The sequence below is a fragment of the Streptomyces sp. NPDC002209 genome, from assembly GCF_042890265.1.
Classification (GTDB): Bacteria; Actinomycetota; Actinomycetes; order Streptomycetales; family Streptomycetaceae; genus Streptomyces.
In genome coordinates, this window is sequence record NZ_JBIARX010000007.1 from 1 (window position 1) to 57,303 (window position 57,303).

Annotated in this window: 51 protein-coding genes (1 of these 51 only partly in view); 32 read left to right on the top strand and 19 right to left on the bottom strand. The window is 70.7% G+C overall.

Annotated features, from left to right (window positions below; genetic code table 11):
- Positions 1-88: 88 nt before the first annotated feature.
- From ACFYXK_RS15895 to ACFYXK_RS15915, 5 genes are all read right to left on the bottom strand, one after another.
- Positions 89-1,078, bottom strand: coding sequence for a PAC2 family protein (locus ACFYXK_RS15895; RefSeq protein ID WP_389411666.1), 990 nt, complete (start codon positions 1,076-1,078; stop codon positions 89-91).
- A gap of 127 nt (positions 1,079-1,205) precedes the next feature.
- A complete protein-coding gene (locus tag ACFYXK_RS15900; protein ID WP_389411667.1) occupies positions 1,206-2,813 on the bottom strand; it encodes an FAD-dependent oxidoreductase in 1,608 nt (535 codons plus the stop codon).
- 37 nt (positions 2,814-2,850) lie between these two features.
- Entirely contained in the window at positions 2,851-4,377 is a 1,527-nt protein-coding gene (glpK, locus tag ACFYXK_RS15905) for a glycerol kinase GlpK (protein ID WP_389411668.1), read from the bottom strand.
- A 74-nt stretch (positions 4,378-4,451) separates the two neighbouring features.
- Positions 4,452-5,234 carry an MIP/aquaporin family protein gene (locus ACFYXK_RS15910; RefSeq protein ID WP_389411669.1) on the bottom strand — a complete coding sequence of 261 codons (783 nt, stop codon included), beginning with the start codon at positions 5,232-5,234 and terminating at the stop codon, positions 4,452-4,454.
- A gap of 312 nt (positions 5,235-5,546) precedes the next feature.
- A complete protein-coding gene (locus tag ACFYXK_RS15915; protein ID WP_030294317.1) occupies positions 5,547-6,314 on the bottom strand; it encodes an IclR family transcriptional regulator in 768 nt (255 codons plus the stop codon).
- Positions 6,315-6,566: 252 nt separating this feature from the next.
- Here ACFYXK_RS15915 and metH point away from each other — a divergent pair, with 252 nt between their 5' ends.
- The 4 genes from metH (at position 6,567) to ACFYXK_RS15935 (ending at position 14,644) form a co-directional block, all read left to right on the top strand.
- Positions 6,567-10,079, top strand: a complete 3,513-nt coding sequence (metH, locus tag ACFYXK_RS15920) for a methionine synthase (RefSeq protein WP_389411670.1) — start codon at positions 6,567-6,569, stop codon at positions 10,077-10,079.
- 113 nt (positions 10,080-10,192) lie between these two features.
- Positions 10,193-10,894 carry an HAD family hydrolase gene (locus ACFYXK_RS15925; RefSeq protein ID WP_383512201.1) on the top strand — a complete coding sequence of 234 codons (702 nt, stop codon included), beginning with the start codon at positions 10,193-10,195 and terminating at the stop codon, positions 10,892-10,894.
- Between the two features lie 480 nt (positions 10,895-11,374).
- The gene (locus ACFYXK_RS15930) at positions 11,375-12,979 is read left to right on the top strand and encodes an ABC transporter substrate-binding protein (protein WP_389411671.1); all 1,605 of its coding nucleotides are present in this window, start codon (positions 11,375-11,377) and stop codon (positions 12,977-12,979) included.
- 81 nt (positions 12,980-13,060) lie between these two features.
- Positions 13,061-14,644, top strand: coding sequence for an ABC transporter substrate-binding protein (locus tag ACFYXK_RS15935; protein ID WP_389411672.1), 1,584 nt, complete (start codon positions 13,061-13,063; stop codon positions 14,642-14,644).
- Positions 14,645-14,737: 93 nt separating this feature from the next.
- Here the strand turns inward: ACFYXK_RS15935 and ACFYXK_RS15940 are convergent, their stop codons facing one another.
- Together ACFYXK_RS15940 and ACFYXK_RS15945 are read right to left on the bottom strand one after the other, a co-directional pair.
- Positions 14,738-15,412: a response regulator transcription factor gene (locus tag ACFYXK_RS15940; RefSeq protein WP_030294322.1), complete on the bottom strand. Its 675-nt coding sequence runs from the start codon at positions 15,410-15,412 to the stop codon at positions 14,738-14,740.
- A gap of 65 nt (positions 15,413-15,477) precedes the next feature.
- A complete protein-coding gene (locus ACFYXK_RS15945) occupies positions 15,478-16,386 on the bottom strand; it encodes a RecB family exonuclease (RefSeq protein WP_389411673.1) in 909 nt (302 codons plus the stop codon).
- Between ACFYXK_RS15945 and ACFYXK_RS15950 the strand changes: the two genes are divergently transcribed.
- From ACFYXK_RS15950 to ACFYXK_RS15960, 3 genes are all read left to right on the top strand, one after another.
- Positions 16,283-17,773, top strand: a complete 1,491-nt coding sequence (locus ACFYXK_RS15950; RefSeq protein WP_389411674.1) for a site-2 protease family protein — start codon at positions 16,283-16,285, stop codon at positions 17,771-17,773. The two genes, ACFYXK_RS15945 and ACFYXK_RS15950, sit on opposite strands and share 104 nt — an antisense overlap.
- 18 nt (positions 17,774-17,791) lie before the next feature.
- Positions 17,792-18,688, top strand: coding sequence for a tRNA (adenine-N1)-methyltransferase (locus tag ACFYXK_RS15955; RefSeq protein ID WP_202202287.1), 897 nt, complete (start codon positions 17,792-17,794; stop codon positions 18,686-18,688).
- Positions 18,689-18,896: 208 nt separating this feature from the next.
- Positions 18,897-19,499: a hypothetical protein gene (locus tag ACFYXK_RS15960; RefSeq protein WP_389411675.1), complete on the top strand. Its 603-nt coding sequence runs from the start codon at positions 18,897-18,899 to the stop codon at positions 19,497-19,499.
- 4 nt (positions 19,500-19,503) lie between these two features.
- Here ACFYXK_RS15960 and ACFYXK_RS15965 read toward each other — a convergent pair whose 3' ends face one another.
- Positions 19,504-19,824: a ferredoxin gene (locus ACFYXK_RS15965; RefSeq protein ID WP_383512191.1), complete on the bottom strand. Its 321-nt coding sequence runs from the start codon at positions 19,822-19,824 to the stop codon at positions 19,504-19,506.
- A gap of 265 nt (positions 19,825-20,089) precedes the next feature.
- On the opposite strand from ACFYXK_RS15965, the gene arc reads away from it, so the two are divergent.
- The 6 genes from arc to prcA all read left to right on the top strand — a co-directional run bounded on the left by arc (position 20,090) and on the right by prcA (position 26,253).
- Positions 20,090-21,856, top strand: a complete 1,767-nt coding sequence (arc, locus tag ACFYXK_RS15970; RefSeq protein ID WP_383512189.1) for a proteasome ATPase — start codon at positions 20,090-20,092, stop codon at positions 21,854-21,856.
- Between the two features lie 248 nt (positions 21,857-22,104).
- Entirely contained in the window at positions 22,105-23,616 is a 1,512-nt protein-coding gene (gene dop, locus ACFYXK_RS15975; protein ID WP_030294331.1) for a depupylase/deamidase Dop, read from the top strand.
- A 175-nt stretch (positions 23,617-23,791) separates the two neighbouring features.
- Positions 23,792-24,004 (top strand): ubiquitin-like protein Pup, encoded by a 213-nt coding sequence (locus tag ACFYXK_RS15980; RefSeq protein ID WP_030016348.1) that lies wholly within the window; start codon positions 23,792-23,794, stop codon positions 24,002-24,004.
- Between the two features lie 414 nt (positions 24,005-24,418).
- On the top strand, positions 24,419-24,652 hold the full coding sequence (locus tag ACFYXK_RS15985; protein ID WP_389411881.1) for an endonuclease VII domain-containing protein: 234 nt from the start codon (positions 24,419-24,421) through the stop codon (positions 24,650-24,652).
- Positions 24,604-25,443, top strand: a complete 840-nt coding sequence (prcB, locus tag ACFYXK_RS15990) for a proteasome subunit beta (protein WP_389411676.1) — start codon at positions 24,604-24,606, stop codon at positions 25,441-25,443. Before ACFYXK_RS15985 ends, prcB begins: the two co-directional genes overlap by 49 nt.
- A 45-nt stretch (positions 25,444-25,488) precedes the next feature.
- The gene (prcA, locus tag ACFYXK_RS15995) at positions 25,489-26,253 is read left to right on the top strand and encodes a proteasome subunit alpha (RefSeq protein ID WP_389411677.1); all 765 of its coding nucleotides are present in this window, start codon (positions 25,489-25,491) and stop codon (positions 26,251-26,253) included.
- 53 nt (positions 26,254-26,306) lie between these two features.
- Here the strand turns inward: prcA and ACFYXK_RS16000 are convergent, their stop codons facing one another.
- Positions 26,307-27,308, bottom strand: coding sequence for a LacI family DNA-binding transcriptional regulator (locus tag ACFYXK_RS16000; protein WP_389411678.1), 1,002 nt, complete (start codon positions 27,306-27,308; stop codon positions 26,307-26,309).
- Between the two features lie 146 nt (positions 27,309-27,454).
- Between ACFYXK_RS16000 and ACFYXK_RS16005 the strand changes: the two genes are divergently transcribed.
- The 13 genes from ACFYXK_RS16005 to ACFYXK_RS16065 all read left to right on the top strand — a co-directional run bounded on the left by ACFYXK_RS16005 (position 27,455) and on the right by ACFYXK_RS16065 (position 40,670).
- A complete protein-coding gene (locus ACFYXK_RS16005) occupies positions 27,455-28,741 on the top strand; it encodes an MFS transporter (protein WP_389411679.1) in 1,287 nt (428 codons plus the stop codon).
- Positions 28,742-28,799: 58 nt separating this feature from the next.
- Positions 28,800-30,161 (top strand): Pup--protein ligase, encoded by a 1,362-nt coding sequence (gene pafA, locus ACFYXK_RS16010; protein ID WP_030294339.1) that lies wholly within the window; start codon positions 28,800-28,802, stop codon positions 30,159-30,161.
- 103 nt (positions 30,162-30,264) lie between these two features.
- Entirely contained in the window at positions 30,265-31,203 is a 939-nt protein-coding gene (locus tag ACFYXK_RS16015; protein WP_389411680.1) for an FKBP-type peptidyl-prolyl cis-trans isomerase, read from the top strand.
- A 42-nt stretch (positions 31,204-31,245) separates the two neighbouring features.
- Positions 31,246-31,623: an FKBP-type peptidyl-prolyl cis-trans isomerase gene (locus ACFYXK_RS16020; RefSeq protein ID WP_030294343.1), complete on the top strand. Its 378-nt coding sequence runs from the start codon at positions 31,246-31,248 to the stop codon at positions 31,621-31,623.
- Positions 31,624-31,804: 181 nt separating this feature from the next.
- Positions 31,805-32,761 (top strand): helix-turn-helix transcriptional regulator, encoded by a 957-nt coding sequence (locus ACFYXK_RS16025; protein WP_389411681.1) that lies wholly within the window; start codon positions 31,805-31,807, stop codon positions 32,759-32,761.
- Between the two features lie 155 nt (positions 32,762-32,916).
- Positions 32,917-33,885 (top strand): YafY family protein, encoded by a 969-nt coding sequence (locus tag ACFYXK_RS16030; RefSeq protein WP_030860247.1) that lies wholly within the window; start codon positions 32,917-32,919, stop codon positions 33,883-33,885.
- Between the two features lie 117 nt (positions 33,886-34,002).
- Positions 34,003-34,275 carry a hypothetical protein gene (locus ACFYXK_RS16035; RefSeq protein ID WP_389411682.1) on the top strand — a complete coding sequence of 91 codons (273 nt, stop codon included), beginning with the start codon at positions 34,003-34,005 and terminating at the stop codon, positions 34,273-34,275.
- 26 nt (positions 34,276-34,301) lie between these two features.
- The gene (locus tag ACFYXK_RS16040; RefSeq protein WP_383512175.1) at positions 34,302-34,502 is read left to right on the top strand and encodes a hypothetical protein; all 201 of its coding nucleotides are present in this window, start codon (positions 34,302-34,304) and stop codon (positions 34,500-34,502) included.
- 214 nt (positions 34,503-34,716) lie between these two features.
- Entirely contained in the window at positions 34,717-35,013 is a 297-nt protein-coding gene (gene tatA / locus ACFYXK_RS16045) for a Sec-independent protein translocase subunit TatA (protein WP_389411683.1), read from the top strand.
- A gap of 73 nt (positions 35,014-35,086) precedes the next feature.
- On the top strand, positions 35,087-36,052 hold the full coding sequence (gene tatC, locus ACFYXK_RS16050; protein ID WP_389411684.1) for a twin-arginine translocase subunit TatC: 966 nt from the start codon (positions 35,087-35,089) through the stop codon (positions 36,050-36,052).
- A 17-nt stretch (positions 36,053-36,069) separates the two neighbouring features.
- Entirely contained in the window at positions 36,070-36,981 is a 912-nt protein-coding gene (locus ACFYXK_RS16055) for a diacylglycerol kinase (RefSeq protein WP_389411685.1), read from the top strand.
- A gap of 80 nt (positions 36,982-37,061) precedes the next feature.
- Positions 37,062-39,914, top strand: coding sequence for a DEAD/DEAH box helicase (locus ACFYXK_RS16060; RefSeq protein WP_389411686.1), 2,853 nt, complete (start codon positions 37,062-37,064; stop codon positions 39,912-39,914).
- A gap of 90 nt (positions 39,915-40,004) precedes the next feature.
- Positions 40,005-40,670, top strand: a complete 666-nt coding sequence (locus ACFYXK_RS16065) for a helix-turn-helix domain-containing protein (RefSeq protein ID WP_389411687.1) — start codon at positions 40,005-40,007, stop codon at positions 40,668-40,670.
- Here the strand turns inward: ACFYXK_RS16065 and ACFYXK_RS16070 are convergent.
- Together ACFYXK_RS16070 and ACFYXK_RS16075 are read right to left on the bottom strand one after the other, a co-directional pair.
- Positions 40,667-41,626 (bottom strand): RluA family pseudouridine synthase, encoded by a 960-nt coding sequence (locus tag ACFYXK_RS16070; protein ID WP_389411688.1) that lies wholly within the window; start codon positions 41,624-41,626, stop codon positions 40,667-40,669. The genes ACFYXK_RS16065 and ACFYXK_RS16070 overlap by 4 nt on opposite strands.
- A gap of 162 nt (positions 41,627-41,788) precedes the next feature.
- Complete coding sequence (locus ACFYXK_RS16075; protein WP_389411689.1) at positions 41,789-42,646, bottom strand: alpha/beta fold hydrolase; 858 nt, start codon at positions 42,644-42,646, stop codon at positions 41,789-41,791.
- Positions 42,647-42,756: 110 nt separating this feature from the next.
- On the opposite strand from ACFYXK_RS16075, the gene ACFYXK_RS16080 reads away from it, so the two are divergent.
- On the top strand, positions 42,757-43,167 hold the full coding sequence (locus ACFYXK_RS16080) for a winged helix-turn-helix transcriptional regulator (RefSeq protein ID WP_389411690.1): 411 nt from the start codon (positions 42,757-42,759) through the stop codon (positions 43,165-43,167).
- A gap of 81 nt (positions 43,168-43,248) precedes the next feature.
- On the opposite strand, the gene ACFYXK_RS16085 is transcribed toward ACFYXK_RS16080, so the two are convergent.
- The 3 genes from ACFYXK_RS16085 to ACFYXK_RS16095 are packed head-to-tail and all read right to left on the bottom strand — an operon-like array spanning position 43,249 to position 46,636.
- Complete coding sequence (locus ACFYXK_RS16085; protein ID WP_389411691.1) at positions 43,249-44,799, bottom strand: serine hydrolase; 1,551 nt, start codon at positions 44,797-44,799, stop codon at positions 43,249-43,251.
- A gap of 48 nt (positions 44,800-44,847) precedes the next feature.
- Complete coding sequence (locus ACFYXK_RS16090) at positions 44,848-45,681, bottom strand: siderophore-interacting protein (protein ID WP_389411692.1); 834 nt, start codon at positions 45,679-45,681, stop codon at positions 44,848-44,850.
- A gap of 49 nt (positions 45,682-45,730) precedes the next feature.
- Entirely contained in the window at positions 45,731-46,636 is a 906-nt protein-coding gene (locus ACFYXK_RS16095) for a 5'-3' exonuclease H3TH domain-containing protein (RefSeq protein ID WP_389411882.1), read from the bottom strand.
- Between the two features lie 259 nt (positions 46,637-46,895).
- On the opposite strand from ACFYXK_RS16095, the gene ACFYXK_RS16100 reads away from it, so the two are divergent.
- Both ACFYXK_RS16100 and ACFYXK_RS16105 read left to right on the top strand, forming a co-directional pair.
- Complete coding sequence (locus ACFYXK_RS16100) at positions 46,896-47,507, top strand: helix-turn-helix domain-containing protein (RefSeq protein WP_389411693.1); 612 nt, start codon at positions 46,896-46,898, stop codon at positions 47,505-47,507.
- A gap of 5 nt (positions 47,508-47,512) precedes the next feature.
- Positions 47,513-48,235, top strand: a complete 723-nt coding sequence (locus ACFYXK_RS16105) for a helical backbone metal receptor (protein WP_389411694.1) — start codon at positions 47,513-47,515, stop codon at positions 48,233-48,235.
- A gap of 174 nt (positions 48,236-48,409) precedes the next feature.
- Here the strand turns inward: ACFYXK_RS16105 and ACFYXK_RS16110 are convergent, their stop codons facing one another.
- A complete protein-coding gene (locus ACFYXK_RS16110; protein ID WP_389411695.1) occupies positions 48,410-49,531 on the bottom strand; it encodes a TDT family transporter in 1,122 nt (373 codons plus the stop codon).
- Between the two features lie 70 nt (positions 49,532-49,601).
- Between ACFYXK_RS16110 and ACFYXK_RS16115 the strand changes: the two genes are divergently transcribed.
- Both ACFYXK_RS16115 and ACFYXK_RS16120 read left to right on the top strand, forming a co-directional pair.
- The gene (locus tag ACFYXK_RS16115; protein WP_389411696.1) at positions 49,602-50,549 is read left to right on the top strand and encodes a LysR family transcriptional regulator; all 948 of its coding nucleotides are present in this window, start codon (positions 49,602-49,604) and stop codon (positions 50,547-50,549) included.
- Positions 50,550-50,792: 243 nt separating this feature from the next.
- Positions 50,793-52,001, top strand: coding sequence for an amino acid deaminase/aldolase (locus tag ACFYXK_RS16120; RefSeq protein ID WP_389411697.1), 1,209 nt, complete (start codon positions 50,793-50,795; stop codon positions 51,999-52,001).
- Between the two features lie 41 nt (positions 52,002-52,042).
- On the opposite strand, the gene ACFYXK_RS16125 is transcribed toward ACFYXK_RS16120, so the two are convergent.
- From ACFYXK_RS16125 to ACFYXK_RS16140, 4 genes are all read right to left on the bottom strand, one after another.
- Positions 52,043-53,341 (bottom strand): haloacid dehalogenase-like hydrolase, encoded by a 1,299-nt coding sequence (locus ACFYXK_RS16125; RefSeq protein WP_389411698.1) that lies wholly within the window; start codon positions 53,339-53,341, stop codon positions 52,043-52,045.
- A 141-nt stretch (positions 53,342-53,482) separates the two neighbouring features.
- Positions 53,483-54,274: a 3-oxoacyl-ACP reductase gene (locus ACFYXK_RS16130; protein WP_389411699.1), complete on the bottom strand. Its 792-nt coding sequence runs from the start codon at positions 54,272-54,274 to the stop codon at positions 53,483-53,485.
- Positions 54,275-54,281: 7 nt separating this feature from the next.
- Complete coding sequence (locus tag ACFYXK_RS16135; protein ID WP_389411700.1) at positions 54,282-55,646, bottom strand: aldehyde dehydrogenase family protein; 1,365 nt, start codon at positions 55,644-55,646, stop codon at positions 54,282-54,284.
- A 101-nt stretch (positions 55,647-55,747) separates the two neighbouring features.
- Positions 55,748-57,112 (bottom strand): glutamine synthetase family protein, encoded by a 1,365-nt coding sequence (locus ACFYXK_RS16140; protein WP_383512154.1) that lies wholly within the window; start codon positions 57,110-57,112, stop codon positions 55,748-55,750.
- Positions 57,113-57,189: 77 nt separating this feature from the next.
- On the opposite strand from ACFYXK_RS16140, the gene ACFYXK_RS16145 reads away from it, so the two are divergent.
- On the top strand, positions 57,190-57,303 hold the 5' portion of the coding sequence (locus ACFYXK_RS16145) for a FadR/GntR family transcriptional regulator (RefSeq protein WP_053785984.1). The gene runs 633 nt beyond the window's last position; 114 of the gene's 747 nt are visible here — the first part of the coding sequence; its start codon is at positions 57,190-57,192; the stop codon falls past the right edge of the window.

Sequence of the window (57,303 nt, forward strand, 5' to 3'; positions counted from 1 at the left end):
GTACGTCCAGTACTCGGGCGCCCCTCCGCCTTGCGATGCACGGCGCCAGACGACGCGGGCTTGACCGGCAAGATCCGAAAGAGACGACCTAGGCGTCCGGAGTGTCGTCCTCGTCGGGGGACGGGGGCTCCGGGTCCGCACCCGCCTCCGGGTCCGGCTTGCGCTTCGGCGGGCGGGTCAGGCCGCTGCTCGTGTCGCGCAGGTACGAGCCGTCGCCCGGCTCGGCCGGGGGCCCCGCCGGATCGCGGCGCCGCAGGTACCGCTCGAACTCCCGGGCGATGGCGTCGCCCGACGCCTCCGGCAGGTCCGCCGTGTCCCGCGCCTCCTCCAGCGTCTGGACGTACTCCGCCACCTCGCTGTCCTCCGCCGCCAGTTGGTCCACGCCGAGCTGCCACGCCCGCGCGTCCTCCGGGAGTTCGCCCAGCGGGATCCGGATGTCGATCAGATCCTCCAGCCGGTTCAGCAGGGCCAGCGTCGCCTTCGGGTTCGGCGGCTGGGAGACGTAGTGCGGGACCGCCGCCCACAGGGACACCGCGGGCACCCCGGCGTGCGTGCAGGCCTCCTGGAGGATGCCCACGATCCCCGTCGGGCCCTCGTACTTGGTCTCCTCCAGGTCCATCGTGCGCGCCAGGTCCGGGTCCGAGGTGACCCCGCTGACCGGCACCGGCCGCGTGTGCGGGGTGTCCCCGAGCAGAGCCCCCAGGATCACCACCATCTCCACGCCCAGTTCGTGCGCGAAGCCCAGGATCTCGTTGCAGAACGACCGCCACCGCATGGACGGTTCGATGCCCCGTACGAGGACGAGGTCACGCGGCTTCGCGCCGCCGATCCGGACCACCGACAGCCTCGTCGTCGGCCACGTGATCTTCCGTACCCCGTTGTCCAGCCACACCGTCGGCCGGTTGACCTGGAAGTCGTAGTAGTCCTCGGCGTCCAGCGCCGCGAAGACCTCGCCCTTCCACTCCCGGTCCAGGTGCGCGACCGCACCGGAGGCCGCGTCACCCGCGTCGTTCCAGCCCTCGAACGCGGCCACCATGACCGGGTCGATCAGCTCGGGCACGCCCTCAAGCTCGATCACCCAGGTCTCCTTCCGAAGTTCCCTTGCGTACGTGGGTCAGCCTAAGCCTTGAAGGGACACCGGCCACAGCCCACGACAGAGGGGCGGTTCCCCTCGGAACCGCCCCTCTTCCCCACCTGCGCAAGAGCTATGCCTTGCGGCTCAGCATCTCCTCGACGCGGGTGCGCACGGACTCGTCGTCCAGGCCGCGGACGGTCACCGTGGTACGCCGGCGCAGCACGTCGTCGACCGTCTCGGCCCACTCGTTGTCACGGGCGTAGGCGACCTGCGCCCAGATCTCCGGGCCGTCCGGGTGGATCCGCTCGGCCAGCGCCGCGTCCTCGTTCGCGAGGCGCGCGATGTCGAAGGCCAGCGAGCCGTAGTGGGAGGCCAGGTGGCGGGCGGTCAGCGGGTCCATCCGCGTGCCGGGCTCGCGGTCCACCAGGAGGCGGTGCGCGACGGCGTTCGGGTTGGCGACACCGGGCAGCGGCACCCGGCGTACGAGCGACTTCACCGGCTCCATGTCGTCGGTGAGCGGGCTGCCGGGCAGCTTGGCCAGCTTGTCCATGACGACGCGGCCGATGTGCCGGTACGTCGTCCACTTGCCGCCGGCCACCGACAGCATGCCGCCGGCGCCCTCGGAGACGACGGTCTCGCGCTTGGCCTTCTCGACGCCGCCGGGGCCGCCGGGCAGCACCCGCAGGCCGGCGAAGGCGTACGTCATCAGCGAGCGGTCGAGGTCGGCGTCCTTCACCGAGAACGCGGCCTCGTCCAGGATCTGCTGGATGTCGGACTCGGTGGCGCGCACGTCCGCCGGGTCGCCCTCGTACACCTCGTCGGTGGTGCCGAGCAGCAGCTGGTCCTCCCACGGGAGGGCGAAGGTGATGCGGTACTTGTCGATCGGGGTGGCCATGGCGGCCTTCCACGGCGACTTGCGCTTCATGACGATGTGCGCGCCCTTGGAGAGGCGGATCGACGGCATCGAGTGCTTGTCTTCCATGCGCCGCAGGTGGTCCACCCACGGGCCGGTGGCGTTGAGCACGACGCGTGCGTCGACGCCGAACTCGGTGCCGTCGAGGCGGTCCTTGAGCTCGGCACCGGTGACCCGGCCGCGCGTCATGCGCAGGCCGGTGACCTCGGCGTGGTTGAGGACGACCGCGCCCGACTCGACGGCCGCGCGGACCGTCATGACGGCGACGCGGGAGTCGTTCATCTGGTGGTCGTAGTAGACCGCGACGGCCTTCAGGTTGTCCGTCTTCAGGCCCGGGTTGTCGGCGGCGGCACGGGCCGGGGATATGACCTTGCCCATGCCGTCGCCGAAGGCCGAGAGGGCGGAGTAGGCGAAGACGCCCGCGCCCAGCTTGGCCGCACCCACCGGACCGCCCTTGTAGACCGGCAGGTAGAAGGTGAGCGGGTTGACCAGGTGCGGGGCCACGTCCTTGGCCAGCACCCGGCGCTCGTGGTGGTTCTCGGCGACCAGCTTGACCGCGCCGGTCTGCAGGTAGCGCAGACCGCCGTGGACGAGCTTGGAGGAGGCCGAGGAGGTGGCGCCGGCGAAGTCGCCGGCGTCCACCATGGCAACCCGCAGACCCGACTGCGCGGCGTGCCAGGCCACCGAGGTGCCCAGGATTCCACCGCCGATGACCAGCAGGTCGTACGTGGCCTTGGCCAGCTGCTCACGGGTCTCGGCGCGGCTCGCGTTCGAACCGGCGGTCGGGTGCGTGCCCAGAGTGGGAACGCTCTGCAGGCTGCTCATATCTCTTAGCTCCTCGTCGATTGACTCAGCTGGTGCGTCAGCTGGCGTCTTCGTCGTCGATCCAGCCCATGGACCGCTCGACGGCCTTGAGCCAGTTCTTGTACTCGCGGTCCCGCTGCTCGGCGGGCATCCGCGGGGTCCACTCCGCCGCGCGGCGCCAGTTGGCGCGCAGGGCGTCGGTGTCGGGCCAGAAGCCGACGGCCAGGCCGGCGGCGTAGGCGGCGCCGAGGCAGGTGGTCTCCGCGACCATGGGACGGACCACGGGGGCGTCCACGAAGTCGGAGAGGGTCTGCATCAGCAGGTTGTTGGAGGTCATGCCGCCGTCGACCTTGAGGGCCGCGAGCTCGACGCCCGAGTCCTTGGTCATGGCGTCGGTGATCTCGCGGGTCTGCCAGGCGGTGGCCTCCAGGACGGCACGGGCGATGTGCGCCTTGGTGACGTACCGGGTGAGGCCGGCGATCACACCGCGGGCGTCGGAGCGCCAGTACGGGGCGAACAGGCCGGAGAAGGCAGGCACGAAGTACGCGCCGCCGTTGTCGTCGACCGAGAGCGCGAGGGTCTCGATCTCGGCCGCGGTCTTGATCATGCCCATCTGGTCGCGCATCCACTGGACGAGCGAGCCGGTGACGGCGATGGAGCCCTCCAGGGCGTAGACCGGCTTCTGGTCGCCGATCTTGTAGCCGACCGTGGTCAGCAGGCCGCTGTAGGAGTTGATGACCTTGTCACCGGTGTTCATCAGCATGAACGTACCGGTGCCGTACGTGGACTTGGCCTCGCCCTCGGCGAAACAGGTCTGGCCGAAGAGCGCGGCCTGCTGGTCACCGAGCGCCGAGGCGACCGGGACACCGGCGAGGACGCCGTCCTTGACGTGGCCGTAGACCTCGGCGGAGGACTTGATCTCGGGGAGGATGTCGAGCGGCACCTCCATGGACTCCGCGATCTTGGCGTCCCACTCGAGGGTGTGCAGGTTCATCAGCATGGTGCGCGAGGCGTTGGTGACGTCCGTGACGTGCACACCGCCCTGGGCGCCACCGGTGAGGTTCCAGATGACCCACGAGTCCATGGTGCCGAAGAGGATGTCGCCGGCCTCGGCGCGCTCGCGCAGGCCCTCGACGTTGTCGAGCAGCCAGCGGGCCTTCGGACCGGCGAAGTAGCTCGCCAGCGGCAGGCCGGTCTCGCGGCGGAAGCGGTCCTGGCCGACGTTGCGGCCGAGTTCCTTGCAGAGGGCGTCGGTGCGGGTGTCCTGCCAGACCAGCGCGTTGTGGACCGGCTCGCCGGTGTTCTTGTCCCACAGGACGGTGGTCTCGCGCTGGTTGGTGATGCCGATGGCCTTGACGTCCGCGGCGGTGATCTCGGCCTTGGCGATGGCCCCGGCGACGACCTCCTGGACGTTGGTCCAGATCTCGGAGGCGTCGTGCTCGACCCAGCCCGGCTTCGGGAAGATCTGCTCGTGCTCCTTCTGGTCGACGGCGACGATGCGGCCGTCGCGGTCGAAGACGATGCAGCGGGAGGAGGTGGTGCCCTGGTCGATCGCGGCGATGAAGGGGCCGGTGCTGCTGGTCATGTGGCTGCTCCTGGCAGGTCTAGGTAGGCGGAATCAGGTGGGCAGTGCGATCTTGCGATACGTGCCGGTGCTGATCAGGCGAACGCGATGTTGTACAGACCACCGGCGAGGGCGGCACCGACGAGCGGGCCGACCACCGGGATCCAGGAGTATCCCCAGTCGGAGCCGCCCTTGTTGGGAAGCGGCAGCAGGGCGTGGACGATGCGCGGACCGAGGTCGCGGACCGGGTTGATGGCGTAGCCGGTCGGACCGCCCAGCGAGAGGCCGATGCCGACGACGACGAACGAGGTGATCAGGACGCCGATGACGCCGAGGCCCTTGCCGTTGTCCTGCAGGCCCTGGGTCAGGATCGCCAGGACCAGGACGGCCGTACCGATGATCTCGGTCGTGAGGTTCTGGACGACGTTGCGGATCTCGGGGCCGGTGGAGAAGACACCGAGGACCGGGCCGGCCTGGTCGTGCGGGTGCGGGTCCTCCGGGCCGAGCTTGGCGTCACGGATGTGCTCCGGGTCCGAGAGGTGCACCCGGAACTGTCCGTAGTACGTGATCCACATCAGGACCGCGCCGAGCATGGCGCCGAGGAGCTGTCCGGCGAAGTAGACCGGAACGTCGCTCCAGTCGCCGGTCTTGATGGCCAGACCGACGGTGACCGCCGGGTTGAGGTGCGCACCGGAGAGCGGGGCGGACACGTAGGCGGCGATCAGAACGGCGAAACCCCAGCCGAACGTGATCGCGAGCCAGCCTGCGTTCCTGGCCTTGGAGCTCTTGAGTGTCACGGCGGCGCAGACGCCACCGCCGAGCAGTGTGAGCAGGGCGGTACCGATGGTCTCGCCGATGAAGATGTCGGAGGTGGACACCCGCGACTCCTTTGCCTTGCAGGGGTGGGCGGACACCGGGTCCCGTCCGGTGGTCCGCGCACTCGGTGAGTGCTTCACCGGTCCTTGGCCTTGCCACACCCTAACGCGTATTGCCGGTAGGTGTTCGACAATGCCGACCGATGAACGGCAGTTTTCCGCTCAGGTGAAGAACGCGTCAAGGGTCGGCCAGGCCAAAGTGTCGGATCGTTACCACTAGGTACGATCAGCCAAACCCGGCCATCGGATGGCCGGAATATGGCGAAAAGAGGGCAGAAAGCAGCCAGGTGATGGCTGAAAATCGCCTGAAGGGGCCTAGAACCGGCCCGCGCCGAGGTCGCGTGAAACAGCGCGCGCACAGTCCCGTACGGACGCCACGAGGCTCGCCCGGGGCTCCCCGGACTCCCCGCACACCCGTTCCACGGCCCCCGCGACCGCCACCGCGCCCACCGGCATCCGGCGCCGGTCGTGGATCGGCGCCGCCACCGAGGCGATGCCGTCCCAGGTCTCCTCGACGTCCGCGGCCCAGCCGCGCGCCCGGGTCAGGTCGAGGACCTCCTCGAAGCCCGCGCCGTCCGTGACCGTCCGCGGGGTGAACGCCTCGCGCTCCGCCTCCAGCGCCTCCGTATGGGCGACCGGGTCGTACGCCGACAGGACCTTGCCCAGGGCCGTCGAGTGCAGCGGCTGCATGGCGCCCACCTCCAGCACCTGACGGCTGTCGTCCGGGCGGAACACGTGGTGCATGATCAGCACCCCGCTCTTGTGGAGCACGCCCACGTAGACGCTCTCGCCGCTCGCCCGGGCCAGATCATCCGTCCAGACCAGTGCACGGGCCCGCAGCTCGTGCACGTCCAGATAGCTGTTGCCCAGGCGCAGCAGCTCCGCGCCCAGCTGGTAGCGGCCCGAGGCGGGGTCCTGCTCCACGAAGCCCTCGGCCTGCAGCGTGCGCAGGATCCCGTGCGCCGTGCCCTTGGCCAGGCCCAGGGAGCTGGCCACGTCCGAAAGGCCCAGCCGGCGCTCGCCGCCCGCCAGGAGTCGCAGCATCGCAGCGGCTCGTTCGAGCGACTGGATGTTCCGTGCCATCGCGCAGCCTCCTGCTGACGTAGTTCGACAATGCTGAACAGTATCGGTCGATGTCGACCTTGTGCATCGTTGGGCGACTGTTCAGGCCTCCGTCGACCAGGACACCCCTGGCAGACCCCCGCGCACAGAATGCAGTCCGCCACGTGGGACACCCCCACCGGGGTTGCTGCCGCGCGGTTACCCTGACCGCGTGCACCCTTGACACAGCAAGGGTGCAAAGCCGACAGCCGTCGCATCCCAGGGAGCTCAACCATGGCCTCGTTGCCGAACCCGCCCGCTGACACCCAGACCAGGGCCGACGCCCTCCGAGAGGCGCTCGCGACCCGCGTGGTCGTCGCCGACGGAGCCATGGGAACGATGCTCCAGGCGCAGGACCCCTCGATGGAGGACTTCCAGCAGCTGGAGGGCTGCAACGAGGTCCTGAACGTCACCCGCCCCGACATCGTGCGCACGGTGCACGACGCGTACTTCGCGGTGGGCGTGGACTGCGTCGAGACCAACACCTTCGGCGCGAACTTCGCGGCACTCGCCGAGTACGACATCCCCGAACGCAACTTCGAGCTGTCGGAGTCCGGCGCCCGGATCGCCCGCGAGGTCGCCGACGAGTACACCGCCAAGAGCGGGCAGCAGCGCTGGGTCCTGGGCTCCATGGGCCCCGGCACCAAGCTGCCCACCCTCGGCCACATCGACTACGCGACGATCCGCGACGCCTACCAGGTCAACGCCGAGGGCCTGCTCTCCGGCGGGGCCGACGCCCTGCTCGTCGAGACCACCCAGGACCTCCTCCAGACGAAGTCCTCCGTCATCGGCGCCCGGCGCGCGATGGAGGCGCTCGGCGTGTCCGTCCCGCTGATCTGCTCCGTGACCGTCGAGACCACCGGCACCATGCTGCTGGGCTCCGAGATCGGCGCGGCCCTGACGGCGCTGGAGCCGCTCGGCATCGACATGATCGGCCTGAACTGCGCCACCGGTCCCGCCGAGATGAGCGAGCACCTGCGCTACCTGGCGCGGCACTCGCGCATCCCGCTCTCCTGCATGCCCAACGCCGGCCTGCCCGTCCTCGGCAAGAACGGCGCGCACTACCCGCTGTCGGCCCCCGAGCTCGCCGACGCCCAGGAGACCTTCGTCCGCGAGTACGGGCTCTCCCTCGTCGGCGGCTGCTGCGGTACGACCCCCGAGCACCTGCGCCAGGTCGTCGAGCGGGTCCGCGCCCTGAGCCCGGCCGTCCGCGAGCCGCGCCCGGAGCCCGGAGCGTCCTCGCTCTACCAGACGGTCCCGTTCCGGCAGGACACGTCGTACATGGCGATCGGCGAGCGGACGAACGCGAACGGGTCGAAGAAGTTCCGCGAGGCGATGCTCGAGGCCCGCTGGGACGACTGCGTCGAGATGGCCCGCGACCAGATCCGCGAGGGCGCGCACATGCTCGACCTGTGCGTGGACTACGTGGGCCGCGACGGCGTGGCCGACATGAAGGAGCTCGCCGGCCGGTTCGCGACCGCCTCGACGCTGCCGATCGTCCTGGACTCCACCGAGGTCCCCGTCATCCAGGCCGGCCTGGAGAAGCTCGGCGGGCGCGCCGTGATCAACTCCGTCAACTACGAGGACGGCGACGGCCCGGAGTCCCGGTTCGCCAAGGTCACCCGGCTGGCGCAGGAGCACGGCGCCGCGCTGATCGCGCTGACCATCGACGAGGAGGGCCAGGCCCGCACCGCCGAGCACAAGGTCGCCATCGCCGAGCGGCTCATCGACGACCTGACCGGCAACTGGGGCATCGGCGAGTCGGACATCCTCATCGACACGCTGACCTTCACGATCTGCACGGGCCAGGAGGAGTCCCGGGGCGACGGCATCGCCACGATCGAGGCGATCCGCGAGCTCAAGCGCCGCCACCCGGACGTCCAGACCACGCTCGGCCTGTCGAACATCTCCTTCGGCCTGAACCCGGCCGCCCGCGTGCTGCTGAACTCGGTCTTCCTCGACGAGTGCGTCAAGGCCGGCCTCGACTCGGCGATCGTCCACGCCAGCAAGATCCTGCCCATCGCCCGGTTCGACGACGAGCAGGTCGGCACCGCCCTCGACCTGATCTACGACCGCCGCGCCGAGGGCTACGACCCGCTCCAGAAGCTGATGGCCCTCTTCGAGGGCGTCAACACCAAGTCGCTGAAGGCCGGCCGCGCCGAGGAGCTCATGGCGCTGCCGCTGGACGAGCGGCTCCAGCGCCGGATCATCGACGGTGAGAAGAACGGCCTGGAGGCCGACCTCGACGAGGCCCTCCAGACCCGTCCGGCCCTGGACATCGTCAACGACACCCTGCTGGAGGGCATGAAGGTCGTCGGCGAGCTGTTCGGCTCCGGCCAGATGCAGCTGCCGTTCGTCCTGCAGTCCGCCGAGGTCATGAAGACGGCGGTCGCCTACCTCGAGCCGCACATGGAGAAGACCGACGACGAGGGCAAGGGCACCATCGTCCTCGCCACCGTCCGCGGGGACGTCCACGACATCGGCAAGAACCTCGTCGACATCATCCTCACCAACAACGGCTACAACGTCGTCAACATCGGCATCAAGCAGCCGGTCTCCGCGATCCTGGAGGCCGCACAGGAGCACAGGGCCGACGTCATCGGCATGTCCGGGCTGCTCGTGAAGTCGACCGTGATCATGAAGGAGAACCTGGAGGAGCTCAACCAGCGCAAGCTGGCGGCCGACTACCCGGTCATCCTCGGCGGCGCCGCCCTGACCCGCGCCTACGTCGAACAGGACCTCCACGAGATCTACGAGGGCGAGGTCCGCTACGCCCGCGACGCCTTCGAGGGCCTGCGCCTGATGGACGCCCTGATCGCCGTCAAGCGCGGCGTCCCCGGCGCCTCCCTGCCCGAGCTCAAGCAGCGCCGCGTCGCCAAGCGGGACACGCCCGCCCTCCAGGTCGAGGAGCCCGAGGAGAAGGGCGGCCGCTCCGACGTCGCGGTCGACAACCCGGTCCCGACCCCGCCGTTCTGGGGCACCCGCGTGGTCAAGGGCATCCCGCTGAAGGACTACGCCTCCTGGCTCGACGAGGGCGCCCTGTTCAAGGGCCAGTGGGGCCTCAAGCAGGCCCGCGCCGGCGGCGCCACGTACGAGGAGCTCGTCGAGAGCGAGGGCCGGCCGCGGCTGCGCGGCCTCCTCGAGAAGCTGCACACCGAGAACCTGCTCGAGGCGGCCGTCGTGTACGGCTACTTCCCCTGCGTGTCCAAGGGCGAGGACCTGATCATCCTCGACGACGACGGGAACGAGCGGACCCGCTTCACCTTCCCGCGCCAGCGCCGCGGCCGCCGCCTGTGCCTCGCCGACTTCTTCCGCCCGGAGGAGTCCGGCGAGACGGACGTCGTCGGCCTCCAGGTGGTCACCGTCGGGTCGAAGATCGGCGAGGCCACGGCCAAGCTGTTCGAGTCCGACTCCTACCGCGAGTACCTGGAGCTGCACGGCCTGTCGGTGCAGCTCGCCGAGGCCATGGCCGAGTACTGGCACGCCCGCGTCCGCGCCGAGCTCGGCTTCGGCGGCGAGGACCCGGCCGCGGTCGAGGACATGTTCGACCTGAAGTACCGCGGTGCCCGCTTCTCGCTCGGCTACGGAGCCTGCCCCGACCTGGAGGACCGCGCCAAGATCGCCGACCTCCTCCAGCCGGAGCGGATCGGCGTCCACCTCTCCGAGGAGTTCCAGCTCCACCCGGAGCAGTCCACCGACGCGATCGTCATCCACCACCCCGAAGCGAAGTATTTCAACGCACGCTGACGCGGACCGACGTACACTTGTCGGTCCCATACAGGCCGGTCGCCTGTTCCCCGGGGGATGCCCTATGGGGAAGAGGCGGCCGGCCTTCTCGTCCCCCGAGAGAGGTGTGCCGGATGACCAGCACCGTTCCCGCGCCCGTCGCCCGTACGGCCGACGGGCATGCCCTGCAGGCGGTGCTGCTCGACATGGACGGCACCCTCGTCGACACCGAGGGTTTCTGGTGGGAGATCGAGGTGGACGTCTTCGGCGAACTCGGCCACCGGCTCGACGAGGCCTGGCGCGACATCGTCGTCGGCGGGCCCATGACCCGCAGCGCCGCCTTCCTCATCGAGTCCACCGGCGCCGCCATCACCCTTTCGGAGCTGAGCGTCCTGCTCAACGAGCGCTTCGAGGCCCGGATCGCCGACCAGGTCCCGCTGATGCCGGGCGCCGAGCGGCTGCTGGCCGAGCTGGCCCGTCACAACGTGCCCACCGCCCTCGTCTCCGCCTCGCACCGCCGCGTCATCGACCGGGTGCTGCGCTCGCTGGGCCCCGAACGGTTCGCGCTGAGCGTGGCCGGCGACGAGGTGGCCCGCACCAAGCCGCACCCCGACCCGTACCTGCTGGCCGCCCGCACCCTCGGCGCGCACCCCTCCCGGTGCGCGGTCATCGAGGACACCGCGACCGGCGTCGCCTCCGCCGAGGCCGCGGGCTGCCGGGTCGTGGCCGTCCCCTCGGTCGGCGTCATCGCGCCCGCCCCGGGCCGCACCATCGTCCGGTCGCTGGAGGACGTCGATCTTCCGTTCCTGCGCTCCCTCATCACTCCGATGAACTGATCGCACACGCTCAGTGCCGAACGGAACGCCCGCCTGACCGAGGCCCCACGGAAGGATCTTCCGTTCCATGGCCCGGAGGCTGAAATTCCATCCTTTCCCTGGCGGTTGTCCCGGGTGACCTTTGTCACGCGCCAAGCCCCCCACGGACCTGTCCGGGGGCCCGGAAAGCTTCCCTTGTGTCCGGATTGATCAGCTCCTGACCGAATCTGCGGTGACTCCTACATGGACAGGCAGTCCGCACCCATCACCGTGCGATTACGCCCCAAGTCCTGCCAGTTCAAGCCATCCCGTCCCAGGCCACTAATGTCGACGCGGGCACTACGCCGCACCTCTGCTGACCCGGGCACACACCCATGTGCCCGGACCGCGTGGACCGATCGTCACAACACCGGCCCGATCGTTCCGCCCTGAACGGGCGACCGCCGCGAAGTGCCCTTTACGCCGCTTTGAGCAAGTGCCGGTCAAGGGAGTACTTCCAGCATGAACCGCAAGACCCTGGTGCTGACGGCTGCGGCCGGACTGCTCACCCCCGCGCTCGCCGCATGCGGCAGCACGAGCGGAGGCGGAGCAGGATCCGGAGCGATCGTCGTCGGCACCACCGACCGGTTCGAGGCAGCCGACTACGCTCCCGCACCGTTCGACCCGGCCTACGCCTACGACGCCGGCGCCTGGAACGTCCTGCGGCAGACCGTCCAGACGCTGATGCACACCCCCCGCGGCGGCGGCCAGCCCGTCCCCGAAGCGGCCTCCGACTGCCGCTTCACCGACACCGGCAACGAGAGCTACCGCTGCACCCTGCGGCCCGACCTCAAGTTCGCCGACGGCGAGCCGCTCACCGCGAAGGACGTCAAGTTCTCCATCGAGCGCGTCCTCGCCATCAAGGACGAGAACGGCCCCTCCTCGCTGCTCTCCACCGTCGACACCGTCGAGGTGAAGGCCGCCGACACCGTCGTCTTCCACCTGAAGACCCCGGACGCGACCTTCCCGCAGAAGCTCTCCACCCCCGCCGCCGGCATCGTGAGCGCCAAGAACTACGACGCCAAGAAGCTCCGCGAGGGCTTCTCCGTCGACGGCTCCGGCCCGTACACGATGAAGGCCGAGGTCAAGGACGACCACCTCGTCCGGGCCGTCTTCAGCAAGAACCCGTACTACAAGGGCGACCTCAAGCTGCAGAACGACAAGGTCGAACTGCGCACCTTCAACGACTCCGCGGCCATGGGCAAGGCACTCACCGCCGGATCCATCCACATGGTCTCCCGCACCCTCTCGCCCGCCCAGATCACCGAGTTCGCCGCCAAGCCGCCCAAGGGCGTCAAGCTGGTCCCGATGCCCGGCCTGGAGATCCGCTACATCGGCTTCAACACCGACGCCCCGGCCGTCAAGGACAAGGCCGTCCGCCAGGCCCTCGCCGCCGCCGTCGACCGCAACGCGATCATCGACAAGGTCTACGGCAAGTCCGCGCAGCCCCTGTACTCGCTGGTCCCCACCACCCTGACGGGCCACGTCAACTCCTTCTTCAACAAGTACGGCGAAGCCAACACCGCGAAGGCCGCCGACCTGCTGAAGAACGCCGGGATCAAGACCCCGGTCAAGCTGACGCTGAACTACACCAAGGACCACTACGGCGACGGCACGGCCACCGAGTTCGAGACCCTGAAGAACCAGCTGAACTCCACCCAGCTGTTCGACATCACCGTCCAGGGCTCCGACTGGTCCGACTTCCGGCCCGCGCAGAAGAAGGGCGACTACGCCGCCTACGGGCTCGGCTGGTTCCCCGACTACCCCGACGCCGACAACTTCCTCGCTCCCTTCCTCGAGCAGGACAACTTCCTGGGCACGCCGTACGCCAACGCAGCGGTGCGCACCAAGCTCATCCCCGACTCCCGGCGCGCCGTCGACCGCAACGTCGCCGTCCCCGCGATCACGGAGATGCAGGACATCGTCGCCGAGGACGTGCCCGTCCTGCCGCTGTGGCAGGGCAAGCAGTACGTCGCCGCGCGCGACGGGATCACCGGAGTGGAGTGGTCGGTCAACGCCATCTCCGACCTCCAGCTGTGGGAACTCGGCCGCGGTGTCAGCGGCTGAGACCGGCAGCAACCGGCAGCAACCGGCGGCGGGTGTCGCAGGCCGGCGGAACGAAACAGTGAGACTGTGAAGGACGTTCGCGTGAATCGACGTAACCAGTGGTTGGCGGCCCCGCTCGGCGCAGCCACCGCCGCCGCGCTGCTCAGCGGTTGCGGTTCGACCGGCAGCCCCACCGCCGGCGGCGGCAAGGGCGTGGTCATGGGGATATCCGACAAGGTGAAGTCCACCGACCCCGCATCGGGCTACGACCCGGGGTCCTGGCTGCTCTTCAACAACGTCTTCCAGTCCCTGCTGAGCTTCCCCAAGGGCGGCACCACCCCCGAGCCCGACGCCGCCCAGGCCTGCAACTTCGAAGGCGGCGACAGCAAGCTCTACAAGTGCACCCTGCGCACCGGCCTGAAGTTCAGCAACGGCCACGCCCTCACCGCGAAGGACGTCAAGTTCTCCTTCGAGCGCACGCTGAAGATCAATGACGCCAACGGCCCGTCCGTGATGCTGTCCTCGATCGCCGGCATCGACACCCCCGACGACAAGACCGTCGTCTTCCGCCTCAAGACCTCCGACGCGACCTTCCCCAGCAAGATCGCATCGGGCGCGGGCTCCATCGTCGACCACAGCGAATACCCGGCCGACAAGCTCCGCACCGACGGCAAGGCCGTCGGCTCCGGCGTCTACAAGCTGGACTCGATGAACGAGAAGAGCGCCAGCTTCTCCGTCAACGACTCCTACAGCGGCAAGGCCAAGGCCAAGAACACCGGCGTCACCCTCAAGTTCTTCAACGAGGACCAGGCCGCCCTCAAGAAGGTCCTGGAAAGCGGCGAGGTCGACTTCGCCTTCCGCGGCCTGGCCGCCAAGGACATCGCGAGCCTGTCCTCCACCAAGACCGGGGACCACAAGGTCGAGGTCGTCCAGGGCACCGGCGCCGAAGTCGAGCACCTCGTCTTCAACATGAACGACCCGGTCGCCGGAAAGCTCCCCATCCGCAAGGCCATCGCCTACCTCGTCGACCGCGAAGCGCTCGTCAAGGACGTCTACGACGGCACCGCGACCGCGCTGTACTCGATCGTCCCGGCCGGCATCGGCTCCCACAACACCGCCTTCTTCGACCGCTACGGCGGCAGCCCCCAGCCGAAGAAGGCCGAAGCCGTCCTGCGCGCCGCCGGCATCAAGGACAAGGTGAAGATCACCCTGTACTCGACGCCCACCCGCTACGGCCCGTCCACGGACCAGGAATTCCAGCTCATCGCCAAGCAGCTCAACGAGAGCGGGCTCTTCGAGGCCGACGTCAAGTCCGTCGAGTTCGGGCAGTACGAGAAGGACATCCAGGACGGCAAGTACGGCGTGTACGTGAAGGGCTGGGTGCCCGACTACCCGGACGCCGACAACTTCACGCAGCCGTTCTTCGGCCCGGACAACGTCCTGCGCAACAACTACGACAACAAGGAGATCACCGGGACCATCATCCCGTCGACCTCCACGAAGTCCGACCGCACCGCGGCCACCGTCGACTACAACCGCCTCCAGGACATCGTCGCCGACGAGATCCCGCTCCTCCCGCTCTGGCAGGGCAAGCAGTACGCCGTCACCCGCCAGAACGTGACGGGCCTGCAGTGGTCGCTGGACGCCTCCACCGTCTTCCGCTTCTGGGAGATCAGCAAGGGCTGACCCGTACCCGGTACGGCGAAGGGGCCGGCAGCCGCACGATGCGGCTGCCGGCCCCTTCGGCTGCTCCCGGCCGGCCCGGCCACGACCGGCGCGCTACTGCCCCGCGCCCGGCCGCACCAGACCGCTCTCGTACGCGTACACCGCCGCCTGGACCCGGTCACGCAGACCCAGCTTCGTCAGCACGTGCCCCACATGCGTCTTCACCGTCGTCTCGCTCACGAACAGGTCCGCCGCGATCTCCGCGTTCGACAGGCCCCGCGCCACCAGCTTCAGCACCTCGACCTCCCGCTCGGTCAGCGTCCCCAAGGTGTCCGGCACGCTGTCCTCGCCCGACGGCAGATGGCCCGCGTACTTGTCCAGCAGCCGCCGCGTGATGCTCGGCGCCAGCATCGCCTCGCCGCCCGCCACCACCCGGATCGCCTGCACCAGCTCATTGGCCGGCGCATCCTTCAGCAGGAACCCGCTCGCCCCCGCCCGCAGCGCCTCCACCACGTACTCGTCCAGATCGAACGTGGTCAGCACGAGCACCTTCGCCGGCCCGTCCCGGCCCGGCCCGGTGATCTGCCGCGTCGCCTCCACCCCGTCCATCCGGGGCATCCGGATGTCCATCAGCACCACATCGGGCTGCAGCGCCCGCACCTGGTCCAGCGCCTGCAGACCGTCCCCGGCCTCCCCGACGACCGCCAGGTCCTGTTCGGCCTCCAGGATCATCCGGAAGCCGGTGCGCAGCAGCGGCTGGTCGTCGACCAGTAGGACGCGGATCGCCACGGGGTGTACCTCGTATTCGTACGGCGGCAACGACGGACGCCGCCCATTCTGCCCCGCGCGGCCCGTCAGGATTCCTCGGGGCGGCCCGCCCCCGCCTCCGCCCCCGGCCTCGGGATGATCATCAGAGGATAGGCCGGGGGAGTCCCCCCGAACTCCGGACACACCGCCCGGTGATCACACCAGCCGCACAGCTTCGTCGGACGCGGCCGCCAGTCACCCGTCTCCGTCGCCTCCTTGATCGCCTCCCACAGCGCCAGCAGCTTGCGCTCCACCCGCTCCAGATCCGCGATCACCGGGTCGTACGTCAGCACGTCCCCACTGCCCAGATACACCAGCTGCAGCCGCCGCGGCACCACCTGCTTCAGCCGCCACACCACCAGCGCGTAGAACTTCATCTGGAACAGCGCACCCTCGGCGTACTCCGGCCGCGGAGCCTTGCCCGTCTTGTAGTCGACGATCCGCACCTCACCCGACGCAGCCACGTCCACCCGGTCGATGATCCCGCGCAGCCGCAGCCCCGACTCCAGCTCCGTCTCCACGAAGAACTCCCGCTCCACCGGCTCCAGCCGCGTCGGGTCCTCCAGCGTGAACCACCGCTCCACCAGCGCCTCGGCCTCCGTCAGCCAACGCGCCAGCCCCGCGCCCCCGTCCCCCTCCGGGAACAGCTCCACCAGCTCCGGCTTCGACTCCAGCAGCCGGTCCCACTGCCCCGGAACCAGCGCCTTCGCCCGCGGGGCCGTCCGCTCCTGCGCAGGATGGTCGAACAACCGCTCCAGCACCGCATGCACCAGCGTGCCCCGCGTCGCCGCGGCACTCGGCTTCTCCGGCAGCTTGTCGATCACCCGGAACCGGTACAGCAGCGGGCACTGCATGAAATCGCTCGCCCGCGAAGGGGACAGCGAAGAAGGCGCCACAGCGCGCGGCGCTGCATCGGCATCGGCTGCGCCAGGAACCGGACCGGGACTCGTCGTCATGGACAAAACCCTACGACCCGCCACGGACAGCGCGCGCATACCATCGACGCCGAGCCCCCTCGCACTGCATGATCGGAGCATCACACCGCGCCACCACGCACCCCGCCCCGCACCGACCGTGCACCTGAACCACACTGAAAGCACCGCCGGCCGCAACCCGCCGGACAGCACCGAACGAAGGACACCCGTGGCAGACACCGACGAAACCGGCGAGCGCGCCGCCAAGCGCCCCGGACCGGGCGGCGGCATCCTCATGGGCCGCCCCTTCGGCGTCCCCGTCTACGTCTCGCCCAGCTGGTTCCTCGTCGCCGCCCTCATCACCTGGGTCTTCGGCGACCAGCTCGACCGCGTCCTGCCCGACCTCGGCCCCGCCCGCTACCTCGTCTCCCTCTTCTTCGCCGTAGCGTTCTACGCCTCCGTCCTCGTCCACGAACTCGCCCACACCGTCGCCGCCCTCCGCTTCAAACTCCCCGTGCGACGCATCCAGCTCCAGTTCTTCGGCGGAGTCTCCGAGATCGAGAAGGAATCCGAGACCCCCGGCCGCGAATTCGTCCTCGCCTTCGTCGGCCCCCTCCTCTCCCTCCTCCTCACCGGCGCCTTCTACCTCGGCATGGAACTCGTCGACCCCGCCAGCGTCCCCGGCGTCCTCCTCGCCGGCCTGATGATCTCCAACCTGCTCGTCGCCGCCTTCAACCTGCTCCCCGGCCTCCCCCTCGACGGCGGCCGCATGCTCCGCGCCGTCATCTGGGGCATCACCGGCAAACCCATGACCGGCACCGTCGCCGCCGCCTGGGTCGGCCGCGCCCTCGCCGTCGCCGTCCTCCTCGGCCTGCCCCTCATCACCCACACCGGCATCCTCGGCCCGGGCACCGGCGACATCGGCGGCATGAACACCGTCATGGACGCCCTGCTCGCCGCGATCCTCGCCGCCATCATCTGGACCGGCGCCGGAAACAGCCTCCGCATGGCCCGCCTGCGCGAACACCTCCCCGAACTGCGCGCCCGCACCCTCACCCGCCGCGCCGTCCCCGTCGAGAACACCACCCCCCTCTCCGAAGCCCTGCGCCGCGCCGTCGCAGCAGGAGCCCGCGCCATCGTCGTCGTCGACGGCCACGGCGAACCCGTCTCCATCGTCCGCGAGACCGCCATCGCCTCCGTCCCCGAACACCGCCGCCCCTGGGTCGACGTCAGCACCCTCGCGCAAGACCTCACCGACGGAATGAAGGTTTCCGCGGAACTCTCCGGCGAAGAACTCCTCGACCACCTCCGCGCCACCCCCGCCACCGAATACCTCGTCGTCGAACCCGGCGGCGAGATCTACGGCGTCCTCTCCACCCTCGACGTCGAAAGGGCCTTCGTGAAGGCCATGGCGCGGCCCCAGTCCTGAAGCCAATACACTGGTCACATGTCCGAACCGACCGGTGCCGCCCGCCGACGCGGGCCCTTCGAGGTCGGGGACCAGGTTCAGCTCACCGACCCCAAGGGCCGCCACTACACGTTCACGCTCGAAGCAGGGAAGAATTTCCACACCCACAAGGGTTCCTTCCCGCACGACGAGCTGATCGGTGCTCCCGAGGGCAGTGTTGTCCGTACCACGGGGAACGTCGCGTACCTCGCGCTGCGCCCCCTGCTCCCCGACTATGTCCTGTCCATGCCCCGCGGTGCCGCCGTGGTCTACCCCAAGGACGCAGGCCAGATCCTGGCCTTCGCCGACATCTTCCCCGGCGCCCGCGTCGTGGAAGCAGGCGTCGGCTCCGGCTCCCTGAGCAGCTTCCTGCTGCGCGCCATCGGCGACCAGGGCATGCTCCACAGCTACGAGCGCCGCGCGGACTTCGCCGAGATCGCCACCGCCAACGTCGAGCGCTACTTCGGCGGCCCCCACCCGGCGTGGAAGCTGACCGTGGGCGACCTCCAGGACAACCTGGACGAGACCGACGTCGACCGCGTGATCCTCGACATGCTCGCCCCCTGGGAGTGCCTGGAGGCGGTCAAGAAGGCCCTCGTCCCCGGCGGCATCCTCTGCTGCTACGTGGCCACCACCACCCAGCTGTCCAAGACCGTCGAGTCCATCCGCGAGATCGGCTGCTTCGCCGAGCCGCAGCCGTGGGAATCGATGATCCGCAACTGGCACGTGGAAGGCCTCGCCGTCCGCCCGGACCACCGGATGATCGGCCACACCGGCTTCCTCGTCACCGCCCGCCGCCTCGCGGACGGCGTCGAGCCCCCGATGCGCCGCCGCCGCCCCGCCAAGGGCGCGTACGGCGAGGACTACGACGGACCCGGCAGCGACCGGTCCGCCTAGTCCGGCACCGGCGACCGGGGCCGCCCCGGCCCCACCCAACACCAAGGCGCTGTGGCGCAGTTCCCCGAACGATCCGGGAACTGCGCCACAGCGCCTTTTCGTTGTCCTCCACACCGGCCCAGCCGACGCGGACCCGGCCGTTCCACCCCCGTGTGAGGTGTGGCACGATGCTGGCTCCCCGTCACCGTTCGCACAGGAGACACCCCGCGTGCCGCACCGCCCCTCCGAGCCGACGCCGACACTGGAGACCCTCGCGCACAACAGCGCCGGGCCCCTCCACTGGCTCGCCACGGCCACCGCCATGGCCGCCGTCATGGCCGCCGCGGGACTCCTCCAGCCGGACGCGGCCGCCACCGGCCACTCCACGGCCCCCGCAAACGGCCCCCAGGCCCCCCAGGCCGCCGCCCCCGACCCGGCCGCGGTCACCTACCCCCTGGACTGCAAGGGCCTCCCCGTCGCCGTCACGGCCACCGCCCAGGGCGACCTCGACGGCGACGGCCGCCCCGAAACCGTCGCCGCCGTCCGCTGCGACGCCGGCTCCGGCACCCCGCCCCACGCGATCTACGTACTCACCCGGGACAAAACCCCCGGCGCCGCACCCCGGGTCGTCGCCACCCTCCTCGAGGCCGGAAAACGGCAGACCGCCACCGATCTCACCATCCGCGACGGAGTCGTCACCGCCAGTCTCCTCGGCTACTCCTCACCCGAGGTGCCGCGCTACAGCCCCGACGTGAAACAGCTCGCCAAGTGGCGCTGGAGCGGCGGAAAATTCCGCCAGGAGCTGACGAACTCAGACGCCAGGAGTGTTTGAACCATCACTCCGCGTCGGGGCCGTACACCTCGACCCTGTCCGAAACACGCCTCACGTGGATGCAGTCACCCGGGCACTCCTTCGCCGAGTCCACCACGTCCTGCAGCAGCGTCAAAGGAACCGGAGTGGTCGCCCCCGCGTCCACCAGCAGCTCGTCCTCGGGGCTCTTCACGTACGCCAGACCATCGATGTCCAGCTCGAACACCTCCGGCGCGTACTGCACGCAGATCCCGTCACCGGTGCAGAGGTCCTGGTCGATCCAGACCTCCAGCGGCTCGCCGGCCTGCCCGCCGCCGTCCGCGGAAGCCTCCTGCTGCACGGTCATATCTCCTGCCGTTCCCTGCGCTCAGTGATCCGTTTCCGCCACGGGCCCGCGGCAAGTCGCGCGAGCCCTGACGGGTGTTGAACAGTTCGACCTTACAACCGGCCGCTTTCCGATGTTGATGGGTGGGTATTTCCTTGGCGTGAGGGAGTACGCAAGGGTGAAGATCGGACACACCCCTACCGTCTTTGTGATCTAGGGGTTTCAATCACCACCAGCCCAGGTAGGGTCAGGAAGCGTCCAGCTCCCCTTGGAGGAGGTGAGGACCGTGGCAGCCCACGACGACGACAACAACCGCGGCATCCGGCCGGGGCGAGGGTCTGAGGACCCCGCCGGCCAGGTTGCCTATCTCGAGCAGGAAATCGCCGTCCTGCGACGTAAGCTCGCCGACTCTCCGCGACACACGAGGATTCTCGAAGAGCGGATCGTCGAGCTCCAGACAAACCTGGCCGGCGTCTCCGCACAAAACGAGCGACTGGCAAATACGCTCCGTGAGGCCCGCGACCAGATCATCGCACTCAAGGAGGAAGTCGACCGGCTCGCACAGCCGCCGGCCGGCTTCGGTGTCTTCCTTCAGGCGAACGAAGACGGCACCGTCGACATCTTCACCGGCGGCCGAAAGCTCCGTGTGAACGTCAGCCCCAGCGTCGAACCGGAAGACCTCCGGCGCGGCCAGGAGGTCATGCTCAACGAGGCCCTCAACGTGGTCGAGGCCATGGAGTTCGAACGGGCCGGGGACATCGTCACCCTCAAGGAGATCCTCGAGGACGGCGAGCGCGCCCTGGTGGTCGGGCACACCGACGAGGAAAGGGTGGTGAGGCTCGCCGAGCCGCTCCTGGACATCACCATCCGCCCCGGCGACGCCCTCCTGCTCGAACCCCGCTCCGGCTACGTCTACGAGGTCGTCCCCAAGAGCGAGGTCGAAGAACTCGTCCTCGAAGAGGTCCCCGACATCGACTACGACAAGATCGGCGGCCTGGGCGACCAGATCGAGCTGATCCGCGACGCCGTCGAGCTCCCGTACCTCTACCCCGACCTCTTCAAAGAGCACGAACTGCGGCCCCCCAAGGGCATCCTGCTCTACGGCCCCCCCGGCTGCGGCAAGACGCTCATCGCCAAGGCCGTGGCCAACTCCCTTGCCAAGAAGGTCGCCGAGGTGACCGGCCAGCCCGCCGGGAAGTCCTACTTCCTGAACATCAAGGGCCCCGAACTCCTCAACAAGTACGTCGGCGAGACCGAGCGGCACATCCGCCTCGTCTTCCAGCGTGCCCGCGAGAAGGCCAGCGAGGGCACCCCCGTCATCGTCTTCTTCGACGAGATGGAATCCCTCTTCCGCACCCGCGGATCCGGAGTCAGCTCGGACGTGGAGAACACCATCGTCCCCCAGCTGCTCGCCGAGATCGACGGCGTGGAAGGCCTGGAGAACGTCATCGTCATCGGCGCCTCCAACCGCGAGGACATGATCGACCCGGCCATCCTGCGACCCGGCCGGCTCGACGTGAAGATCAAGATCGAACGCCCCGACGCCGAAGCGGCCCGGGACATCTTCGCCAAGTACCTCAAGGCCTCGCTGCCGCTCCACAGCGACGACCTCTCCGAGCACTCCGGCTCGCCCGAGGTCGCCGTCCACAGCATGATCCAGACCGTCGTCGAGCAGATGTACGCCGAAACCGAGGAAAACCGCTTCCTCGAGGTCACGTACGCCAACGGCGACAAGGAAGTCCTCTACTTCAAGGACTTCAACTCCGGCGCCATGATCCAGAACATCGTGGACCGTGCGAAGAAGATGGCCATCAAGGCCTTCCTCGAGCACAACCAGAAGGGCCTTCGCGTCGCCCACCTCCTCCAGGCCTGCGTGGACGAGTTCAAGGAGAACGAAGACCTGCCCAACACCACCAACCCGGACGACTGGGCCCGGATCTCCGGAAAGAAGGGCGAGCGGATCGTCTTCATCCGCACCCTCGTCACCGGAAAGCAGGGCGCAGACACCGGACGCTCCATCGACACGGTGGCAAACACCGGTCAGTACCTCTGATCGAACAGGGCGGCTGCGGATGCCCTCACCGGGCACCCGCAGCCGACTGCTTTACCGACTGCTCTTTTCAGCCGGTGACGGGGCGAAGTCAATGACTGAAATGATCTCCCCACCAGCGCGGAGTGGTTCTAGGCTCTTCCGTACCGCCGGTCGCGCAGTGCGGGGACGGGCACCGCACACGCACCGGAGCACCAGCGGTACTTGAGCGCCGCTCCCGAACGGGAGCGCCGCCGGGCAAGGAGGGCCGCATGACCGTACGGCGAGTAATGGGAATCGAGACGGAGTACGGGATCTCCGTCCCGGGCCACCCGAACGCCAATGCCATGCTCACCTCGTCCCAGATCGTCAACGCCTACGCGGCGGCGATGCACCGGGCGCGACGCGCCCGCTGGGACTTCGAGGAGGAGAATCCGCTGCGGGACGCCCGCGGCTTCGACCTCGCCCGCGAGGCCGCCGACAACAGCCAGCTCACCGACGAGGACATCGGCCTCGCCAACGTCATCCTCACCAACGGCGCACGGCTCTACGTCGACCACGCGCACCCCGAATACAGCTCCCCGGAGATCACCAACCCGCTCGACGCCGTCCTCTGGGACAAGGCCGGCGAACGCATCATGGCCGAGGCGGCCGTACGCGCCGCCCAGCTCCCCGGAGCCCAGCCCATCCACCTCTACAAGAACAACACCGACAACAAGGGCGCCTCCTACGGCACGCACGAGAACTACCTGATGAAGCGGGAAACCCCCTTCTCGGAGATCGTGCGCCACCTCACCCCCTTCTTCGTCTCCCGCCAGGTCGTCACCGGCGCGGGACGCGTGGGCATCGGCCAGGACGGCCGCGAGCACGGCTTCCAGATCAGCCAGCGCGCGGACTACTTCGAAGTCGAGGTCGGCCTCGAGACCACACTCAAGCGCCCCATCATCAACACCCGCGACGAGCCCCACTCGGACGCCGAGAAGTACCGCCGGCTGCACGTGATCATCGGCGACGCCAACCTCTCCGAGATCTCGACGTACCTCAAGCTCGGCACCACCGCCCTCGTCCTCTCGATGATCGAGGACTCCTTCATCAACGTCGACCTCGCCGTCGACCAGCCGGTGCGCACCCTGCACCAGGTCTCCCACGACCCCGACCTGCAACACCTGATCACGCTGCGCAGCGGCCGCACCCTGACCGCCGTACAGCTCCAGATGGAGTACTTCGAGCTGGCCAGGAAGTACGTGGACGAGCGTTTCGGCTCCGACGCGGACGAGCAGACCAAGGACGTGCTGGTCCGCTGGGAGGACGTGCTCGGCCGGCTCGAGAGCGACCCGATGAGCCTGTCGGGAGAGCTCGACTGGATCGCGAAGCGCGAGATCCTCGAGGGCTACCGCAGGCGGGACGGACTCGGCTGGGACGCCGCCCGGCTCCACCTGGTGGACCTCCAGTACGCGGACGTACGCCCCGAGAAGGGCCTGTACAACCGCCTGGTGGCCCGCGGCAAGATGAAGCGGCTGGTGGAGGAGCCGGCGGTGGAGCGCGCCCAGGGCAAGCCGCCGGAGGACACCCGGGCGTACTTCCGGGGCCGGTGCCTGGAGCAGTACGCGGACGACGTCGCCGCGGCCTCGTGGGACTCGGTGATCTTCGACCTCCCGGGCCGCGACTCCCTCCAGCGGGTCCCGACGCTGGAACCCCTGCGGGGTACCCGCAAGCACGTGAAGGAGCTCCTGGACCGCTGCCGCACGGCGGAGGACCTGGTGCGGGTGCTTTCGGGGCAGTGAACGGGGCTGAAAGGCCCCCGTCCCGGGAATCATGAGAAAACCCGGACGTTATGAAAGTGCGGGGACGAATGCCGGACCCTCCTTGTAGGGTCCGACGTAAGGTCTGATCTTGAGGGATCCCGAATTCCCGGGGTCCCTCGCCGTGAGCGTGCGAACCGAGCGGGGTGAGGTAGACATGGCGACCAAGGACACCGGCGGCGGACAGCAGAAGGCGACGCGCTCGACCGAGGAGGTCGAGGAGGCAGCGGTCGAAGAATCGACCGACCTCAAGGAGCGCCAGGAGAAGCTCTCCGACGACGTCGACTCGGTACTGGATGAAATCGACGACGTCTTGGAGGAGAACGCCGAGGATTTCGTGAGGTCATTCGTGCAAAAGGGTGGCCAGTGAGGCTCGTGGCAGCCATTTGACCTTCGAAACGAAGGTGTGGGGGGCGGGGTGGCCGAGATGGCACCTGAGGGCATGAAGCGTTGCTCGCGATGTAAACGCGTTCAGCCGCGTGAGGCCTTCGCGAGTAATCGCGCAATGCGGGACGGCCTGCAGGCGTATTGCCGCGAATGCCAGGCTGAGCACTACAAGCAGAGGCAAGAGGCGAAGGGACGGACGGTACGGGCGAAGGTCCCCGTGCCGTCCGGGCACAAGAGATGTCCCCAGTGCGGGGAGGTCAAGCCTCATGCGGAGTGGGAGCGGAACAAGACGAGTTCGGACGGTTGGGCCAGCTACTGCCGAGAGTGCCGGGCGCAACGGAACCGGGCCTCGTACTTCAAGCGCCACTACGGCATCACCGAAGCCGAGCGCGATGCCATGATCGCGGATCAAGGCGGGAACTGCCTGCTCTGTCAGAACGCTCCTGCCGAGCACGTTGATCACGATCATCAGACGGGTAAGGTCCGAGGCGTACTGTGCTTCAGCTGTAACGCAGCCTTGGGGCAGTTCAAGGATCGGCCGGACGTCATAAGGCGTGCAGCCGCTTACGTGGAAGGAAACCTGTGGAACCCAACACTCGTAGCACAGGGCGTCTACCGGCAGCCTTCCTGACGCCGGGGTCGTCGTCCTTCATGGACTTCCTGGGCGCGCACTCGCCCGAGATGCTGCCGGGGAACCGGAAGCTGCCCGAGGGCGTCGTCGAGGCGCCGCACGGGACGACCATCGTTGCGACCACCTTCCCCGGCGGGGTCGTGCTCGCCGGTGACCGGCGGGCGACCATGGGGAACATGATCGCGCAGCGGGACATCGAGAAGGTGTTCCCGGCCGACGAGTACTCCGCGGTGGGCATCGCCGGTACGGCCGGCCTGGCCGTGGAGATGGTGAAGCTGTTCCAGCTGGAGCTGGAGCACTTCGAGAAGGTGGAGGGGGCGACCCTTTCCCTCGAGGGCAAGGCGAACCGGCTCTCCACCATGATCCGGAGCAATCTGGGGATGGCGATGCAGGGGCTGGCCGTCGTGCCGCTGTTCGCCGGCTGGGACGAGGGCAAGGAGAAGGGCCGGATCTTCTCCTACGACGTGACCGGCGGCCGCTCCGAGGAGCACGGCTTCGCCGCCACCGGTTCCGGCTCGATCTTCGCGCGCGGTTCCATGAAGAAGCTGTACCGCCCCGACCTGACGGAGGAGCAGGCCACCACCCTCGTCGTGCAGGCGCTGTACGACGCGGCCGACGACGACTCGGCGACCGGTGGGCCGGACCTGTACCGCCACATCTACCCGATCGTCACCGTCATCACGGACGAGGGATTCCGCAGGCTCAGCGACGACGAGTCGCAGGAGCTCGCCCGTACGGTCACCAACCGTCGCCTGGAGCAGCCCGACGGCCCGCGCGCCGCCCTGCTCTGACCATCCGTCGTCCTGTAGGACCCAGAAGAAAGGGACGGACAGCCGGTGTCGACTCCGTTCTACGTCTCACCCCAGCAGGCCATGGCCGACCGGGCGGAATACGCCCGCAAGGGCATCGCCCGCGGTCGCAGCCTTGTCGTGATTCAGTACGCCGACGGCATCGTGTTCGTCGGCGAGAACCCGTCCCGCGCGCTGCACAAGTTCAGCGAGATCTACGACCGGATCGGCTTCGCGGCCGCCGGCAAGTACAACGAGTACGAGAACCTGCGGATCGGTGGTGTGCGCTACGCGGATCTGCGTGGGTACACGTACGACCGTGACGATGTGACGGCCCGTGGGCTGGCCAACGTCTACGCGCAGACGCTGGGCACGATCTTCTCCTCCGCCGGTGAGAAGCCGTACGAGGTGGAGTTGGTGGTGGCCGAGGTCGGTGCGACGGCCGCGGGCGACCAGATCTACCGGCTGCCGCACGACGGTTCGATCGTGGACGAGCACGGTTCGGTCGCGGTCGGTGGCAACGCCGAGCAGATCAGCACGTACCTGGATCAGCGTCATCGGGACGGGATGACGTTGTCCGAGGCGCTGAAGCTGGCGGTGCAGGCTTTGTCCAGCCAGGCGAACGGTGCGGACAAGGCGATTGGGGCGGAGCGGCTGGAGGTTGCGGTGCTGGACCGGACGCGGGCTCAGCAGCGGAAGTTCAAGCGGATCCGGGGCCGGCAGCTTTCGCGGTTGCTGGAGGCGGATGTTCCGGCTGCGGCGCAGGCCGATGCGGTCTCGAACGACGAGGCGCCTGAGGACGAGTCCGAGTAGACGTGCGTGCAGCGGCGCCCCCGGCCCTTTGGGCCGGGGGCGCCGTTCGCGTTTCAGGGGGTGGCGGGGGCCGGGCCGGTGGAGGCGCGGACGATCAGGTCGACGGGGATGTCGGGGGCGGTCCAGGGGGTGCCTTCGAGGACGGCGAGGAGGGCGGCCATGCCCTGTTCGCCGACGCGTTCGGCGGGCAGGTGGACGGTGGTGAGCTCGGGTTCGACGGCGGTGGCGAGGGCGAGGTCGTCGAAGCCGGTGACGGAGAGGTCGTCGGGGATGCGCAGGCCGAGGCGGCGGGCGGCTTTGCAGGTGCCGGCGGCGAGGATGTCGTCGTCGCAGACGACGGCGGTGGGCCTGCCCTGGGGGGCCGCGAGGGCCTTCTCCATGGCCGTACGGGCGTCGGCGACGGTGAGGGGGGCCCGTACGGTGCGCAGCTCGGCGTGGGGGGCCAGCAGGGCGGCGAGGGCGTCGGCGCGGATGTCGAAGGTCCAGGAGTCGACGGCGGAGGCGAGGTGGAGGAAGCGGCGGTGGCCGAGTGCGAGGAGGTGTTCGGTGGTCTGGCGCATGCCGTCGGCCATGGCGAGGTTGACGTGGGCGGCGGCGCGGCCGGCGGTGGGGTCGCTGTCGAGCATGACGAGGGGGAGTGCGGCGTCGGCGATGGCGTCGAGGGCGTGGGCGGCCATGGAGGAGGCGATGACTCCGTCGAGGGCGGCGCGGGCGGAGGCGAAGGGGTCGCGTGCGGGGCCGGTGCCGTCGGGGGAGGGGTAGAGGACGACGCCGAAGCCGTGTTCGGCGGCGATGCGGGCGGCGCCGGTGTAGACGCGGGCGAAGAACTCGTTGGTGAGGGCGGGGACGACGAGGAGGGCGGTGCGGGTGGAGCCGAGGCGGAGGTTGCGGGCGGCGAGGTTGGGGCGGTAGCCGAGTTCTGCGGCGGCTTCGCGGACGAGGCCGGCGGTGCGTTCGGAGACGCGGCCGCGCCATTTGTCGCCGAGGACGAGGGAGACGGTGGCCTGGGAGACCCCGGCGGCGGTGGCCACGTCCCGGCTGGTGGGTCTCGTCACACCGTGCTCCTGTTGTGCGAGGTCGGTGGGGGTGGGGTGGTCGTCGGGTTGGACCCCCGTGGTGTGGCCATGGTACGTATGACGTCCGACGTTATACGTATTACTAGATTGACTCCCGGCGGGACTCCGGGCAGAAGGGGGCGGACATGGCCGCGGGATACGCGGAGCTGCTCAGGACCCGGCATGCCGCGAGGCTGCTGGCGGGCACGCTCGTCGGCCGGCTGCCGAACGCCACCGCGGCGATCGCGATCGTGCTGTTCACGCGCGCGGAGGGCGGCAGCTACAGCCTCGCGGGTGCGCTCGCCGCGGTCTACGGAGTGGCGAACGCGGTGGGTCAGCCGCTGCTCGGGCGGGCCGTGGACCTGTTCGGGCAGCCGCGGGTGCAGCTGCCGGCCGCGGTGCTCTCGGCGCTGGGCATGGCGTGGCTCGCGTTCGCGGGCACCGGGTCGGCGGCGGCCGCGTACGGGGCCGTGGTCGTCGGCGGGTTCTTCGCGCCGCCGCTGGAGGGCGGGCTGCGGGCGCTGTGGCCCTCGGTGCTCGGCGGCAAGGAGGAGCGGGTGCACGCCGCGTACGCGATGGACGCGGTGGCGCAGGAGATCATGTACACGGTCGGGCCGCTGCTGGTGACGCTGTGCGTCTCGCTGTGGGATCCGGCCGGGGCGCTGCTGGTGATCCATGCGGTCGGTGTCCTGGGGGCGCTGTCCGTGGTGCTCAGCGAGCCCTCGCGGCGGTGGCGTTCGGAGCCGCGCGAGGCGCACTGGCTGGGCGCGCTGCGCTCGACGGGGCTGCGGGCGCTGCTGGGTGCCTTCTTCTTCGTGGGCATGGCGCTGGGTTCGATCACGGTGGCGGGTGTGGCGTACGCCGATGACCACGGGGGCCAGTCGGTGTACGGCTGGCTGATGGCGGCGCTGGGTCTGGGTGCGCTGGTCGGCGGGGTGCTGTACGGGGCGCGGCAGTGGGCGGGTGCGCCGGAGCGGCGGCTGCGGGTGATCGTGGCGCTGTTGGCGGTGTGCTACCTGCCGCTGGTACTGGTTCCGGGGCCGGTGGCGATGACGGCGCTGGCGGCGCTGGCGGGGGTGTTCCTGGCGCCGGCGCTGGCGTGTGCGTTCATCGTCGTGGACCGTCACGCTCCGGTGGGGACGGTGACGGAGGCGTTCTCGTGGCTGGTGACGTTCTTCGGCGTTGGTGCGGCGATCGGTACGGCGGCGGCGGGGCCGGCGGTGGAACTGGGCGGTTCGGCGAGCGGGTTCGGCGTGGCCTGTGCCGCGGGTGCGTCGGCGCTGCTGGTGCTGACGCTCACTCAGCGAGTCATGGCTGCTCCGGGCCGGACCCGTACGGTGGCGGGCTCGGTGTCGGCGTCGGCGGAGGGTGCGGGCGGGGGTGCGGCACAGGGCCCGGCGGGGGGTCCGGCGGAGCGGCTCGTCGGGAACTGATCGAAACGGCGTTCACGAACCCGGTTTCAGAACAGTGCAGAAGGCGTAATGTTCAGTCATGGACCGCCGCATTTTCGGGCTGGAGAACGAGTACGGCGTCACGTGCACGTTCAGGGGACAGCGCCGACTGTCTCCTGACGAAGTGGCGCGCTACCTCTTCCGCCGTGTTGTGTCATGGGGCCGCAGCAGCAATGTCTTCCTGCGGAACGGCGCCCGCCTGTACCTCGACGTGGGTTCGCATCCGGAATATGCAACTCCCGAATGCGACAACGTGACCGAACTGGTCACGCACGACAAGGCGGGCGAGCGCATTCTCGAAGGCCTGCTCGTCGATGCCGAACGCCGCCTGCACGAGGAGGGAATCGCGGGCGACGTCTATCTCTTCAAGAACAACACCGACTCGGCCGGCAACTCGTACGGCTGTCACGAGAACTATCTCGTGGCCCGGCACGGAGAATTCTCCCGCCTGGCGGACATCCTCATTCCGTTCCTTGTCACGCGGCAGCTGATCTGCGGCGCGGGCAAGGTGCTGCAGACCCCCCGGGGCGCGGTCTACTGCGTGAGCCAGCGGGCCGAGCACATCTGGGAGGGCGTCAGCTCCGCGACGACCCGGTCCCGGCCGATCATCAACACGCGGGACGAGCCGCATGCGGACGCCGAGCGGTACCGCCGCCTGCACGTGATCGTCGGGGACTCGAACATGTCCGAGACGACCATGCTGCTCAAGGTGGGGGCCACCGACCTGGTGCTGCGCATGATCGAGGCGGGCACGGTGATGCGGGACCTGACCCTGGAGAACCCGATCCGGGCGATCCGCGAGGTCAGCCACGACATCACGGGTCAGCGCAAGGTGCGCTTGGCGAGCGGCCGGGAGGCCTCGGCGCTGGAGATCCAGCGCGAGTACTACGACAAGGCCGTGGACTTCGCCGAGCGCCGGGGGATCCGTACCGGCACGGTGGACCAGGTGCTGGAGCTGTGGGGCCGTACCCTCGACGCGATCGAGGCGGAGGACCTGGACCGGATCGGGACCGAGATCGACTGGGTCATGAAGTACCAGCTGATCGAGCGGTACCGGGCCAAGCACGGCATGACCATGTCGAATCCGCGGGTGGCTCAGATAGACCTCGCGTACCACGACATCCACCGCCGTCGCGGGCTGTACTACCTGCTGGAGCGCAAGGGGCAGGCGGCGCGGATCTGCAACGACCTGAAGATCTTCGAGGGCAAGTCGGTGCCCCCGCAGACCACGCGGGCGCGGCTGCGCGGCGATTTCATCCGCCGGGCGCAGGAGCAGCGGCGGGACTTCACGGTGGACTGGGTGCACCTGAAGCTCAACGACCAGGCGCAGCGGACCGTGCTGTGCAAGGACCCGTTCCGGTCGGTGGACGACCGGGTGGAGAAGCTGATCGCCGGGATGTGACATCGCGCTGATCTTGGCCAGGGCCTCGTACGGATCTCGTACGGGGCCCTCTGCACGCCTTAGAGTGGCGACGACCGCCAGCCGTCTGAGATCTGAGGAACCTGTGCGCCGACTTGCCGGCCTGCTTGTCGTACCCCTTCTGCTGCTTTCGACAGCAGCCTGTGGCGACAGCGGCTCCGACTCCGCCGAGATGAAGAACGGGGCGCCCGCGATCACCAAGGGTGCCAAGTTCGGTGAGACCCCGACCCTGTCCAAGGGCAAGGGCGACCCGCCGAAGGAACTGAAGGTGGTGACCGTCAGCGAGGGCACCGGCCCGGCGCTGAAGAAGGGCGACGTCGCCCAGGTCAACTACCTCGGCCAGGTTTGGGACGGCAAGGAGCCGTTCGACCAGAGCTTCGGCAAGGGCAAGCCGTTCGAGGTGACCATCGGTGCGGGCATGGTCATCAAGGGCTGGGACCAGGGCCTCGAGGGCAAGAAGGTCGGCAGCCGCCTCGAGCTGGTGATCCCGCCGGACCTCGGTTACGGCGAGAAGGGCTCCGGCGACAAGATCAAGCCGAACGCCACGCTGGTCTTCGTCGTGGACATCGTGAAGGGCACCTCGGTCCCGGCCTCGGCCACGGGCAAGGAGATCCCGCAGGAGGACAAGGCCCTGCCGAAGATCGGCACGAACACGGACGGCAAGGAAGTCTCCGTGACCGTTCCGAAGGACACCGCCCCGCCGGCCAAGCTGGTCTCGAACTACGTGCTGGAGGGTGACGGCCCGGCCGTCAAGGACACCGACAGCGTCGTCGTCAAGTTCAACGGCAAGACGTGGAAGGACGACAAGACCTTCGAAAGCACGTACGCCACCGACCAGACGGTGACGTGGCCGATGGACCAGCTCTCGGTCAAGGGCCTCAAGGACGGCCTGCTCGGAAAGAAGGTCGGCAGCCGCATCCTGCTGGTCATCCCGCCGGACCAGGCGTTCGGCGACAAGGAGCAGGGGACCATCCCGGCGAACTCGACGCTGGTCTTCAGCCTCGACATCCTCGCCGTGATGTAAGACTGTCCCAGTTGACCTGATTCGTTTTAGAGGAGCAGTTCCGTGAGCAACCAGCTCGAGAAGCCCGAGATCGACTTCCCCGAGGGCCCGGTCCCGGCCGACCTCGTCATCGAGGACATCTGGGAGGGCGACGGCGCCGAGGCCACGGCCGGCAACAAGGTCTCCGTCCACTACGTGGGCGTGGCCTTCTCCACCGGTGAGGAGTTCGACGCGTCCTGGAACCGCGGCGCGCCGCTCCAGTTCATCCTGGGCATCGGCCAGGTCATCGCGGGCTGGGACAAGGGCGTCCAGGGCATGAAGGTCGGCGGCCGTCGCAAGCTGACGATCCCCGCCCACCTCGCGTACGGCGACCAGAGCCCGACCCCGGCCATCAAGCCGGGCGAGACGCTGATCTTCGTCTGCGACCTGATGGGTGTCTGATCCGGCACGCCGTGATCGGTGAAAGGGGCCCCCGCCGTGAGGCGGGGGCCCTCGCTTTTGCCGGGGCCCGCCGGGGCGGTACGGTCAACGGTCACGGACGTGTGCGTCGTACGTGTCGGGCGTGTCGTGCACGTCCTGCGTGTCGGGCAACTTGTAAGCGGAGAAGGGCGGAAGGGCGTCGATGGCGATTGCCAAGGCCGAGCGGCTGATGAATCTGGCGCTGTGTCTGCTGGGGACCCGTCGGCCGCTGAGCAAGCGGGAGCTGCGCGGTTCCATCGAGGCGTACATGGAGGCCGGCAACGACGAGTCCTTCAACCGCATGTTCGAGCGGGACAAGGACGATCTGCGTGAACTCGGCCTGGTCATCGAGACGGTGGAGAACCTGGAGGGCGAGACCGGCTACCTCGCCCGCCGCGACAGCAACCGGCTGCCGCCCGTCTCCCTGGACGCCGAGGAGGCCGCCGCCCTCGGGCTCGCGGCCAAGGTCTGGCAGCAGGCCCGCCTCGCCGGAGCCGCCAGCGGAGCCCTGCAGAAGCTGCGCGCGGGCGGGATGCCGGAGGCCGGCGACCCGTACGAGGGCCAGCACAGTGCCATCGAGCCGCGCATCCCGGTCCACGAGGCGGCCTTCGAACCGCTGATGCTGGCCTGCCGCGACCGCCGTCCGGTGGTCTTCGACTACCGCAAGTCCACCGCCGCGCGCCCCGAGAGCCGCCAGGTCGAGCCGTGGGCGCTGGAGTGCTGGCGCGGCCACTGGTACCTGGCCGGCTACGACCGCGACCGCGGGGCGGAGCGGGTGTTCCGGCTCTCCCGCATCACCGGCAAGGTCAAGTCCCGGGCGGCCAAGTACACCGCCGAGGTCCCGGACGTGGTCACCGTACGGGAGACGGTGGCCGGCTGGGCCGGGGAGAGCGCGGACCGCTCCGCGCTGATCCGGCTGCGGGCCGGCGCGGGGTACCCGCTGCGGGCCAAGGCCACCGCCGTGCGCGAGCGCGGGGACGGCTGGGACGAGCTGGAGATCCCGTACGGGCACGGGCTGGACGCCTGGCTGGTCGAGTTCGGACCGGACGTGGTGGTCGTGGAGCCCGCCGACCTGCGGGCGGACGTCGTGGACCGGCTGCGCGCCGTGGCCAAGGGCTGAGACCGACCCGGCACGCCCGGACCGGACGGACCGGACCGGGCGCGCCGGATCCGACGGGCCGCGGCCACCCCGGCCGCCGCACGATCCGCACCCACCGCACAGACCGCACCACCGCACCGTTCGCAAGACGTGCCCTGAGGGGGAGACGTACCAGCATGGCTGCCAACGCCATCGACCAGACCCGCCGGATGCTGTCCCTGGTGACGTACCTGCGCGAGCGCCCCGGGGCGCACGTCGCCGACGTCGCCCGCGCCTTCGGGATCACCGAGGACGAGCTCATCTCGGACCTCGACGTGCTGCCCATGTGCGGGACCAGCTTCCGCGGCGGGGACCTGCTCGACATCGACACCGACGGGGAGCGCATCTGGTGGCGCAACCCCGATGCGTCGGGGGAGTCCACCGCCGAGCCGCTGCGCCTGGCCGCCGACGAGGCGACCGCGCTGCTGGTCGCCGCCCGCGCCGTGGCCACGCTGCCGGGGCTGCGCGAGAGCGACCGGGACGCGCTGCTGCGGGCCACCGCGAAGCTGGAGGCGGCCGCGGGCGAGGCGGCCGGGGCCAGCTCCCGGCTGTCGGTGACCTTCGAGGCGGAGGGCGGGGTCTTCGCGGACGTCGACCGGGCCATCGCGGAGCGCCGCCGGCTGTGGCTGCGCTACTACTCGCCGGCGCGGGACGAGCTGACCGAGCGCAAGGTCGACCCGATCCGGCTCTTCGCGGTGGGCCACACCTACATGGAGGGCTGGTGCCACCTCTCCGAGGCCCGGCGCACCTTCCGCCTCGACCGGGTCGCCGAGATCCGGCTGCTGGACGAGCGGGCCGAGCCGCCCGCCATCGAGCCGCGCGACCTGTCCGAAGGGCTCGTCCAGCCGGCCGCCGAGGACCCGGAGGTCGTCGTCGAGGTCGGGCCGGGCGGCCGCTGGGTCGCCGAGTACTACCCGCACGACAGTGCCGAGGAGCTGTCCGACGGCGGCCTGCGGATCACGCTGCGCAGCCCGGACCCGGCCTCGCTGCGCCGCCTGGCGCTGCGGCTGGGCCGCGAGGGGCGGATCGTGGCGCCCGCGGAGCTGGCGGACAGTGCGCGGCAGGCGGCCCGGGAGGCCCTCGCCGGGTACGGGGAACAGGGCTGACCGAAGGGGAGGCGGCGGGCCCGTGCGGGACGGGGCCGTGCCGTGGGAAGCCGTGCCGCACGGGGGCCGTGCCGTACGGAACGAGTGGGCTGAGGGGAGCGCCGAGCGATGTCGCCAATGTCTGGGCCACGGGGTGTGCAAGCCGCCGCAGGATCGCCGGGGCGGTCGGCCGCGGTCGGACCGGTCTCCTTCAAGGCGGCCTGTTCCGACTGCCGCGCCCGCTTCGAGCTGGACGCGGGGTCCCTGCGGCTGGTGATCGGGGGCAGCCGGCGGACCACGTTCTACTCCTTCACCTGTCCCGAGTGCGGGGCCTCCGTGAGAAAACCGGCGGGCGAGCGCATCGTGGAACTGCTGACCGGCGGCGGCGTGAGCACCCTGCGCAGCATCTGAGGCGGCCGGTGGCCTAGGCTCGACCCATGCTGTGGCCGATGCTCGCAATCGCCCTGGGTTTCCTCGGGCTCGCCGTCCTCGCCGTCCTCGCGGTGCGCGTCTTCGTGGAGGTGCGGCGGCTGTCCGGCCAGGTCGAGCTGGCCAGCCGGCGGATCGCGGACGCCTCGGGGGACCTGGAGCGCGCGGCGAGCGATCTGGCCCGTGCGGGCGGCGCCACCCGGCCGTAGAACCGGGACAAACCGCAGGATCGTGGCCCGCAGGTCTCTGGAAAGTGCGGGTCGGGACCCGTACCGTCGGTCCCAGCCGCACGCAAGGCGGGATACCCCGGGGGATTGCCGGGCGTTAACCCCCGGGGGTTACGATCCTTGCCTGAGCGGTCACGGATCACGATCCGTGACCGCGACACCACAACCAGCCGTTTCGGTGAGAAGGAAGTCAGACATGATCGGCAATCTGAAGCCTCTTGAGATCCTCCTGATCATCGCCGTGATCTTCCTGCTGTTCGGTGCCAAGAAGCTCCCCGACATGGCGCGCTCCCTCGGCAAGTCGGCCCGCATCCTCAAGAGCGAGGCCAAGGCCATGAAGGCGGAGAGCGCGGCGGACGACAACGCCACCGCCGCGACGGTCGCCGACCAGGCCCCGCAGCAGGCCGCCGCACCGCGCACCATCAAGGCCGCCCCCGGCGACGTGACCGGCTCGCGTCCCGTCAACGAGCCGAACCACACCACCCAGGGCTGATCGCCCGGCCGCCGGGCTGCCGGCCCGCGGCCCTGATCACGCCGGTCATCTGCAACGAGACAAGGGACGTGGGTTGCTCAAGTCTGCCCGCAAGCAGGAGAAGCAAGACAAGCAGGAGAAGGACGCCGAAGGGCGGATGCCTCTTGTCGAGCACCTGCGTGAGCTGAGAAACCGCCTGCTGAAGTCGGTCCTGGCGATCCTCGTGATCACCGTCGTGGCGGCCTTCTACTACAAGAACCTCATCGACTTCATGCTGAAGCCGATGCTGGACTCCGTGGGCTGCACCAACGGGGTGGTCTCGCAGCGCAACGGCCACCCCTGCGCCGACATGACCGTGAACGGCCTCATCGCCCCGTTCTCGATCGCCCTCAAGGTCTCGCTCACCGCCGGCGTGGTGCTGTCGGCGCCGGTGTGGCTCTACCAGCTCTGGGCCTTCGTCGCCCCCGGCCTGCACCGGCACGAGAAGCGCTACGCGACGGCCTTCGTCGCCGTCGGCGCTCCGCTGTTCGGCGTCGGTGCGGTACTCGCGTACAAGCTCCTGCCGCAGACCGCGAAGATCCTCCTCGAATTCACCCCCGACAACGCACGCAACCTGCTCCCGGTCGACGACTACCTCGACCTGGTGACGCGCATGGTCGTCGTCTTCGGCCTCGCGTTCGAGCTGCCGCTGCTGCTGATCCTCCTCAACTTCACCGGGGTCCTCACCGCGAAGCGGCTGGCGAGCTGGTGGCGGGCCATGGTGCTGGGCATCACGATCTTCGCCGCGTTCGCCACGCCCACCGGCGACCCGCTGACCATGCTGTCGCTGGCCGCGCCGATCGTCGCCCTCTACTTCATCGCCCTCGGGATCTGCCTGGTCAACGACCGCAGGCGGCGCCGGGGCAACCCCGACGCGCTGCTCGACGACGACGAGGCCTCCGAGCTGGACCTCACGCCCGCGCCGATCGGTGAGCTGGAGCCCGTACAGGCCCCGACCGCCCTGCCCGAGCAGGCCGACGGCGGCCGCAGGCAGATCAACGGTTACGACGACGCGACCTGACAGGTACATTCCGGTGCGTGAGCGCTGAGATCACCCTCCTCGTCAATCCCACCGCGGGACGCGGCCGGGGCGCGCATGCCGCGCAGCCGGCCGCTTCCGCGCTCCGGGCCGCCGGCTTCTCCGTACGGACGGTCCTGGGCGCCGATGCCGGGGACGCCCTGGCCCGGCTGCGCACCGCCGTGCGCGAGGGCACCGGGGCGGTGATCGCCGTCGGCGGCGACGGCGTGGTCTCGCTGGCCCTGCAGGCCCTGGCCGGGACGCTGGTGCCGCTCGGGGTGGTCGCCGTGGGCACCGGGAACGACTTCGCCCGGGCCATGGGGCTGCCCGTAGGGGAGCCCGCGCAGGCGGGGCGGCTGGCCGCCGAGGCCCTCAAGGAGGGCCGGATCCGCGAGATCGACCTCGGGCGGGTGTCCCGGGCCGGCGCCGGGGCCGAGGACGGGACCTGGTACGGGACCGTGCTGTGCTCCGGCTTCGACTCGCGGGTCAACGACCGCGGCAACCGCATGCGGCTGCCGGCGGGCCGGTTCAAGTACGACCTGGCGATGCTCGCCGAGCTGGCCGCCTTCCGGCCGTTCCCGTACCGGATCACCCTCGACGACGGTCCGGCGATCGAGACCGAGGCCACGCTGGTGGCCGTCGGCAACGGGTCCTCGTACGGCGGCGGCATGCGGATCTGCGCGGACGCCGTTCCGGACGACGGGCTCTTCGACGTCGTGGTCGTGGGCGACTGCAGCCGGGGCACCCTGCTGAAGGTGTTCCCGCAGGTCTACAAGGGGAGGCACCTGAGCCACCCGAAGGTGACCGTCCACCGGGCCGCGAAGATCACGCTGGAGGCCGCCGGGATCACCGCGTACGCGGACGGCGAGCCGCTCGGGCCGCTTCCGGTGAGCGCCGACTGCGTCCCGGGAGCCCTGCGGCTGCTGTCCTAGCGCTGTCGCAGCGGCGGCTGCGCGGTCCGTATAAATGATCGCGACTGTTGTCAGGGGCGGCGGGTAGGCTCGAGAACAAGATGACCGAAGAACTCTCACCCGCCGAGCGGTACGCCGCTGCCCGGATCCGCGCCGCCGAAGAGGCCTCCGCCCTGGCCCCCTTCCGCGAGATGTACGAATTCGACCTGGATCCGTACCAGGTCGACGCCTGCAAGGCACTGGAGGCCGGCAAGGGCGTGCTGGTCGCCGCCCCGACCGGCTCGGGCAAGACCATCGTCGGCGAGTTCGCCGTGCACCTGGCGCTGCAGCAGGGCCGCAAGTGCTTCTACACGACGCCCATCAAGGCCCTGTCGAACCAGAAGTACGCCGACCTCGTCAGGCGCTACGGCGCCGACAAGGTGGGCCTGCTGACCGGCGACAACAGCGTCAACTCCGAGGCGCCCGTGGTCGTGATGACCACCGAGGTGCTCCGCAACATGCTCTACGCGGGCTCGCAGTCGCTGCTCGGCCTCGGGTACGTCGTGATGGACGAGGTGCACTACCTCTCCGACCGGTTCCGCGGAGCCGTCTGGGAGGAAGTGATCATCCACCTCCCCGAGTCGGTGACGCTGGTGTCCCTGTCGGCCACCGTGTCCAACGCCGAGGAGTTCGGCGACTGGCTCGACACCGTCCGCGGCGACACCGAGGTGATCGTCTCCGAGGAGCGGCCCGTCCCGCTGTGGCAGCACGTCATGGCAGGCCGGCGGATCTACGACCTCTTCGAGGAGGAGTCCGACCACGGAGGCCGCGGCTCCGCGCGCCGCGAGGTCAACCCCGACCTGCTGCGCATGGCGCGCGAGGAGAACACCCGCACGTACAGCCCGAAGGACCGGCGGCGCGGCAAGATGGTCCGCGAGGCCGACCGCGAGCGCGAGCGGCGCTCCCGCGGCCGGATCTGGACCCCGAGCCGCCCCGAGGTCATCGCCCGCCTCGACGGCGACGGGCTGCTGCCCGCGATCAACTTCATCTTCAGCCGGGCCGGCTGCGAGGCGGCCGTCCAGCAGTGCCTGTTCGCGGGCCTGCGGCTCAACGACGACTCCGCCCGCCTGAAGGTGCGCGAGATCGTCGAGGAGCGGACCGCCTCCATCCCCGCCGAGGACCTGCACGTCCTGGGGTACTACGAGTGGCTGGAAGGCCTGGAGCGGGGCATCGCCGCGCACCACGCCGGCATGCTGCCCACCTTCAAGGAGGTCGTGGAGGAGCTGTTCGTCCGCGGCCTGGTCAAGGCCGTCTTCGCCACCGAGACCCTCGCGCTGGGCATCAACATGCCCGCGCGCACGGTGATCCTGGAGAAGCTGGTCAAGTGGAACGGCGAGCAGCACGCCGACATCACCCCCGGCGAGTACACGCAGCTCACCGGCCGGGCCGGGCGCCGCGGCATCGACGTCGAGGGCCACGCCGTGGTGCTCTGGCAGCGGGGCATGGACCCGGCGGGGCTCGCCGGGCTCGCGGGTACCCGTACGTATCCGCTGCGCTCCAGCTTCAAGCCCTCGTACAACATGGCCGTGAACCTGGTCAGCCAGTTCGGGCGGCACCGCTCGCGCGAGCTGCTGGAGACCTCCTTCGCGCAGTTCCAGGCCGACCGCTCGGTCGTCGGGATCTCCCGGCAGGTGCAGCGCAACGAGGAGGGCCTGGACGGCTACCGGGAGGGCATGACCTGCCACCTCGGGAACTTCGAGGAGTACGCGCAGCTGCGCCGCGAACTCAAGGACCGCGAGACGGACCTGGCCAAGCAGGGCGCGGCCCAGCGCCGGGTGCAGGCGGCCAGTTCGCTGGAGAAGCTCAAGCCGGGCGACATCATCCACGTGCCGACCGGCAAGTTCGCCGGGCTCGCGCTGGTCCTGGACCCGGGCGTGCCGGCCGGGCGGGTCAACGGGCACCGCGGGTACGAGTACGCGGAGGGCCCGCGCCCGCTGGTGCTCACCGCGGAGCGGCAGGTCAAGCGGCTCGCCGCGATCGACTTCCCGGTCCCGGTCGAGGCGATCGAGCGGATGCGGATCCCCAAGACCTTCAACGCGCGCTCGCCGCAGTCCCGTCGGGACCTGGCGTCCCAACTGCGGGCCAAGGCCGGGCACATCGCCCCGGAGCGCCGGGGCCGCGGGCGGGCCGCCGCGGCCGACGACCGCGAGATCGCCCGGCTGCGCGCCGAGCTGCGGGCGCACCCCTGCCACGGCTGCGACGAGCGCGAGGACCACGCCCGCTGGGCGGAGCGCTACCACCGGCTCAAGCGGGACACCCAGCAGCTGGAACGCCGTATCGAGGGCCGGACGAACACGATCGCCCGTACCTTCGACCGGATCCACGCGCTGCTCACCGAGCTGGACTACCTGCGCGAGGACGAGGTCACCGTGCACGGCAAGCGGCTCGCCCGGCTCTACGGGGAGCTCGACCTGCTGGCCTCCGAGTGCCTGCGCGCCGGGGTCTGGGAAGGCCTGACCCCGGCGGAACTGGCCGCCTGCGTCTCGGCGTTGGTGTTCGAGGCGCGGCAGTCCGACGACGCGGTGGCGCCGAAGGTGCCGGGCGGGGCGGCGAAGGCGGCGCTCGGCGAGATGGTCCGGATCTGGGGCCGGCTCGACGCGCTGGAGGAGGAGCACCGCATCAACCAGGCGGAGGGCGTGGGCCAGCGCGAGCCGGACCTGGGCTTCGCGTGGGCGGCGTACCAGTGGGCCTCCGACAAGAGCCTGGACGAGGTGCTGCGCGAGGCGGAGATGCCGGCCGGCGACTTCGTGCGCTGGTGCAAGCAGGTCATCGACGTGCTGGGGCAGATCGCGGCCGCGGCTCCGGCGTCCTCCGCTCCGCCCTCCTCGCAGGGCGGCAGTACGGTGGCCCGCAACGCCCGCAAGGCCGTGGACGCACTGCTTCGGGGTGTAGTGGCTTACAGCTCGGTCGGCTAGGCGCTTTTGGGGCTTCCTCCGAGGGGGTCGTGGCCGGATCTCATCTCTTGCCATGATCACTTCGGGGGTGCCCCGTGCGACGATCGCCCCATGACCGGGGGAGCGGCCGAAGGGCCGAGACGGGTCGGCCGGCCGCGTGCTGATGGGCTGCGGCCGGCGAGCGGCCGGCCGCCGCGCGAGGAACTCCTCTGCGCGGCGGCCGAGCTGTTCACCCTCCAGGGGTACGCGGCCACCACCACCAGGACGGTGGCCGAACGGGCCGGAATGCGCCAGGCCACGATGTACCACTACTTCCGCGGCAAGGAGGAGCTCCTCGCCGAGCTCCTGGAGTCCACGGCCCTGCCCTCGCTGGTGCTCGCGCGCCGGCTGCTCGCCGACGCCGGGCGGCCCGCCGCGCAGCGGCTGTGGGAGCTGTGCCGTTCGGACGTGATGCTGCTGTGCGGGGGACCGTACGACCTGGGCGCCCTCTATCTGCTGCCCGAGGTGGCCGGATCGCGCTTCGCCCGGTTCCGCCGGATGCGCGGCGAACTCAAGGACGCCTACCGCGCGTTGCTCGCCGCCACGCCCGCCGGGGCCGAACTGGCCCGGGACCGGGCCCGGCTGGCGCTGCGGGGCGATCTGGTCTTCGGACTCATCGAGGGGGCCGTGCTGATCCGCCGCGGCGATCCGGGCCGGCCGGTGGCCGCCCTCGCGGAGGCGGCCGCCGACGCGGCGCTGCGGGTGGCGGGGGTCTCGGGAGCCGACGGCCCGCCCTAGGTTCCGGTTTCCCAGGCCGCGAGGTCGTCCCAGGCCCGCAGGGACAGGGCGCTCTCGAAGCGGCGCGGGGTGCCGGTCACCGGATCGGTGAACGACACCGAGCGGGCCAGGAGTTGCAGGGGCCTGCGGTAGTCGTCCGGGGCAGGGTCGGTGACCTGCGGGTACACCGGATCGCCGAGGATCGGAAGGCCCAGGCTGTTCATGTGCACCCGCAGCTGGTGGGTGCGCCCGGTGTGCGGGGTCAGCCGGTAGCGGCCCAGTTCCCCCCGGACGCCGAGGAGTTCGACCAGGCTCTCGGCGTTCGGTTCGGCGCCCGGGATCTCGGCCGCGGCCATGACCCCGCGGATCTTCTCGATGTGGCTGCGGACGGTGCGGGGCAGGACGACTGCCGGATCGTGGCGGGCGAGGGCCTCGTACTCCTTGTGCACCTGACGCTCCTGGAACAGCAGCTGGTACGCGCCGCGGTCCTCGGGGCGGATGCTGAACATCACCAGTCCGGCGGTCAGCCGGTCCAGCCGGTGGGCCGGGCTGAGCTCGGGCAGCTCGAGCTCAGCGCGGAGCCGGGCCAGTGCGGTCTGCGTGATGTGGCTGCCGCGCGGGGTGGTCGCCAGGAAGTGCGGCTTGTCCACCACCAGGAGGTGCGCGTCCCGGTGGACGACCCGGATCGGGAACGGCACGAGCGGCTCCGGCTCCATGTCCCGGTGGAACCAGACGTAGGCGCCCGGCTCGTACGGGTCCTGCGGCCGCAGGACCCGCCCGCCGGGGCCGAACACCCGCCCGGTGCGCAGCAGGTGCGCGATGGATGCGGCGCCGCGGGTGCCCGCGTAGCGCGCGGTGAGGTAGCCGCCGAGGTCGGGCCACTGCCCGTCGGGGTCGGGGGGCAGCCGCAGCCGGACCGGGTCGATGCCGGCGATCTGGGGGAGGGGCGAGGGGGGTGCCTGGCTTCTGCGTCTCATCGGTCACCAGGCTAAGAGGTCGCGCGGATGGGCTCGTCCTCGACCGGATCGCCGTCGACGGAGCGATCACCACCGTGCGCAGCCTGATCCGGCGGTCCTGGACGACTCACCGCCGGGACGAACGCCGGAACCGCCGACCGTGGTCCTTCGGCCCCGCTTCGGTCACTTCGGCAGATCGGCGGAGAGGAAGGGAGCGAGGAGCGCGAACAACGCGTCGGGGCGGTCCAGGGGGATGATGTGGCCGCAGTCCTGAAGGTGGTATCCGACCAGGTCGTCGGCGATGGGACGGAGTTGGCGTTCGAGCCCGCGGCCGACGGGGTGAGAGCCGATGGCCATGGTGGGCATGGTCAGCCGAGCCGTCGCGACTGCGTCCTGGATCTGCTGCGCGCTGGTGGGCAGGGCCCGGTAACAGGAGAACGCGCAGCGCAGGGCCTCGCTCCCGGTGTACGCGTGGACGAAGGCGGCACGGATGTCGTCGGGTACTCCTCGCCCGTGCGTCCCCGAGTCGAGGAACCAGTCGATGTACGGGGCCTCGTTGCCGGCCAGGACGGTCTCGGCGAGGCCGGGGACGGCGTGGAAGCCGAACCACCACGGGGCGCCGCCCGCGACGACGTGCTCTGCTCCGGGCAGGCGGCCGAGCAGTGCCTCCATCACGACCAGGCGCCGGACGAGGCCGGGCCGGCGCAGCGCGAGCAGGACGGCGGGGGCGGTGCCCGCGTCGATGCCGACCACCGCTGCCGAGGGCTCGCCGAGTACGTCGAGCAGCCCTTCGGCGTCGGCGGCGAGGGTGCCTGCGTCGTAGCCCTCGACGGCGCGTGCACTGGCACCGAAGCCTCGAAGGTCCGGGGCGATGACCCGGTACTGCCCGGCCAGTCGGCCCATGATGCCGCTCCAGAGTTGCCAGGTGTGCGGGAAGCCGTGCAGCAGGAGAACCGCAGGTCCCTCCCCGGCGATTGCGACATTGAGTTGGACGCCGTTCGTCGCGATGCGGCGCAGGTGGTGTGCGGTGGTGACGGGCATGACGGCTCTGACGGCTCCTCCCTGGTGGTTACCATTGGTGACCACAGAACGATAGGTAACTGTCCGACCGCTTCCTAGACGGCACTTTCAGGGAAGGTGGTGAGCCACGGGTGACCACCCGAGGAGCCCGGGCCCCCGGTCACGGGGTACGCGGCGATCTGTTCGATCCCCATTGCCCGACGCGGCAGTTGCTGGACCGCATCGGTACGAAGTGGACGTCCATGGCCGTCAAGACGCTCGCCGATGCCGCACCGGACGAGGTGCGCTTCGCGGAGCTGAGACGCCGGATGCCCGGCGTGTCGCAGAAGATGCTGTCCGTGACGCTGCGAAGCCTGACCCGCGACGGGCTGGTGGCGCGCAGGGTCGAACCCACCGTGCCGCCGCGGGTCTTCTACCGGCTCACCGGACTCGGGCTGTCCCTGGAAGCCGCGCTTGCGGGGCTGCGGACCTGGGCGGAGGAGCACATGGCCGAGATCGACCGCGCCAACGAAGCCGCCGCCCAAGAGGCCGATGAGGGATAGACGGGCCGATTCCGCGCTCAGTACCGGTGGCTGGGGTACTCCATGCAGCCGGTATCGCCGCCCGAAGCGCGCCGAGAGCGGCTACTGCTTGGTGAAGGTGCCCAGGTGGGTGGCGTCCAGGTACTCGATGCGGACCGTGCCGTCCTTGAAGACCACCCCGGTGCGGCCGACCGCGTTCTCGCCGGCGGTCACGTAGCTGAAGGTGTCGCCGTCGTAGTGGGTGAGCGGGAAGCGCATCGGCTTCGGGCCGAGGGAGAGGGTGAGTCCGCCGTTGCCGCTGCTGTTCGCCGTCACGGTCAGCTTGCCGTAGTACGGGTTGTCGTAGGTCCCGGTGTACGCGCTGTCGGCGCGGGCCGGCTTCGCGCCCGCGGGCGGGTGCGCGTAGTCGGTGGTGGAGCGGCCGGTGTCGAGCGCCTGGGCGTACAGCTCGGCGAAGAGGGGGAGCCACTCGGTGGTCGGCTTGCCGTGCTCGGCGGTGTCGAAGAAGTCCTGGGCGATGGCGTCGGCGACGCCGACCGGGGCGCCGTTGGTCAGGACGACGATGCCCAGCTGCTCCAGGGGGAGCATGGTGACGTTGGTGTTGGCGCCCAGCTCGAAGGCCCCGGTGTGGCTGAGGCGCAGCCGGCCGGCTTCGTCGTACGAGACGTTCCAGCCGAGCCCGTAGAAGCCGGTGTGGTTCAGGGGCGGGGTCGGCGCCTGCGACAGGATCTGCGGCAGGTGCGTGGTCGCGAGGGTGTCGGCGGGGACGATCCGCTTCCCGTCGAGGGTGCCGCCGGCCAGCTGGAGCCGCAGCCAGCGGGCCATGTCGGTGGCGGTGGAACTGACCCCGCCGGCCGGGGCCTGGGCGTCCGGGTCGCGTACGTAGCGGGGCGACCAGGTGCCGTCGGGGTTCTTGACGTGGGTGGCGGCATGGTCGGGGGCGTTGGCGAAGGCCGAGAACTCGGTGCTGGTGCGGGTCATGCCGGCGGGCTTGAAGAGGGTGTCGTCGGCGAGCTTCTGCCAGCTCGTGCCGTGCCGGCGGGCGACGGCCTCCGCGGCCGCGGTGAGGCCGAAGTTGGTGTAGGCGTAGCTCACGCGGAAGGGGGCCAGGGGCTCCAGGCGGAGGTGGTCCAGGATGTACGACTGGTCGTAGCCGAGGTCTTCGAGGAGGTCGCCGGCGTGGTCGGGCAGGCCGCTGCGGTGGGAGAACAGGTCGGCGGTGGTGACGTGGTCGGTGACCCAGGGGTCCTTGAGGGCGAATCCGGGGAGCTCGGTGCGGTGCTCCCATTCGGCGGGGTCCTTCAGGGTGCCGGCCACGACGGTGGACGAGATCGGCTTGGAGAGCGACGCGATCTGGAACACGGTGTCGGGGCCGACCTTGCCGCTCTCGCCGGTGCGGCGGACGCCGAAGCCCTTGAGGTAGACGACCTTGTCGTCGTGGACGACGGCGACGGACACTCCGGGGACGCCGGTGCTGCGCATGGCGTCGGTGACGAACCCGGTGAGCCGCGCCAGCGCGGTGTCCACTTCCGCATCCGTGATCTGGGGCTTCGGCGCGGGGGGCGGGCTGGGGGCGGCGGCAGCGCCTGCCACGCCGGTCGCGGTGAACGCGACGGCGGCTCCTGCTGCGCCGAGCATGCGGAGCGTACGCATGGCGTCATTGTCCCGCCGAACGGGCGACCCCGCCCTTCAGGCGTTCCGTCAGGCCGCGGATTCCTGTTCGGCCAGGACCCGGGCGTTCCAGTCGCCCTTGATCGCGCGCCAGCCCTCGTCCGTCTCGCCGAGCCGCCAGTAGCCGGAGATCGACAGGCGTTCCTTCGGGATGCCCCGCTCCAGGCGGAGGTGGCGGCGCAGGTCCTTCACGAAGCCGGCTTCGCCGTGGACGAAGGCGTGGACGTCGCGGGAGGGGAACTCGAGGGCCCTGACCGCCTCGACCAGCCTCTCGCCGACCGGGCGGGTGCCGCGGTGCAGCCAGACCGGGACGATGCCGTCGGGGGTGGCGATCTTCTGCTCGTCCTCCGGGCTCTCGACCTCCACGAAGGCGCGCACCCGGGCACCCGCCGGCATCCGCTCCATCGCGGCCCCGATCGCCGGCAGCGCGCTCTCGTCGCCCACCAGCAGGTGCCAGTCGGCCGCCGGGTCGGGGGTGTAGGCGCCGCCCGGGCCGAGGAAGCGGACCAGTTCGCCCGGTTGGGCGCGCGCGGCCCAGGGGCCGGCCAGGCCCTCGTCGCCGTGGACGACGAAGTCGAGCGTCAGCTCCAGATGCGCCGGGTCCCAGGACCGGACCGTGTACGCACGCTGGCGCGGCCACGCCTCACGCGCGTACTCCGCGCGGATCCGGTCCAGGTCCCACGGCGAGGGGTAGGTGACGCCCTCGGGCGCGAACAGCACCTTGATGTAATGGTCGGTGAACTCGCCCGCGCTGAACCGGACCAGTCCGGCACCACCCAGCACCACGCGCACCATGTGCGGCGTCAGCCGCTCTGTGCGCACGACGACAGCAGTGCCGATCTTGCGGGCGCGTCCTTCTGCCACGGCGTATCCCCTTGCTCCCCTGAAACTTAGGATTACCTAAGTTAGCACCTCAAGGGTGGAGCGCGCTGCCGAGACGCGACACCGCTCCGCCAAGACCCCACCGGCGCGCCAGCGCGTCGACGAGTTCCGGCTGCGCCGGCGCCGCCGGCAGGGCGGGGTCGAACGCGGGAAGGGGGACGTCCGAGGCCACCTGGACCACCTTCGGGGCCACCGCCAGGTAAGGCCGGGATTCGTCCAGCCGCCTGCGCTGGGTGGGGGTCAGCTTCGACTTCGGGTCGTCGATCGCCGCGATGATCCCGGCCAGCGAGCCGTACGCGTCCAGCAGCTTCGCCGCCGTCTTCTCGCCGATCCCCGGCACCCCGGGCAGCCCGTCGCTCGGGTCCCCGCGCAGCAGGGCCAGGTCCGCGTACCCGGCTCCGTCCACCCCGTACTTCCCGCGCAGCCAGGCCTCGTCCGTCACCTGCAGCGTGCCGACGCCCTTGAGCGGGTACAGCACGCGCCGCTGCCGGGCGTCGTCCACCAGCTGGTAGAGGTCCCGGTCGCCGGTGACGATGTCCACCGGGCCGGTGGCGCGCGCCGTGAGCGTGCCGATCACGTCGTCGGCCTCGTACCCGGCGACCCCCACCCGGGCGATCCCGAACGCGTCCAGCGCCGCCTCGATGATCGGCACCTGCGGGGCCAGGGTGTCCGGGGTCTCCTCCACGTCCGGTCCGGACTCGGTCTCCTGCGCGACCCGGTGGGCCTTGTAGGAGGGGATCAGCTCCACCCGCCAGTGCGGGCGCCAGTCGGCGTCCATGCACGCCACGAGATCGTCGGGGCGGTGGTCCTGGACCAGGCGCCCGATGAAGTCGAGCAGCCCGCGCACCGCGTTGACGGGGGTGCCGTCCGGGGCCTTCACGGAGTCCGGCACGCCGAAGTACGCGCGGTAGTAGAGGGAGGCGGTGTCCAGCAGCATCAGGCGTCGAGTCGTCGTCACGGTGACGATGATGCCGCACCCCTCACGTGCGCCCGCGGCGGACGGTTACGCCCGGGGGCACGGAAAGTGGCCGCAAGAGCGATCGGACATGGCACGGGAGTTTCACCCGGGGCGTACCCTGGTCGGCTCTTGCACGCGAAACCGGGGGCGGTTGCTGCGTAAGGTGCTTACAGCACACCGATGTGAGACGGACGCCGACGTACGCCGACGGACCAGACAAGGGGAGGGCAGCCCCGCCATGGACGACAGGGACGGCTCGGACGACAAGGAACGGGACAAGGACGCCAAGGAACCGCTCCGGGTGGGAGTGGCCGTGCGCAAGCGGCGCCGGGCGCTGCACCTCACCCTCGCCGCCGTATCGGCGCGCAGCGGACTGTCGGTGCCCTTCCTGAGCCAGATAGAGAACGAACGGGCCCGGCCCAGCATGCGGTCCCTCGAGCGGGTCGCGGACGCGCTGGAGACCACGGCCGTGGAGCTGCTGGCCGCGTCCGACACCGCGCGCACGGTCGACCTCGTACGGGCCGGCGACGAATCCGGGCTCACACCGGTCCCGGGCGTGCGTCCCCTCGTACGCGGGCACCACCAGCTGCACGCACTGGAGTTCACCGGGGACCAGGACGCCGGACGCGAGTACCAGCACCGCAACGACGAGCTGATGTACGTGGTCTCGGGCGCCTGCCAGGTGGAGGCCGAGGGGCGGGCGTTCCGGCTGGAGAGCGGGGACGCGCTGTTCCTCTCCGGCGGCGTACGGCACCGCTGGCGGGCCGTCTCCGAGGACACCCGGCTGCTGGTCGTGGCGGTCGGGGAGCACATCCACGCGACCTCCGAGCCGCCCTCGCCCGGGCGCTGAGCCGGATGCGGGTCGTCTCGCTGGTGCCCTCGCTGACCGAGGCGGTCGCGGTGAGCGCTCCCGGGCTGCTCGTCGGGGTGACCGACTGGTGCACCCACCCCGCGGACCTCGGGGAGCGGGGCGCGGTGCGCATCGGGGGTACGAAGAACCCCGACGTGGAGCGGATCACGGCGCTGCGCCCGGACCTGGTGATCGCCAACGAGGAGGAGAACCGGGCCCCGGACCTGGCGGCGCTGCGCGCGGCCGGGGTGCAGGTGCTGGTCACCGAGGTACGGGACCTGCCGCAGGCGCTGGCCGAGCTGCACCGGGTGCTGGTGGGGGCCCTGGGGCTGGCGGCGCCGCAGTGGCTGGACGAGGCCGAGGCCGCATGGGCCCGCGTGGAGCCGGCCGGCCCGCTCCGGGCCTTCGTGCCCGTGTGGCGGCGGCCCTGGATGGTGCTCGGCCGGGACACCTTCGCCGGCGACCTGCTGGCGCGCCTCGGCGTACGCAACATCTACGCCGGCCACGCCGAGCGGTATCCGCGGGTGCCGGTGGCGGAGCTGGCCGCCGCCGACTGCGATCTGGTGGTGCTCCCCGACGAGCCGTACCGCTTCACGCGCGAGGACGGTCCGGAAGCCTTCCCGGACCGCCCGTCCGCCCTGGTCAGCGGCCGCCACCTCACCTGGTACGGCCCCTCGCTGGCCGAGGCCCCGGCGCTCTTGGCGGCGGCCCTGCGGGCGGCTCGCTAGCTGGGGGGTGTCGTCAAAGTCCCGTCTGGTCGGCGGGGTCTGGCACGCGCGCTCGCCGCGTTGTCGTCGGTCGGCGACGCGAGCGTCGCCTCCCTCCTCCGCCTTGCGATCACACGCACCAGACCCCGCCGACCCCGCCCTCACGGGCGGACGACGCTACTTTGACGACACCCCCTAGCGGGGCAGCAGGGTCCCCCGGAAGAGGCCGCGCAGGGTGTGGCCGGCGGCCAGCAGCCAGGCGGTCAGCAGGGCCAGGAACAGGGCGGCCGCGAGCCAGGCGAACGCGGTCAGCCCGGTGTGGCGGGCCAGCCCGGCGGCGCCGGTGACGCAGGTGCCGACGGGGAACGTCAGCGCCCACCAGGTCATCGCGAAGCCCATGCTGTTACGGGCCGCCCGGACCAGCATCGCGGCGGCGAGGGCCAGCCACAGCAGGGCGAACCCCATCACGGGCACGCCGTAGACGACGGCGAAGGCGCCGAGCGCTCCGGCGTAGGGGGCGGAGATCGCCCGGGGAGCCATGTCGGCGAGCTGGTTGACCGCGGTGGTGGACTGGCCGAGGGGGCCGAGGACCAGGAACAGGGTGGGGGTCAGCAGCAGGGGCAGGGGGCCGCTGGTGATCAGCCGGCCGAACACCAGGGGAAGCATCAGCAGCGTGGCGAGCAGGCTGATGCCGAACATGGCGTAGCAGGCCAGCAGGAGCGCCTCGCGGGGCTGGCCGGCGGGCAGGTGGGGTATCAGCAGGGGGCCCAGGGCGGCGGAGACCATGGGGGCGACCAGGGGCAGCAGCCACACGGGAGTGGCCTGCGCGGCCTCGACCTTGTGGCGGACCACCATCAGGTACGGCACCACCACCGCCATGACCAGGCCGATCGCGGTGCCGGCGGTGAACAGCACGGTGTCGACGGCGACCGCGGCGCTCACGCCGATCAGGTCCTTGCCGACGATGAGGGTGCCGCCGCCGACGGCCAGCAGGGCCATCGCGAGGCACCCGTAGAACGGGGCCACGGCGGGGTCGAGGAGATGGGCGCGGGCCTGGTCGCGGTGGTGGAGCCAGTGGCCGGCGCGGGCGGTGAGCAGGAGGGCGAGGGCCGCGGCGGACAGCGCCCAGACGATCTGGCAGGCCACGCGCTGGCCGGGCACCTGGTAGGGGAGGGTCGCGCCGGCGTTGGCGACGATCGCCGTGCCCATGACGGACGCGTACCAGTTGGGGCCGAGGTGACGCAGAGCCGGGAAGGCCTTGTGGGCCTGGGGGGTCCGGGAAGTGTGTTCGTGGGGTCGCACGAGGGTGGTGGCCATGGACCCAGAGTCGTCGCCGGGTCCGGCGGACGGCAGAGGTCATCTCCCTATGAGGTCATAAACTGACTTTATGGGTAACGAGGAGTGGGTTCCGCTGGCGCACCGGGTACCGGACCTGGGAGCGCTGGAGCTGCTGCTCGCGGTGGCGCGGGTCGGCAGCCTGAGCGGCGCGGCCAAGCACATGGGCATCACGCAGCCCGCCGCGAGCAGCCGGATCCGGGCGATGGAGACCCGGCTGGGCGTGGCGCTGGTGGACCGTTCGCCGCGGGGGTCGACCCTGACGGCGGAGGGGGCGCTCGTCACGGACTGGGCGCGGCGGGTGGTGGAGGCTGCGGAGGCGTTCGACGCCGGGGCGCAGGCGCTGCGCGGGCGGCGCGACTCGCGGCTGCGGGTGGCCGCCAGCATGACCATCGCGGAGTACCTGCTGCCGGGATGGCTGATCGCGCTGCGCGGGCAGCGGCCGGGGACCGCGGTGTCGCTGCACGCGGGGAACTCGGCGGTGGTCGCCGAACGGGTGCTCGCGCACGAGGCCGACCTGGGCTTCGTGGAGGGGCTGTCGGTGCCGGAGGGGCTGGACTCGGCGGTGATCGCGCAGGACCGGCTGGTGGTGGCGGTGGCCCCGGGGCACGCGTGGGCGCGGCGGACGCGGGGGGTCGAGGCGGCGGAGCTGGCGGCGACGCCGCTGATCCTGCGGGAGTGGGGGTCGGGGACCCGGCAGGTACTGGACGCCGCACTGGCCGGGAGCGGGGGGCTGGCGGCGCCGCTGCTCGAGCTGGCGTCGACGACGGCGGTGAAGGCGGCGGCGGTGAGCGGGGCGGGGCCGTGCGTGCTGTCGGAGCTGGCGCTGGGGGAGGAACTGGCGGCGCGGCGGCTGGTCGAGGTCCCGGTGTCGGGGGCGGCGCTGGGGCGGGCGCTGCGGGCGGTCTGGCCCGTGGGCGCCAGGCCGGCGGGGCCGGCCCGCGACCTGCTGTCCCTGACCCGCGCCACCCCCGTGCCCTTCGGCTCCGCCGGCGTTTGAGGCGCGGGTCCGGGCGGGGCCCGGGGAACGGTGGAAGGGCGGGTGGGGACATGCCCCGTGCAGCGGCCCAAGAGCGTGTGCGCCGCCGTCGCCGGGGGCGCTGCCCCCGGACCCCCGCGCCTCGAACGCCGACGGGGCCGGGTCGGGCCGGAGGGTGCGGCGGGGGCCGGGGTACGCAAGCGCGCCGGGGGCCTCGGCCGCAGACCCCTACCCACCGGTAGAAGCATCTGGCAGGCTGCCGCCATGAATCTTCCCGCCGGTGGAGACAGGGCCCGCTACGACCGGGCCACCGCGCATCTCGACGCGCCCCTGGCCATCGTCGATCTCGCCGCGTTCGACGCCAACGCGGACGACCTCGCCCGCCGGGCCGGCGGCAAGCCGATCCGCGTCGCCAGCAAGTCCGTGCGCTGCCGTGCGCTCCTCGAACGGGTCCTCGCCCGGCCCGGGTTCGCCGGGATCATGTCGTACACCCTCGCCGAGTCGATCTGGCTGGCCCGGTCGGGGTTCGAGGACGTGCTGCTCGCCTACCCCTCCGCCGACCGCGCCGGGTTCGCCGAACTCGCGGGAGACCCCAAGCTGGCCGGGGCCGTCACCGTCATGATCGACGACCCCGCCCAGCTGGAGCTGATCGACGGCTCCCGGGACGGCGCAGGCACGCACGAGATCCGCGTCTGCCTCGAACTCGACACCGCGCTCCACCTGTTCGGCGGCCGGGTCCGCGTCGGCGCCCGGCGTTCGCCGCTGCGCGATCCCGCCGCGCTCGCGGACCTCGCCCGTACGGTCCGCGCCCGGCCCGGCTTCCGCGTCGTCGGGATCATGGGCTACGAGGGCCACGTCGCCGGCGTCGGCGACTCCCTGGCGGGGCGCCCGCTGCGCTCCCGCGCCATCCGGCTCATGCAGGCCACCGCCCGCAAGGAGCTCGCGGCCCGCCGCGCCGAAGCCGTACGGGCCGTCCGCGCGGTCGTCCCGGACCTGGAGTTCGTCAACGGCGGCGGCACCGGCAGCGTCCAGCAGACCGCCGCCGAGGACGCCGTCACGGAGATCGCCGCCGGCTCGGGGCTCTACGTACCGCGGCTGTTCGACAACTACACGTCCTTCCGCGGCCGCCCCGCCGCGCTCTTCGCCCAGCCGGTGGTCCGCCGGCCCGGCGTCGGGGTGGTCACCGTGCTCGGCGGCGGCTACCCCGCCTCCGGCGCGGCCGGTGCGGACCGGCTCCCGGAGCCGTACCTGCCGCAGGGCCTGCGCTACGACCCCCAGGAGGGGGCCGGCGAGGTGCAGACCCCGCTGCTCGGCAGCCCGGCCGACGATCTGCTGATCGGCGACCGGGTCTGGTTCCGGCACGCGAAGGCCGGGGAACTGTGCGAGCGGTTCGACGCGTTGCACCTGGTCGAGGGCGACCGGGTGACGGCCACCGTCCCGACCTATCGGGGCGAGGGCCGCACCTTCCTCTAGGAGAGCCGGTACGGGCAGTACGGCCGGTACGGCCGGTACGCCTAGTACACGCTGTCCGTCTGGTCGGGGATGACGCTGGTGTCACCCCGGCGCACGGGGCCCGCCGTGCCGTCGCGGTCGACGTAGCCCGTGGTCGAGCACGGGTACGGCGTGCCCTTCTGCTTCTTCGGCTCGATGAACATCGGGTTCACGATCCACTTGCCGTCGCTGTTGTCGTACGCACGGCACATCAGCTCGTTCTTGTTCCGGTTCACGACCAGCCGCAGCGCCGTCGCGTCCCGCAGGAACGAGATGTCGGTGTCGGAGTCGCCCGCGGCGAACACCTGGCGCCGGGCCGCCGGCTGGACCTTCTCGGCGGCCGCGCCGCGGACGCCGAAGACCTCCTTGTTGATCCAGCACCGCTTGCCGTCGATGTACGTGATCATCGTGTCGGCGCCGTCCTTCACCGAGCCGCAGCCCTGCAGGTGCGCGGTGAACTTCCCGCCGGACGCGGTCGTGTTGCGGATGCCGATGACGTGGTCCGCGTCGACCCCGACGCCCTCGGCCCACACCTCGACGACCGGCTGCGGCGAGGCCGAGCTGATCCAGACGTCGAAGCCGGCCTTCTGCAGGCCGGCTATGAGGTCCTTCTGCTGGTCGTAGTAGCGGACCCAGCCGGTGGCGGTACCGGTGCCGACCTGCTGTTTGGCGCCGACCGGCGCGGCCAGGTTCTCGGCCTGCGCGGCGGCCGCGAAACCGCGGACCTCGCGTGCGGTCCAGCCCTGCATCAGCTGCGGCAGCCAGGCGTAGGCGGGCTCGATGGTGCGGTGGTCCCAGCCGGCGAAGGCGGCGGCGCCGGAGCGGGTCGCGGCGGTGCCGTAGACGGCGGCGATCTCGTCGGCGCAGCCCGCACCCTCGGGGGCGCCGGTGGGCAGCGGGGCGCCGGGGCGGGCGAGGGCGCCGCAGGCGCCGGCGAGGGCCTGGGCGGCGGCCGGGGTGAGGTAGCGGCTGGTGGCGGTCCAGTCCCCGGCGGACGGCTGGCGGATCTTGCCGCTGCGCAGCAGCCAGTACATGGTGGCGTCGCCGACGTCGTTCTTGACGACGGTGTTGTCCCAGTCGAAGACGGCGACGGGCTTGTTGCGGCTGGGCCGGTACGGGTTGCACTTCCCGTACCGGTCGATCAGCTGCTGGAGCCGGGCCTGGTTGTCCCCGTACCAGCCGGCCGCGAGCTGCGGGGTGGTGCAGGGGGCGCCGGGGCGGGCCGCCTGGGCGGCGGGCGCGGCGGCGACGAGGGTGCCGGCGGCGATCGCGACGGCTGCGCCGACGGCCTGGAGCCGCCGTGCGGTGCTACGTGGGGTCACTGAGGTGAACACTCCCTACTTCCAACGAAGATCATCTCGGACGGTAGAACACGACAGCCGGGCGTCGTGCGACGCCCGGCTGTCGGGGGGATGGAGCACGGGTGAACGCTCGGGGCCCGCAGGGCCCGTCCGCGGAGCGCTCTACAGGGGGGTGACGTACGCCCCGGAGATGCCGCCGTCGACCAGGAAGTCGGTGGCGTTGATGAACGAGGAGTCGTCGCTGGCGAGGAAGGCGACGGCGGCCGCGATCTCGGTGGGCTCCGCGAACCGGCCCAGCGGGATGTGCACCAGGCGGCGGGCCGCCCGCGCCGGGTCCTTGGCGAACAGCTCCTGCAGCAGCGGGGTGTTGACCGGCCCCGGGCACAGGGCGTTCACGCGGATGCCCTCGCGGGCGAACTGCACGCCGAGCTCGCGGGACATGGCGAGCACGCCGCCCTTGGAGGCGGTGTACGAGATCTGCGAGGTCGCGGCGCCCATGATGGCCACGAAGGACGCGGTGTTGATGATCGAGCCGCGGCCCTGGCGCTGCATGTAGGGCAGGGCGGCCTTGCAGCACAGGTACACGGAGGTGAGGTTGACGTCCTGGACGCGCTTCCAGGCCTCGAGGCCGGTGGTGAGGATCGAGTCGTCGTCCGGGGGCGAGATGCCCGCGTTGTTGAAGGCGATGTCGACGGAGCCGTAGGTGTCGAAGGCGGTCTTGAAGAGGGCCTCGACCTCCTCGGGGCTGGTGACGTCGACCTTCACGAACAGGCCGTCCACCTCCTCGGCGGCGGCCTTGCCGGCCGTCTCGTCGATGTCGGCGCAGACCACGTTCGCGCCTTCGGAGGCCAGCCGGCGGGCGGTGGCGAGGCCGATGCCGCTGCCGGCTCCGGTGATGACGGCGGTACGGCCGACCAGGCGGCGGCAGACGATCTCGGTGTCAGAAGTGGTCATGATGGGCTCAGGCCTCCGTGCTGATGAAGACGTTCTTGGTCTCGGTGAATGCGGTGAGGGCGTCGGGTCCGAGCTCGCGGCCGAGTCCGGACTGCTTGTAGCCGCCGAAGGGGGTCCAGTAGCGGACGCTGCTGTGGGAGTTGACGGACAGGTTGCCGGCGGCGACGGCGCGCGAGACGCGCAGCGCGCGGCCGACGTCACGGGTCCAGAGGGAGCCGGAGAGGCCGTACTCGGTCGCGTTGGCCAGCCGTACGGCGTCCTCCTCGTCCTCGAAGGGGAGGACGACGGCGACCGGGCCGAAGACCTCCTCGGCCGCGACGGGCGCGGTGGGGGCGACGTCCGTGACGAGGGTCGGCGGGTACCAGAAGCCGGGGCCCCCGGGGGCCGTGCCGCGGATCGCGGTGAGGTCGTCGGTGACGTACGACCGTACGCGGTCCAGCTGCACGCGGGAGATCAGCGGCCCCATCTGGGTCTTCTCGTCGGCTGGGTCGCCGACGCGAACGCCCTCGATGCCGGGGGCGAGCAGCTCCAGGAACCGGTCGTAGGCGGAGCGCTGGACGAGGATGCGGGTGCGGGCGCAGCAGTCCTGGCCGGTGTTGTCGAGGAAGGCCATCGGCGCCGCGGCGGCGGCCGCCTCCAGGTCCGCGTCGGCGAAGACGATGTTGGGGCTCTTGCCGCCGAGTTCGAGGGTGACCCGCTTCACCCGGTCGGCGCACTTGGCCATGATCTGCTTGCCGACCGGGGTGGATCCCGTGAAGACGATCTTCGCCACACCCGGGTGCTCGACGAGCGCGTCTCCGGCGACCGTTCCGCGGCCGGGGAGCACCTGGAAGAGGTGTTCGGGGATCCCGGCCTCGAGGGCGAGTTCGGCGAGGCGCAGCGCGGTGAGCGGGGTGGTCTCGGCGGGCTTGAGGAGGACGGCGTTGCCCGCGGCCAGGGCCGGGGCCAGGCCCCAGGCGGCGATCGGCATGGGGAAGTTCCACGGGGCGATCACGCCGATGACGCCGAGGGGTTCGAGGAAGGTGACGTCGATGCCGCCGGCGACGGGGATCTGGCGGCCGGAGAGCCGCTCCACTCCGCCGGCGGCGAATTCGAGCAGGTCACGGACGTTGCCGGCTTCCCAGCGGGCGTTGCCGATGGTGTGCCCGGCCTCGCGGACCTCCAGCTGGGCCAGTTCCTCGATGTGCCCGTCGACGACCGCGGCGAAGCGGCGCAGCAGCCGGGCCCGGTCGGCGGGGGCGGCCGCCGCCCAGCCGCGCTGGGCCGCGGCGGCCCGCGCGACGGCGGTGTCGACATCGTCCCGTGTGGCGGCCGGGACGATGGCGACGACTTCCTCGGTGGCCGGATTCAAGACTTCCAGCGCATCGGACACGTGGTGCCTCACAGACTCTCGGTTCGGTGGCGTGCGTGGCGCGCGGTGGCATGCGGGCGCGCGGTGGCATGCGGGGCGCGCAGTGGCGTGCGTGCGGGTGGCTACAGGCGCTCGAAGGAGCGGCGCAGCTCCCAGTCGGTGACCGCGGAGTCGTACGCGTCCAGTTCGACGCGCGCCATGTTGCGGTAGTGGGCGACCACCTCGGGGCCGAAGGCGGCCTTGGCGATCTCGCTGTTCTCCCAGAGCTCCGCGGCCTCGCGCAGGGTGGTGGGAACGTGAGCGAAGTCCGCGGTGTAGGCGTTGCCCGCGCAGGCCTCCGGCAGCTCGAGGCGGTTCTCGACGCCGTAGAGCCCGGCCGCGACCAGGCCGGCGACGGCGAGGTACGGGTTGACGTCCCCGCCGGGCAGGCGGTTCTCGAAGCGCATGGAGCGGCCGTGGCCGACGACCCGGAGCGCACAGGTCCGGTTGTCCACGCCCCAGGCGACGGCGGTCGGTGCGAAGGATCCCGGCCGGAAACGCTTGTAGGAATTGATGTTCGGGGCGTAGAGAAGGGAGAAGTCGCGCAGCGCGGCCAGCTGTCCGGCCAGGAAGTGCCGCATCACCGGTGACATTCCGCCCGGGCCGTCACCGGCCATCGCGTTGTGCCCGTCGGCATCGCCCAGCGAGAGGTGGATATGGCAGGAGTTGCCCTCGCGCTCGTCGAACTTGGCCATGAAGGTGAGCGAGACGCCTTCCTGGGAGGCGATCTCCTTCGCCCCGGTCTTGTAGACGGCGTGCTGGTCGCAGGTGGTCAGCGCCTCGTCGTAGCGGAAGGCGATCTCGTGCTGGCCGAGGTTGCACTCGCCCTTCGCGGACTCGACGGTCAGGCCCGCGGCCTGCATCTCGTTGCGGATCCGGCGCAGCAGGGGCTCGATGCGGCCGGTCCCGAGGACGGAGTAGTCGATGTTGTACTGGTTGGCGGGGGTCAGGCCGCGGTAATTGGCGTTCCAGGCCTGCTCGTAGGTGTCCTGGAAGACCATGAACTCCAGCTCGGTGCCGACCATGGCCGTGTACCCGTGCTCGGCGAGGCGCTCGAGCTGGCGGCGCAGGATCTGCCGGGGCGCGGCGACCACGGGCGAGCCGTCGTTCCAGGCGAGGTCGGCGAGGAGGAAGGCGCTGCCCGGGTTCCAGGGGATCCGGCGCAGGGTCGCGAGGTCGGGGTGCATGGCGAAGTCGCCGTAGCCCCGGTCCCAGGAGGACATCTCGTATCCGTCGACGGTGTTCATGTCCGTGTCGACGGCGAGGAGGTAGTTGCAGCCCTCCGTGCCGTGCGCGAGGACCTCGTCGAGGAAGAACTGTGCGGCGAACCGCTTGCCCTGGAGCCGCCCCTGCATGTCGGGGAAGGCCAGGACCACGGTGTCGATCTCGCCGGCGGCCACGAGAGCGCGGAGCTCCTCGGGCGCGAGCGGCGGCTTGCGGTCTACCACTGGAATCTCTCCTTCGGTGAGCCGAGGAGGCCTAAGGTATTGAATAGAACCATTGCTTGGGAAGGGGAGGAGCCGAGATGACCGACACGGCGAGCGAAGGCGGCGCGATCGCGCGGCTGAATCCGGTGCTGCGACAGGTGCGGGCGGGCAACGGTTTCGAGGAGGCGCTGGAGCAGATCCTCCAGGTGGTC

Excerpts from the sequence above, each read along its gene's own strand:
- dop (WP_030294331.1), top strand. The coding sequence starts at position 22,105 with ATGACCGTACGGCGAGTAATGGGAATCGAGACGGAGTACGGGATCTCC.
- metH (WP_389411670.1), top strand. The coding sequence starts at position 6,567 with ATGGCCTCGTTGCCGAACCCGCCCGCTGACACCCAGACCAGGGCCGAC.
- ACFYXK_RS15945 (WP_389411673.1), bottom strand. The coding sequence starts at position 16,386 with ATGACGACGAGTCCCGGTCCGGTTCCTGGCGCAGCCGATGCCGATGCA.
- ACFYXK_RS16095 (WP_389411882.1), bottom strand. The coding sequence starts at position 46,636 with ATGCTGCTGGACACCGCCTCCCTCTACTACCGCGCGTACTTCGGCGTG.
- ACFYXK_RS15925 (WP_383512201.1), top strand. The coding sequence starts at position 10,193 with ATGACCAGCACCGTTCCCGCGCCCGTCGCCCGTACGGCCGACGGGCAT.
- ACFYXK_RS15955 (WP_202202287.1), top strand. The coding sequence starts at position 17,792 with ATGTCCGAACCGACCGGTGCCGCCCGCCGACGCGGGCCCTTCGAGGTC.
- glpK (WP_389411668.1), bottom strand. The coding sequence starts at position 4,377 with ATGACCAGCAGCACCGGCCCCTTCATCGCCGCGATCGACCAGGGCACC.
- ACFYXK_RS16085 (WP_389411691.1), bottom strand. The coding sequence starts at position 44,799 with ATGCGTACGCTCCGCATGCTCGGCGCAGCAGGAGCCGCCGTCGCGTTC.
- ACFYXK_RS16105 (WP_389411694.1), top strand. The coding sequence starts at position 47,513 with ATGCGGGTCGTCTCGCTGGTGCCCTCGCTGACCGAGGCGGTCGCGGTG.
- ACFYXK_RS16065 (WP_389411687.1), top strand. The coding sequence starts at position 40,005 with ATGACCGGGGGAGCGGCCGAAGGGCCGAGACGGGTCGGCCGGCCGCGT.
- ACFYXK_RS16110 (WP_389411695.1), bottom strand. The coding sequence starts at position 49,531 with ATGGCCACCACCCTCGTGCGACCCCACGAACACACTTCCCGGACCCCC.
- ACFYXK_RS16100 (WP_389411693.1), top strand. The coding sequence starts at position 46,896 with ATGGACGACAGGGACGGCTCGGACGACAAGGAACGGGACAAGGACGCC.
- ACFYXK_RS15985 (WP_389411881.1), top strand. The coding sequence starts at position 24,419 with ATGATCGCGGATCAAGGCGGGAACTGCCTGCTCTGTCAGAACGCTCCT.
- ACFYXK_RS15930 (WP_389411671.1), top strand. The coding sequence starts at position 11,375 with ATGAACCGCAAGACCCTGGTGCTGACGGCTGCGGCCGGACTGCTCACC.
- ACFYXK_RS16115 (WP_389411696.1), top strand. The coding sequence starts at position 49,602 with ATGGGTAACGAGGAGTGGGTTCCGCTGGCGCACCGGGTACCGGACCTG.
- ACFYXK_RS16040 (WP_383512175.1), top strand. The coding sequence starts at position 34,302 with ATGCTGTGGCCGATGCTCGCAATCGCCCTGGGTTTCCTCGGGCTCGCC.
- tatA (WP_389411683.1), top strand. The coding sequence starts at position 34,717 with ATGATCGGCAATCTGAAGCCTCTTGAGATCCTCCTGATCATCGCCGTG.
- ACFYXK_RS16005 (WP_389411679.1), top strand. The coding sequence starts at position 27,455 with ATGGCCGCGGGATACGCGGAGCTGCTCAGGACCCGGCATGCCGCGAGG.
- ACFYXK_RS15965 (WP_383512191.1), bottom strand. The coding sequence starts at position 19,824 with ATGACCGTGCAGCAGGAGGCTTCCGCGGACGGCGGCGGGCAGGCCGGC.
- pafA (WP_030294339.1), top strand. The coding sequence starts at position 28,800 with ATGGACCGCCGCATTTTCGGGCTGGAGAACGAGTACGGCGTCACGTGC.
- ACFYXK_RS15980 (WP_030016348.1), top strand. The coding sequence starts at position 23,792 with ATGGCGACCAAGGACACCGGCGGCGGACAGCAGAAGGCGACGCGCTCG.
- ACFYXK_RS16130 (WP_389411699.1), bottom strand. The coding sequence starts at position 54,274 with ATGACCACTTCTGACACCGAGATCGTCTGCCGCCGCCTGGTCGGCCGT.
- ACFYXK_RS16075 (WP_389411689.1), bottom strand. The coding sequence starts at position 42,646 with ATGCCCGTCACCACCGCACACCACCTGCGCCGCATCGCGACGAACGGC.
- ACFYXK_RS16120 (WP_389411697.1), top strand. The coding sequence starts at position 50,793 with ATGAATCTTCCCGCCGGTGGAGACAGGGCCCGCTACGACCGGGCCACC.
- ACFYXK_RS16030 (WP_030860247.1), top strand. The coding sequence starts at position 32,917 with ATGGCTGCCAACGCCATCGACCAGACCCGCCGGATGCTGTCCCTGGTG.
- ACFYXK_RS15900 (WP_389411667.1), bottom strand. The coding sequence starts at position 2,813 with ATGAGCAGCCTGCAGAGCGTTCCCACTCTGGGCACGCACCCGACCGCC.
- ACFYXK_RS16060 (WP_389411686.1), top strand. The coding sequence starts at position 37,062 with ATGACCGAAGAACTCTCACCCGCCGAGCGGTACGCCGCTGCCCGGATC.
- ACFYXK_RS15915 (WP_030294317.1), bottom strand. The coding sequence starts at position 6,314 with ATGGCACGGAACATCCAGTCGCTCGAACGAGCCGCTGCGATGCTGCGA.
- ACFYXK_RS15950 (WP_389411674.1), top strand. The coding sequence starts at position 16,283 with ATGAAATCGCTCGCCCGCGAAGGGGACAGCGAAGAAGGCGCCACAGCG.
- ACFYXK_RS16025 (WP_389411681.1), top strand. The coding sequence starts at position 31,805 with ATGGCGATTGCCAAGGCCGAGCGGCTGATGAATCTGGCGCTGTGTCTG.
- ACFYXK_RS16035 (WP_389411682.1), top strand. The coding sequence starts at position 34,003 with ATGTCTGGGCCACGGGGTGTGCAAGCCGCCGCAGGATCGCCGGGGCGG.
- ACFYXK_RS16070 (WP_389411688.1), bottom strand. The coding sequence starts at position 41,626 with ATGAGACGCAGAAGCCAGGCACCCCCCTCGCCCCTCCCCCAGATCGCC.